Genomic DNA, 53,727 nt, shown 5'->3' with positions numbered 1-53,727 from the left:
TTCGATATCTGTATTTACTTTGATTTGCATATGCACAATATTCACCCCAAGAATATTATGCAGCGCAATGAGCAAACTGTACATTCTTAAACAGTCATTTATGTACACTCTTAAATTAGCATTTATAAGAGGGTACCACTATAAAAAGAAACTCTCATTTATTCCGGACTTTATAATCAAGTTTCCGAACTCAGAGGAAAGATGGGTGATTGATTATTATACGGCAATTGATCAGGGGTTAACCTCTGGCAGCTATGCCCGTCATTTATCTAAACGAATGAAAACCTATAGAGAGGAAGGTTTTAAGCCCTTTTCATTCGTGGATTACGGTTGGCTTTCTTTTATAGAAGACACGAATAAAGGAACACTCCTTACGGCTGAAACCTATGTGACTAGTAAAACACATGAAGATTATTTATGGGACACATTTCTAGAGAAAAATGTACAAGGTGAATTATTAGACTTTTTTATGCAAGATACAGGTGCGACTATAGGGGAAATTAATACGAGAAATATTGCTTATGTAGATATATTTAATCGATTATGCACAATCTTTCGTTTCCTACCGATATCACTACATAATCGGAATATAACTTTTTACAAATTATCATTTTCTGAAGTTCCTCTGGCTCGAGCGTTATCGATGAATGCCAATCAAAATCATTTTGAACTTTCAAGGGAGAATGAGGATGAGAAGAGAAATGATTTTTTAAAGGAACTAATCGCAAGGAAACAACAATTTGAGTTAGTACAACAAAGGTTGAAAGAAGAACAAGTTAGAATTAGAGCAAAGGAAGAAAAACTCAGACAAGAGGAAGAAAACCTAAGGGCAGAAGAAGAAGTAAGGCTAAAACAAGGACAGAGAGCAAGAGAACTAGAAGATGAACAAATTGAAAGAGAAATGCAAGAAAGGATGAGAAGAGCAGCCCTAAGGCCAATCGAAGTTCATCCTGACCATTGGGATTATCGAAATCAAAGAAAATCAAAGTATAGTAACTACACCTATCAACAAAGTTCACCAGTACCAAGTTATAATAAAACAGAGGATATTACAGATAAAAAGAAAAAAGAAGGTTCGAGATTTGCTGCTGTCGTATCCAATTAAAGGTGAACTCTATATTGATGGTGATAAAGAATCTTGGAGAATTGTAATATTCAAGTGGATAAGTGAAAACCAATTAGGTGAATCACTAATTGTTTCGTTGCAAAAGGTTATTAATTATATGAAAAAATCAGGGATCTCCTTTAATCAAAATGATGAACTCGTAAAGTATCCAATAGAAGAATTCTTCAAGTTTTATGAGAAGACTATAAAAACAGAACTAAAGAAAAAAATAGAACTAAGCTTTCAAAAATAAATAGGAACAACTAAATTATTATTAAAAGATTGCAAGATAAATAACAGCCAATCACTAATGACCTGATGTGGTTCATTTTGGGCATTACTAGTTTCTAAAAGTAAGCTGTGCTAGTGATGCTCGTTTTTAGGTGAATAGAGTGTTTGAATATTGGAATTTCTGAATTTCTGATTACAAAGAATAGTACGGAAATTTTAGAAATTGGAATTAATTCAAATGAGGTGAATTTCTTGGAGAGAAAGATCGAGTTTGATGAAAAAATTAGGGTTTTTATTAGTTCAATATGTGGCGTAGAGAAATACGATAATGTAAGGATGCAGCTAAAGAATTTAATTGAGGCTACAGGTTTTGCAAAAGTATATCTATTTGAGGAAAGGCGAGCATCCACCCTTACGGCAGAACAAGACTATTTGTACGGGCTTGATGATAGCGATGTCTGTATATTTTTGATTGATAATGCGGATGGAGTTCCTGAAGGAGTATTAAAGGAGTATCAAAGAGCAAAGGCACATCCCAAGAAATCACTTTATATATTTTGTAATGAAAATCAAAAAGAACCGTCACAAATTCAGAAGGAAATAACTGGTGCTAGAGGTGCTAAGTATTACATAACTAAAAGCTTTGAGGAATTTGTTACTATAGGGTATCAAAGCCTCATGAATGATATTGGTGAAATTTATATTAGTTACTGTAAAGGTCGACTATTAGATCCGGATTTTACAATTTCTACAGGTAGTATTGAAGAAATCGATGCTGTTGCATCAGAATCGTTAGATAAGCAGATATTCAAAAATATCGATAGAACTAAAAAGCTTATTACAAATGAAATTTTCAGCAGATCAAATAGAGAAGAAGAGAATACTTCCGACTTAGATACGTATAGTGCTCAGTTTCTCAGTATTCTTTTTGGCTATAAGACAATCAGTGAATTTAATACTTATTTTTTGTTGTCATCTTTGGAGGTTTTGCAAAGCCAAAGCCTACATAAAGTTGTAAAAGAAAGATGGAAAGCTATTCAATACTACTTCATGAATGATCTAGTTAGGGCTATAGAATATGAAAAAATGGCCTTAGATATTGCGCGAGATTTGCAAGTACCAAATTGGTTGATTCAAGATATTTTAATCGATTTGAGAAACTTATACATCTTTGAAGGTCAGGAAAAGAATAGATATGTTTATAGTAGTACTGCACAAGAGGAATTGGATAGTGAAAAATCTACTCTCTTCTATCCTCTGCTTGATAGATATGAAAAAGCTCTATATGAAGAAATAATTAACCAAGTTGAAAAGTCATCAATGAGATCGCCATATTCTGTAACTTGGGGAAATAGTATTAATCAATATGGAGATTACATTTCTAATATATATATCATGGCAGTATTTAACGGCTCATTAACACATCTATTGAGGACAATTGATAGAATAAAAGATGTAGCTTTTCATTTGTGTAACCAATATAGTGATTGGGAATTTAGGATTTTACTATTAAAAACAGCCATATCCAAAGGGAATAAGAAAGAAATAAAAGGTCTAACGGATTTGTTTAATGATGTATATGGAAAGATGAATGCTGAGGATTCAAAGAAAATATATGAATTTGCTAAAAGTAAACCAATTAAATATCAAATGAACATTGCTCAATTACTCGCATTCCAGCATTTAGGGTACTTTTTTTCCGAAGATTATTATTCAGAGGTATGGAAGGAAATTATGAAAATAATAGATGACTGGATTGATTCTGAGGATAGGATCGTTGCTTTGGGTGATTTTATTTTTGATGCTATAAAAGACAATCTATTCCGACTTGATAATAACCTAGTGGTCACAAAAATCTTAATGAAAGTTTTTGACCGGGGATTACGACGATTTTATGATAAAGTACTTCAAGTTGTAATTAGGATCGATTTTGATGCATTAAACGAAGAAAATCTAACAACTATAATAAATCAAATAGAAATATTGATAGAAGATGAAACTGCGAGAAAAAACTGTAATAAATTAGAAAGTGCAATTATATCAGTACGGAAAAAGAACCTTGAATTATCAAAAGAATTAAATAAGACAGTAATGAGAGTCATGCCCGAATTTTATAACAATCTATATTCTCTGGAAACTCAAATCGAGTCACAAGTAGAAAGTGAAATGCAAATAAATAAGTTTATTGCAAAGATAAAGGATAGAAATGAAACTCAAGGTAAAAATGGTAAATACACGGGATACATGGATAATCCGTACAAGACCATAGAAAGGATAATAGTAATAAATAAAGTAAAGATAAGTGAAGAAATGGTTGATTCCATTGTGTCTGTCTGCAAAGACACTTTGTATGCAAAGAATCAAACGCTTAATGCTAAAGTTCAAGCGATTAATTTAATCACATTTTTAAGGCTTGTGTCAGAGGAAAAATTATATGATTTCAAACAACTTATTAATCAAATAAAGAAGAATGAAGAATTAATTTTAAGCGGTAGCGAAATTATGTTAGATAAAACATCCAAATCAACCCTACATTTTAATTTTATGATGATGAAACTAGTATTCAATTCGGTTGAATTAGAAGAAATAGTGGAGTTGTTAAGTTCTTATACTGAATTAGAAACATTTGAGAAGTTAGAAGCGTTAAAGACTATTGTATCGATGTTTGAACACGGAAAAACTGACAATATTGATAAGAAAATAATATTGTTAATTCTGCAATTTGCATTAGGATTATCAAATGATAAAAATCATGATGTTCGATACTTTGCCACAACAGCTTTATTGCATATTCTCTCTGAAAATATCAAAGGGCCATTTATAAAAAGGATATTAAGTTTAATGGATTATGATAGTATTTTTATCAAAAACCAAATTATGAATTATTCAGAAAAACTGAAGGCCATAGATAATGAAGCATTCAGCTTTATTAAAGAAAAAGCATTAGTTGATAATCATTTTGTTATTAGGCAACGAGCGTTAACTTTATAGAGGGGGGCGCGTCATTAGATTTCGGTGCAATTTGGGTCCAGAGTCCCGAGCACCTACGAACTTCACCAACTTTTTGTACAAGGTAGAGGAGCACAGGTGACGGATGTGGTACTTACATTTTACGCAAGATCTTCAATGGTCATGCCAGACTGAATCCGCAAAGCCCTTACATTTTTACCTAGGTACTGGTTTATCTCTTTTTCTATATCCCAAGATATGGTATAGCTCCTTTTTAACCATAAAGGGGTGGAAAGGGGTTCGACACAGCGCAAAAGCCATCCGTATTTTGGGATAAATAGTAAATAGGAAAGAAATATTTTTGTACTAGTGAGATTAATTAGTAATTTAGTAGAAAGGGGAAGCAAATGAATCAATTGCTTCCTTTACCAACGCCTATGTATTGTGTCATTTTATCTAGGAAATGCCTAAAAAATAAGAATGTTTCTCTTAAAATGGCATAAACCAAATGTTTCGGTGAGCCGGTCCATAATATGCTAATGTATCCCAAATCCCGATCCGATACATATTGGGATCATTCTCATGATATTTCCCTCATAACAGCAAATAAAATTTCCTCATATTCCTGTAAGTTAGGGTACTTATTCATCTTCATTCTTCCTTCCAAAAAGCGCGCCTTTCTACTAAATTCCCAGGTGAGTTCAGCATAATCAAAGCTAGAACACGGGGACAAAATAGGAAACTTTATCTTTCTCTCGGAAAATAAAGCAAAACATGAAGTTTCGCTAGGGGAAACTTCATGTTCTTAGAGGATACTTGGAGATTTCATAAAAAAATCTGGCTGGTAAACCAGCTCTTATCGATAGTGTCGATATAGATAACTAGGGATGTGAACCCTTGGATTTTCCAAGGGTTATTTTAGTCTAAAAGATTCAACCAAGGGAGCTGCTCCTAAGGGAATATCATTGGGAAACCAAAGAATTTGTATCCCCCTTTACACCCCCTGTAAAGCCTCCCATTTCCCAATACAAGAGGAACTCCTTCATGTTACCATGGGAATGATTTTTCAGAACTGGAGGTGGTTTCCTTCGTACTAACATCCATGTCCACACTTAAAATCTAGTTACCTATCAGTCTGTCACTATGTTTGACCATTCACTACACTTAAATGGGAGTTGATTTGGTTGAAAAAGTTTTTCGGTGTGCTTCTTTCGATCGTTCTTTTGATTTCTTGCTTTTCTTTTGGGGCTGCTGCAAAGGTTTCGAAAGATGAAAGTGAAGGAAAAGAATTACGTGTTCTCATTCAACATAAGAATGCAAATGAAAAAGCGAAACTTCAAGCTATGTACGGAGTTCGTTGGGATTTTAAAGAAAAAGGGTTTACCACCAATGTGAGTGAAGCTGAATTTGAAGCTTTACAAAAGAATAAAAATGTTGAGGTTTCTTTAGTTAATAAGGTTTATTTAGATACAGTAGGTACAGCAGCTACCAGAACTGCCACACCATCTGACCAGACTCCATGGGGAATGGAAGCGATCTATGGTGACGCCGACCTTCAAGTTACAAGCGGAGGAGATCATATTCGTGTAGCTGTATTAGATACAGGCACCTATACGGGTCATCCTGACTTAGTGGATAATGTGGAGCAATGTAAGGATTTTAGTTTGTTCTTTTTTTCAATGAGAAATGGTAGCTGTAATGATATCAATGGGCATGGAACACATGTAGCAGGAACGGTTTTAGCGAATGGAGGGGCTGACGGTCAAGGGGTTTATGGTGTGGCTCCTGAAGCAAAACTGTGGTCATATAAAGTACTAGGTGACCTTGGGTTTGGTTTTTCAGATGATATTGCAAATGCGATAAAGCATGCTGCTGATGAAGGAAACCGTTTAGGAGTAAATGTAGTTATTTCGATGTCACTCGGATCAAGCTCGAAAGATAGCCTGATTGCCGATGCCGTAACGTATGCAACAAACCAAGGTGCCTTAGTGGTGGCAGCTGCTGGAAATAGTGGACCAGATCCAGGAACGATTGGATATCCAGGTGGTCTAGCTGATGCCGTAGCAGTAGCTGCACTCGAAAATGTTCAGGAGAACGGAAATTATCGTGTCGCGGACTTTTCTTCAAGGGGAGTTTCGGGTGGTGCAGGTGACTATGCCATCAGTGAAGGAGATGTGGAACTCTCAGCGCCAGGAAGTGCAATTGAATCGACTTGGAATGATGGAGGCTACAACACCATTAGCGGTACCTCCATGGCAACTCCGCATATCTCTGGTCTAGCTGCAAAAATCTGGGCAGAAAATCCAAGCTTGTCCAACACGCAGCTTCGTGCTGAGCTTCAAAATCGGGCAAGAGCGAATGACGTGAATGGTGGGCAACATGCAGCAACTGGGGACGATATTGCCTCAGGGTTTGGGTTTCCGTTGGTGCAGTAGGGTATGTGAATGGGGAAGGGGGTCTCTTATGGAGAGGCCTTTCCTTTTTTATTTTTCGTAAAAAACGGCCTAGCCGACTAAGCATTGCCGTACCATGCAGGAGAGGATTATATAGAGTAGGTAGGGCATAAAAAAGAAGTAACCAAGCCACGATTTAAATGAGAGAGAAGGTTACTTCTTTTTTATTAGGATGATTTTGCACTTGAAACCGCATGATCCACATCATGCACTTTTTTGGCTGATTTTCTAGTAGAAAGAAACACCCCTGCTAAAATAAGGGCTAACCCGCCAAAGGCAAGTGGAGGAATTTGTTCATCGAGCAAGAACCAGCCCCAGAACATCGCAGTAATCGGCACAAGATAGGTCACAAAGGTCGCAAACTCCGCGCTTCCTTCTTTTATCAAATAATAGAATAGCAGGTAGGCTAAACCTGATCCAAAAAAACCGAGACCTATCATGGCCAAAATCGAATTCCAGGTTATAGTCTCGTTTAACGGGAAGAAGGAGTCTGTCATCGCCATCATAACTAAGCTGCCAATTGCACCTGTCAGTAAAGTCATCAAAGCAACCATCATGACACTGACATCTTGCAAATGTCTTTTGCTATATTGCGAGCTGAATCCATAACAGACGGTAGCTAAAATCATCGTTCCCATACCAATTAAGTCCTCTTGAAACAATTGCGTGATATTTAAATCGGTCAAAAGTAAGATGCCGGCAAATCCTATTAATATCCCAGTCCATTGCCGAATGCTTAATGTCACACTGAATAGAATGACACCTATAATACTTGTGAAAATAGGCGTCGTTGCATTCACAATGGAGGCTAAAGCACTTGAAATTCTTGTTTCGCTAATCCCAATCAATCCCCATGGAATCAATGCATTCATTAAACCAACAATAAATAGTGGTTTTAGCGGAAGTGCCTTCCAATTCATTTTCTTTCTTTGTATTAAAATAATGACGGCCAAAGTTATGACGCCTAACATACATCGAACAAAAACAATCCCCCAAGGTCCTAGCCCCTCAACCAAAACCTTAATAAAATAAAACGACATCCCCCAAATTAAACTTAGCGTAATTAATGCCGCGTATAATCTCATCTTTTCTCCTCTTTTCACACGCTACTAACTCAGATAAGTATACCACGGTAGCGGGAATCGGGTGAATCGACAGGTGGTTCCCATTTATTCATTATGTAGGAAAAACTTTAAACAAACGTTTGTTTAAAAACGGTGAAACTGCTGCTGGAAAGGGGCTTTTATTTCAAGGTTAAAATAAAAAAACCATAGCCTTATAGAATAAGAATCAAGGGGACGGTTCCTGCGTTTTATGAGACACAGGAACCGTCCCTGTGTTTCCTGCGCTTCATAGGCCTTTCTCCCCAATTCGGAAATATTTAAAGGAATTTTCTGAAAATTTATTGAAATATTTCATTTTAAGATGAATTGTAAGGAAGGAGTGGTAGTTTTTATGAAGGGATGGAAGTCGAAATGCGGGGCGGTGTTACTGACGTTTATTATGTTGGTTTCGTTAGGATCGCCCTTGACCGCACAGGGAGAATCTCAGCCAGCGGCAACGGAGGAGGAGAAGCTTCAGCAGCTGTTGGATGCTTATGTGGCTGAGTTGCAGAATCATCCGCATAGTGAAGGCATGTCCGTTGGGTATGAGGTGTATTCGCTTGAGGATGATCAGGTTCTTGCTTCTTATCAGTCGGACAAAACCTTTGTTCCTGCGTCTACTTTTAAGATGCTCGTGACTGCCGTAGCAGCAACCAAGTGGCCGGTTGACATGACGATCCCAACAGAAGTTTATACCACGGGGAATGTGAGCAGTGCCGGGCTGCTTAATGGCGATATCATCTTGAAAGGGAATGGTGACCCGACACTGACGGTTGAAAAATTACGGACCTTGGCTGCTGCCCTCAGAGAACAGGGGATACATAAAGTCAATGGCAGCATCCTTGTCGATGAAAGTTATTTTGATGACCAGCTTCTGGGCGAAAACTGGATGTGGGATGATGAAAATTATGATTACAACATGGAATTGAGTGCCTTGTCCGTAAATGAAAACGTCATCCGTGTAAATGTGCGTCCCGGCAAGGAAATTGGCGAACCGGCAGTCGTGATCATTCAGCCGGCACCGGACTATTTTACCGTTGTCAACACTGCCAAAACCGTTGCAGGAAACAGAGCTTCGCTAACCATCGACAGAACTCTTGGAAAAAATGAAATCGCGATCAGCGGAACCATTGGGAAAGATTATGCTGCCAGCGGGTATACCGCGACGCGAACGGTTCATGACCCGGCTCTATTTGCCGGCACGGTTTTGCGCGACTTACTGGTAGAACAAGGTATTACCTTTAAGAATAACGCTTCGATTCAGAAAGGCACGCTGGTGGATGGTGCCCGTTTAGCCGGGACCGTGGAGTCACCGAAGCTGGATGTTATTTTAACTACGCTGATGAAAGACAGTAATAACCTTTACGCAGAAATGCTTACCAAGTTGCTTGGTGCTAAGGAAGCGGGTGAAGGGTCCATTGAAGCGGGCGCTAAAGTAATTAGGGATGTTCTCGTCAACGATTTGGGATTAAAGGCAGACTATCTCCAAAAAGACGGATCGGGTCTTACCCGTTTGAACCATATCTCCCCGCAAGCTTATATTCAGCTGCTGAATGGCATGTATGACAGTCCGGCAGGGAATCGCTTTATTTCCTATTTGCCGATTGCCGGTGTAGACGGAACACTGCGAAACCGGATGAAGGGCACAGCTGCGGAAGGCAACGTGAAGGCCAAAACAGGCAGTATGAGCGGTGTCAACTCGCTTGCCGGCTACGTCACCACGAAAGACGGTAAAACCTTGGCATTTTCGATCATGTGTAATGGCATTTATAAGAGTGCCTTTGCCACAACGTTACAGAACCAAATCGCGATTGCTTTGGCACAATATCCGGAGCTGCCCAACCCGCCAGTGACGGCGCCCGAATCAGGCACCTACCCATTGGCAGCGGAATTTGATCCGATTTTTGATGATCCGGCATTTAAAGGATTGATCAAAGGGGCATTGATTTATTCTACTAAAAACAAGGAAGTGCTGTACGCCCGCCAACCGCAATCGTTACTGACACCTGGCGCGAGTGTAAAACTATTAACTGCTGCCAGTGCGTTGGATCACCTTGGGCAAAACTATCGGTTCAAGACCGAACTGTATACGACCGGGACCATCACGGACGGGGTATTAAATGGTGATGTCATCGTCAAAGGCTATGGCGATCCAACACTTGCTTCCAGCACGAAACAGCAATTTTTAAATGGGCCGACTCTCGAAGGCATGGCGCAAGATCTCAAGAAGCTTGGGATTCACCTTGTAAAAGGCAACATCATCGTCGATCGTTCTTTCTTTACGAATGATGTGTACCCACCGGGATGGACATGGGACAATGAAAGCGATCCGGTCCAAGCGCAAATAACCGCGCTAGCCGTAGATCGCGGTACCGTCCGTGTCCATTTTGAACCTGGAAAAATCGGCAAGAACGTAGAGGTAACGGTGGAGCCAAACGTTGAGGGGTTAGATATGATCAATACCGCCGTCACTGGTGAGGCCCAGGCGGAAAATACACTGAAGATCGAAAGAGTCCGCAGTGAAAATACGATTAACGTTTCAGGCGTGCTGCCTGCCGGAACGGAGAAAAGCTATACAGACGTCACCGTCGAAGCGCCGCATGTGCATGCAGGCTATGTGTTGAAACAGCAGTTACAGGCAGCTGGCGTGAACGTCCATCCGCTCAGCAAAGTGGTGGCAGATGCGAAACCGGCGGATGCCAACTTAGTGAAAACCTATGAATCTGCCACTCTATCGGAAATCGTCAAGTTCATGAACCACCATAATGACAACTTTACCGCCGAAATGATCACGCGCACGCTCGGCACCCTGAACGGCGGCAAGGGAACTTTTACAGGCGGTATCAATACGGTTCATAGCATGATGAAAAAAGTGATTGCTACGGAATTTGACATGATGGACGGTTCCGGCTGGACGACTTACACACAAATTTCCGCAGAGCAATTTGCCAGCTTGTTAGCAGCCCAAACTGAAAAACCAACATTCCAAGTTTTCTATGATGCGCTTCCAACCATCGACGGGACACGCCTAGTCGGAATTCAAGAACACCGCGAAGACATGCGGAGCATCTCCGGATACATCCAAACCCAAAACAGCGACCTGCTAGCCTACTCACTACTCCTAAACGGCTACAGCCCAACACCAAGCAAACGATTCATCGAGAACTTTGTAGAGAAACTAGCGGTGCAATAAAGCATAGGGACGGTTCTCGTGTTTCATTTCATGAAACATGAGAACCGTCCCTTTGTTTTCTCTACCTTTAATTGAGCGATTTATGATTAGTTACTATAAATATGAAAATATGCCATCGGTTATTGTGGATTACAAACTGACGAAGGAATCACATGGTATGGGGGAGAACACACGATGAACATGTTACAGGTGAAACCTTTAATGGTATAATCTCGGCATTATCATATTTTCTATTACCAGCATTAAAAGGTGAAAATCCTTTTCGGATTAAACCGTAAAGGGAATGAAGTGTTATCGCGAAGCAAACAGACTAATTATCTCTGAGTTATATCTGTGTTGCATGTAATCATACTTTTTTCATAACAAAAGGGACAAGTGGTGTCCTTGTCCCATAAGCTTAATTTGATCCTAATACCTTTTGGATAGCATCATAGATAACAGCGCCTTTTTCACCGTATTGATCCACATATTCTTGGTTTTCCTCGGTAACTTGTTCACGCCACTTATCTATATCATTTAATTCAATTAACTCAATACCCTTGCTTTTTAGTTCTTCTAAAGCAGCTGTGTTCGCTTCTTTTGCTAGCTCTAAGTGATATTCGGATGCATCCTTCACAGCATTTTCGATTATTTCTTGTTGTTCGGAAGTTAGGCTATTCCATGCGTCTAAGTTATAAACTATTGAAAGTGGTTGGTATACGTGTTGGTCAAGAATGAAGTATTTTCCTTGCTCAAAGAAGTTCTCTTGAAGTATGGAGTCAGGAGTTCCTTCCATCGCATCAATTGCTCCAGTCTGCAAGCTTGTATATACATCCCCATAAGGCATTGTAATTGTATTGGCTTTTAATGCATCTGACATGGCAACATAAAGGGTTGAGTCAGGGACCCTAAAATTTAGATTTTGCATATCCTCAATCGATTCAATCTTTACATTAGAAAGAATATTTCTTGGACCATCATAGTAAGCCCCTAAAAGTTTAAATCCTTCTGCTTGATACATTTCATCCAGTTCAGGAGTAAGTCCCTCAAATACTTCCTTCAGCTGTTCTAATGAATTAAAGTTATACCATAATTCAAAGATAGCTGTTTCAGGGATATAGTTACCAATTCCTCCAGTACCCGAATGCATCATTTCTAGTGAGCCTTGGTGAACGGCTTGAATGTGATCCATCTCACTTCCTAAACTACCATTATGAAATACTTGTATTTCAATACTACCATCTGAGGCAGCTTCTATATCCTCTTTCAACTTATCAAAAGCTTTTCCGTAAGTGGTTTCTTGAGAATAAAAGTTCCCAATTCTTATTGTTGTTTTTTCATCATCATTACTGGTATTTTCGCTATTACATGCTGACAGAAGAAGTAATAAAAATACAATTCCCACCATTAACCAACCTTTTTTAAACATGCTTTCCCCTCCATTAATTTTTATAGATTTTATTTGTAACCAACTACTCCATTAATAAATTCGGTAAAAAAGTTACAATCTGTGGAACTAGGACAATTAGTAATAAGATTAAAACAAGTGTTAAAACAAACGGGATTAGAATTTTGAAAGTATCTGCAATCGGGATTTTTCCAATACTAGCACTAATGAGAAGTAAACCGCCTACAGGAGGTGTAATAGAGCCTATCATTGAAGCAATTACGATAACGACTCCAAAAAATACTGGGTCAAATCCAAGTTGCTCCCCGACTTGAGCCATTGGTGTGGCAAACATGATCAGAATAGGGGTTACGTCTACAAACATACCAATTATAAGTATAAACACGATAATCAAAAATAAGCTTAAGATTGGAGAACTAGTAATAGAATGTAAAGTATCAATAACTAAAAATTGAAATTGTGATCGAACTAGGATGTTTGAAAACACAGCTGAGGTTGCTAAGATGAGAAAGATAATCGCAGTTGAATGTGTAGAATCAATAATAGCTCCGTATAATGTCTCTTTCTTTGTTAATGTTTTAAATATTAAGCCTAATATTAGGGATATTACGACAGCGATGACGCCTGATTCAGTTGCAGTAGCAAAACCAGTGGTAATCGAGAAAATGATTACAAACGGAACAATTAGTGCTAAAAGACCCTCTTTTCCGGCTTTTGTTAATCTTTTAATTTCAAATTTTTCATGAGCTTTTCCATAACCTTCTTTTAAACAGATGATATAGGAACAAACCATTAACCCAATACTCATTAATATTCCAGGGATGACTCCTCCTAAAAATAATTTTCCAACGGATACATTTGTGAGAAACCCATAAAGAATAAATAAGACACTAGGTGGAATGATCGGTCCAACAGTAGAAGCTGCCGCAGTTAAAACAACAGCAAAATTTAATTTAAAACCTTTTTCCTTCATGTTTTTGATCATAGCTGTACCAATGGCTGCCGTATCAGCTGCTCCCGAACCTGAAACTCCAGCCATTATCATACTGGCTACGATATTTACATGCGCTAGCCCCCCTCGAATATGACCAACACACGCTTCAGCTAAATTCAATATTCTAATAGTTAAACCTGCACGATTCATTATTTCTCCAGCTAAGATAAAGAACGGAATGGCCATTAGAGTAAATGAATTCATTCCTGAATACATTTGTGCAGGTAATAGTGTAAAAGGAATACCAAGACCAACTAAAATAATCGTTGTAAGTGCAGCTAGCCCTATACATACTGCTATGGGAATTCCCAGGAAGACAAAAAAGATTAATAGGACAAATAACAAGATAATAGACATTTATTTCCCTCCCTTAACATAATCTAGGTTGTTTTTTTAGTATTTTTTAGTTCTAATACTTGTTCAAAAGCTAGAAAGATAACTTCAATCACAACAAGTAAAGAACTAATTGGAATAAATAGGTATGGAATTATCATTGGTATCTGTAAAATGGGTGAATGTTGACCGGTATTTGTAATGGCCATATCGAAACCAAAAAATCCAATAACAATAAAAAATGTGATGATTATCGCATTATTTATCATGTGAAGTCCGAGTCTAAAAGATGGAGGCAGTTTTTCAAGGACTAATGTAAATGATACTTGCATACCTCTTCGTATACCAATTCCTGCAACAAGAAGAACTGCAGAAATAATAGAAAAACGTGTTAATTCCGCTGACCATGATATCGATGGTAAAAAAGTAATTGTTCTAGAAAAAGTTCCATAAATCGTTGATAAGATTCCAATCGCAAAAAAAACGATTGCAACAATTTCCGTTGCTTTTTCTACCGTGTCTCGGATCTTAAAAAGTAGCTGCATATAATTTTCTCACTCCCTAAAACGTTATTAAGCGCTTTCAATTTAATCTGAAAGCCCTTATGTACATAATATTTTTCTATCAATTCTGTACCGCCCCCCGTTAAGAATTTCTTCGTGAAAACGTTTTTTCGTTTCCTTTACGAAACATCATAAATGATTAAAAATGAAGTGTCAATCTTTAAAATATATTGACCTTTCGGAAAATTGTGGTTAGAATTACGATATAGATAAAACGTTTTCATTGATAGGAGATGGCTATGAAAGGCAAGACAATTAAAGATGTAGCCTCGTATGCGGGGGTATCAATTTCAACCGTATCCAGAGTTTTAAACGGTTATCAGAATGTAAATCCTGAAGTAAAGGCATTAGTTTTAGAAGCAGTTGAAGCAGTTGGATATACACCCAATGCATTAGCACGAGGATTAAGAAGCCAGTCGACCAAAACGATAGGACTCATTGTTAATAACATTTTAAATCCAATTTATTCAGTTTTAAGTCACGCGATAGAAAACACAGCGAGAAAGTATGGGTATCATGTGTTTCTATGTAATAGTGGTGCAAATCCTGAATATGAATTAGAGTACTTAGAAAGTCTCTATGAAAAAAAGGTCGATGGGATTATCATTGCTCCAACCGGAAGAAATAAAGAAAAAATGGAAGCCTTTGTCAACTATGGAATTCCAATTGTGCAGGTTGACCGACGAATTGAAGGGATCGAAACAGATTCTATTCTTACCAATAATGAACAGGGTGCATACGATTTGGTTACGCATATGCTCAACCAAGGGTACTCAAGTATTGGGCTTATTGTTGGGATTCAATCTGTTACGACTGGGATGGATCGAATGACAGGTTATTATAATGCTCTTTCTGATAAAGGGTTAACCCCGCAAACCGAACACATTAAGGTAGGTCATTTCGATGAAGAAACAGGATACAAAGCCATGAATGAACTGCTTGATTTACCTAATCCGCCACGCGCTATTTTTGCAGGGAACAATTTAATGGCAATGGGTGGAATAAAAGCAATACATGAGAGAGGTTTAAGAATCCCGGATGATATTGCTTTTGGTATGTTCGATGATCCTGATTGGGCCCAGTTGCATAATCCTGCTATTACTGCAGTAAGGCAGCATACCCAACAGATTGGAGTTGAGGCAGCTGAACAATTGATTTATAGACTGAAGCACCCTGAAGACAGATCAGGGCCAAGACATCGTGTTATTGACAGTGAGCTAGTGATTAGAAATTCCACATAATTTTTTTATTTGAATATGAAAACGTTTTTACCAATTAATTACAGGAGTGATTATGTATGAAAAAAGGAACAGTCGCACAATTTGTAGCCGAATATCTAGCAAAAGAAGGTGTAAAATACGTATATGGAATACCGGGTGGACAGCCGTTAAATATACTAGATGCGATTTCAGATCGTGATGATATCGATTTCATAGCCACGAGACATGAAAATGCAGCTGCTCATGCTGCAGATGCTATCGGAAGGTTAACAGGAATTCCTGGAGTTTGTTTAGCAACTACCGGTCCTGGTGCTACCAATTTAATAACCGGTGTAGGGGGAGCATTTCAGGATTCCAGCCCAGTTATTGTTATAACTGCTAATAACAATCGGAAAGATATGCTTCATGATGATGCTCAAAATGCCGACCATAAAGCCTTGTTTGACAGCCTTGTAAAATGGAGTGTACTTATTAGCCATCCTGATCATGCTGAGAAATTGTTTAATGAAGCTTTTAATATAGCTTTGTCTGGAAATCCTGGTCCAGTACATGTTGATTTCACTCGTGATGTTTTAACTGAAACTATGACTTGGAATGATGAGAACAAAGCTTATCGTTCACCAAATCGAATTTTGGGAGATGTAGAAACTTTACAGGAATTTAAGCAAAAATTACTAGATTCAGAGCGTCCTGTTATTTGGGTAGGAAATGGAGCAAAGTTATCGGGTGCAGGTGAAGAAGTAATAAAGTTAGCTGAACAATTATCTATTCCTGTTATTACTACTTTCAACGGAATAGGTGCAGTGGATATGAGTCATCAGCAAGTGTTTGGCCCGTTGAGTCGTAGTGGAAGTATGCTAGCAGCTGAAATTATTGCAGAATCCGATACTGTATTTGTTATTGGGAATAGCTTAAACGGACCGTCTACATCTCGTTGGACTATGAATATGCCTAAAGAGATTTATCAGATTGATATCGATCCAAACATGTTGGGGCGTCACTATCCGGGAACAAGAGGTGTCTGGGGGGACGTAAAGATATGTACACAATACCTATTAGATCAATTAAAGGATGCAGAGCCTTCCAATCAACAAAAGCAATGGTTACAACATTGCTACGATAAGAGAACCGTTTGGACTGAGAAATATATCACCCCTTTCCGTAATAACGATTCATCGCCCATGTATCCCCAAACTGTTGTTCAATTTTTAGGTGATGTAGTTGCGGAAGACGCCGTTTATTCAGTTGATGCAGGTAACCCAGGAATTTGGACGCATATTTTACCTTTGAAAAAGAACCAGTTCTATATGAAGCCTGTTGGATTTGGAAACATGGCCTTCTCTTTACCGGCTGCTATCGCTGCCAAAAAAGAACAGCCACATCGAGAAGTCATTTGTTTAGTAGGAGATGGTTCCTTAGGAATGTCTCTAGGTGAATTAGAAACAGCTGTTCGTGCAAAAGTACCGATTATTGTCGTTGTCTTGAATGATCAAGCGTACGGTAACATCAAGCAGGAGCAAACCAGGGACTATGGCCCGGAAAAGCCGCATATCGGAGTGGATTTTGTCGATTGGGATTTTGCAGCAGTTGCAAAGGCGGTTAAAGCAGATGGAGAAAGAGTATCTTCTTTAATGGAATTAAAGGAAGCTTTTGATAGAGCCAGAAAATCCTCAACCCTATATTTAATAGATGTTCTGATTAAACCGGAAGTCAGTGTTTGGACGAAACCTTTTTAATGGGAGGGTTATTGATGACAACAAAGGTGAAAAGTTTAAAAGAAGCAATCAGTATAGTTGAGGATCATGCAACGATAGGGGTGGGCGGTTCCCTTTATGGCCGCTGCCCTGCAGCCGCCATCTATGAAATTATTCGCCAACGAAAGCAAGACTTATCCATTTATTGTTGGAGTTATAGTAATCTTCTAGATTTAATAGTTGCCGGCAAATGTGTTCGGGAAATTCAATCCTCAGACGTTGGCCACACTAATTTCTTCCGTAGTCAGGTGGACAAAGGGAAAGTAAGTTTTATTAAGCACTCTCCCAAAGCAGCTGTAGAACGGTTTCGTGCAGGGGCAGAAGGATTGGAATTTTCAGTACTGAAGGCGTCTCAATTGGAGGAAGAAACTTTCAATGAATTTATTTCTACCATTTCTTCACCTTTTGCTAATGAAAATCATTTAGTTATGAAAGCCTTTACACCGGACGTAGCTATTGTTCATGCGCATAAGGCGGATATGAATGGAAATGTTCAATTTGATCGCAATCGAGATGTAGAAAATGATACGGATTTACTTATCGCTAAGTCTGCAAAATACACCATTGTAACAGTAGAGCAAATTGTAAGTGAAAATAGCATTGGAACTAGTCCCATTGAAACGGTTCTTTCTGGAGAATATGTTGATGCAGTTGTTGAGGCACCATTCGGTGCGTACCCATCCTCCTGTGATGGACATTATGGTGAAGATTTTGCACATCAAAGCTATCTTAATGAAAGAAGTCAGTCTGAATCTGGCTTAGCATCTTATTTAGAGGAATATGTATATGGCACCGAAAACTGGCAGGATCTCTTAAATAAGGTTGGAGTGAGAACACTGCTTTCCCTCAAAGGGCAAGGAGGTTCATTCATTCCAGAAAACAAGCCAAAAACAACCCCTACCTCGAGCAAATCAAATCCACCAGTCCCAGACTTTAGTACCACCTGAGTAGAGGCCAATGAAAACATCCGGAATTATTGCATTAGATATCGGCACCAGCTCGATTAGGGTAACTGTTTTTGAAAAAAATAGCGGGATTAAGGCTCGTTTTACAACCACTCAACAGATTGGGGAGCGGTTTTCCATAGAAAAACTATGGACTCATGTAGAAGGATTAATAAAACAAGCAGTCCAAGCCCACCCTGCCATTGATATAGAGGCAATTGGAATAAGTGCCTTTTTAGGATGGGTAATCGTAGATGATTGTGGGTCTCCTGTTGAGGACGCCTGGAGCTGGATGTCTAAAGCGAATAAAAAAGAGTATGAAAAATACGCGCCTAAAATCCCAGCAGAAGCTCCCGGGTGGATGGGTCGATCGATAAATGATGAGTTAGGAGTTTTCAGGTGGGGGGACTCTCTTAGGGTTGCAGGAGAGAATAGAAAACTACTAAGTGTAAAGGATTACCTTAACTTTAAATTAACGGGTTGTATGAGAATGGACCGGGCACATGCAAGTTATACAGGTCTATGCTCGATAAGAGATCGTGAATGGGAGCCACGGCTTTTAGAAGTTTTTGAGATTCCGAGAGAAGCAGTTCCAATCCTTGGAGACGGTATCAATGAGGTAGGGACCTTGCTGGAAAGTGTAGCAAATAAGCTGGGAATCTCCAAAAATGTAAAAGTACCTCTAAGTGGGCCAGACGGAACCCTTGCCATGTTAGGTGGTGGGGGTACAAGGTCTGGTAAAACAATTGAAGTAATGGGAACGACAGATGTTCTGTTCCACATTGGAGCATATATAGAAGACCCAGAGCTTTTAAGCAGCGGACTTATTCAAAACTGTCATATCCTGCCGAACCTCTATGCAACTGGTGGTCCAACTGGAATGACAGGAGGAGCATTATCATGGCTAATGAAGGAATGGAGCTGGACCTTTGAAAGTCAGCCTTACAAAGAGATGCTTTTGAACTGGAATGATATTCATCCAGCTTCAACAAAACTTTTTGTTATTCCAACTCTAACAGGAGCTAGAGTTCCCGACTGGAATCCATCGGTAAGAGGGAGCTTCGTAGGCATTCAAGCTTCTCATACTTCAGCAGATATATTTAAGGCAACGGTAGAAGGATTTGCTTTTATGACCCGAAGAATCCTAGATAGGCTGAGCCCTTTCATAGAAAATAAGAATCATTTTGTTGCGATTGGCGGAGGTACAAAGGAAAAAAGGTTTCTCCAAACAAGAGCCGATGCTTCTGGAAAAACCATTCAGCTTCCATATGAAGCAGAAGCAAGTACGGTTGGCGTTTTTGCCCTTACTGCTTATCTCATTAAATGGTATGAAACGGTTGAGATGGCCGTCGCTGATTACAATCCAATTGCGAAAGAGATAATACCTGTTCAAGCACAGGTAGAAAAATATCAAGAATCATTTGCGGAATACGACCGGTTCCTATCGCTTATGGATACTTGGTATAGACAATAAAAGGTGGAGGGAGAAAAATGGCCAATAAACAGAAATCGTTATCTGAAGTAGTATCTTGGCTCTCTGATGGAGCTCACTTGTCTTTCGGTGGTTTTGCTCATTCATTAGCCCCGATGGCATTTGTCAGGGAAATGATCCGTCAAAATATTAAAGATTTAGAGATTAGTGCCCTAGGTGAAGCATGGGCAGTTGATATGCTATCAGCAGTGGGAGCCATCAAAAAGGTGAGAATGTCTAACTTTATGTTTGAAGGCTGGGGACGTTGCCAAAATTTTTCCCGGGCGGTTGAGAAGGGAGAAATTGAGGTTGAGGATTATAGCCATTTTGGGATTAGTAATCGTTTTTTTGCAGGTTCAATCGGGGTTCCCTTTGTACCTTCTAAATCGATGAATGGTACTGATATTACAAATATTGTGAGGTTTGATAAGGGACAAAAGTTCAAGGAATATGAATGTCCATTTACAGGTGAAAAAGTTCTGCTTATCCCTTCTGTACGACCGGATTTTGCAATTATCCATGCGTCGAGAGCTGATCAAAACGGAAATGTTCAGTTGTTTGGAATTTCATCTTCTTCTGAAGTAATTGCCAAGGCAGCAAAGAAGGTGATCGTAACAGTGGAAGAAATCGTGGATGAAGATGTGATAAGACAGGAACCAGCATACACAATGTTGCCAGGTTTTCTGGTTGATGCGGTAGTGCATGTTCCGTATGGTGCGCATCCGGCTGGTATGTATAAATACTATGATTTTGATAAAGACCACATTGATCATTATATAAAAGCGAGTAGGAGTGAGAGTCAGCTTAGTGAATACCTCAATGAGTACATTCTCTCATCAAAGGATCATATGGACTACTTGGAAAAAATCGGAATCCAAAAGTTGTTGGATTTACGAGCTGATCCTTATTATGGTTACTCATTAAAGACGAGGGGGGAATTACCGTGTTAACTCATTCGCAAAAAATAACCACTGACGAAATGATGGTTTATGCAGCCTCTAAACTTTTTAAGGACGGAGATGTAGCGTTAGTAGGAACGGGGCTTCCGATGATGGCGGCCTATTTGGCGAAACAAACTCATGCTCCAAATAGTGTGCTCGTGTTTGAATCAGGGGTCATGGATGCGAAAGCGGGACATATTCCATTTGGAGTGGGTGATTTCCCTCTAGTCAACCAAGCTGTTAAAACAAGCAGTCTATTTGATTCTCTCAGTTTATTACAGAGAGGTATCATCACTCTAGGTTTCTTGGGTGCTGCCGAAATTGATCCCTACGGGAATATCAATTCTACCGTTATTGGAGACTATGACAATCCTAAAGTGAGATTGCCGGGAAGTGGTGGAGCGAATGATATAGCTTCTATGGCTCAGCGTACCGTTATTATTGTCAAACATCAAAAAAGAAAGTTTGTCGAAAATCTTCATTATTTAACTACTCCGGGCTTTATCAAGGGTGGGAACGACCGTGAAAAATACGGTTTACCTGGAAAGGGTCCAGAAAAAGTAATTACAGACCTTGGTGTTTTTGGTTTTGACCCGATTTCTAAAAGAATGAATGTCGAATCACTTCATGAAGGAGTCACCCTGGAACACATGCTATCAGAAACTAGTTTTGAATTCTCTTATATACCGGATCCTATTCCTACTACAGAAGGCCCAAGTCCCGAGGTGCTATCTATCATTCGAACATTAGATCCCAATCGTATTTATATTAACAAGTAGGAAGGAGAGTTAGTGCATGAAATCCTATGGTCTTTTTATTAATGGGGAATGGAAGGTAACAAAAGAATCCATTACTGTAATGAACCCAGCCAATGATGTAGTGGTAGGAAAGGTTTCCTTTGGAACAGGAGATGATGCCAAGGCTGCAGTAGATGCAGCTGCAGCAGCCTACCCCGAATGGTCTTCTAAGACTGCCTTTGAAAGAAGTGTCCATCTCAAAAGCTGGTATGAAGCGATTGAAAATGAAAAGGTTCAGCTTGCCAAAACCTTAACATTAGAACAAGGAAAGCCATTGAAAGAGGCAATTGGCGAAATTGATTACGCAAACTCCTTTATTCTTTGGTATGCAGAAGAGGCAAAAAGAATTTATGGAGATATCGTCCCGCCTCTTCAGAAAGACAAACGGATTTTCGTTCGGAAACAACCAGTTGGAGTAGTGGCTGCGATTACTCCTTGGAATTTTCCTGCAGCCATGATTACCAGGAAAGTTGGCCCAGCACTTGCAGCTGGTTGTACCGTTGTTATTAAACCTTCTGAGTTCACACCGCTAACTGCCTATTATTTAGCTGAATTAGCAGAAAAAGCTGGAATGCCAAAAGGGGTTATCAATATTGTAACTGGAAATCCAAGTGAAATTGGTGAGACATGGCTTTCCGACCATAGAGTACGCAAAATTACATTCACTGGGTCAACCAAAGTCGGAAAATACCTAATGAATAAATCAGCTGATACTGTAAAAAAAGTTTCCTTAGAGCTTGGAGGCCATGCGCCTTATATTGTACTAAATGATGCAGATATCGATCATGCTGTGGATTCAATCATTAAGGCTAAGTTCAGGAATGGTGGGCAAACCTGTGTCTGTCCTAATCGGATATATGTCCAATCAGGAATTGTCGATGAATTTACAGGTAGGTTTGAAAAAGCAGCTGCATCATTGGTTGTAGGAAATGGACTAGAGGATGGAGTCGATATCGGACCTTTAATCAATGATAGTGCAGTTGAAAAAGTGTTAAATCACATTAAAGATGCTACAGATAAAGGCGCCACCCTTATAGGGGATATACCAAGCAAGTCAGAGAACGGAAGATTTATTAAACCAGTCATTCTGAAAAATGTTACAGATGAGATGTTATGTATGAACGAAGAAACCTTTGGACCTGTAGCCCCTATTACAACCTTTGAAACAGTAGAGGAAGTCATTACGCGTGCGAATGATTCGAACTATGGGTTGGCAGCCTATATTTTCACTACAAAAATTGATCAAGCTTTCCGATTAAGTGAAGCTTTAGAATTCGGAATTGTTGGTGTTAATGATCCACTTCCATCTGTTGTGCAGGCGCCGTTTGGGGGGATGAAGGAAAGCGGACTGGGTCGAGAAGGTGGCTATCAGGGAATTGAAGAATTCCTAGAAACTCAGTACATTTCATTTAAACTATAAATTTAATTTGTATGTTTATTAGCTAAGGAGGGTGCTTCATGCATTTTAAAACAATTGGAGAAAAAGAAGGTTTATTTGAATTAGTCGAAATCCCTGAAAAATTTGGGCCTTTATCCTATCCAGTCGATGATCATAAAATAAAGACGTATGCCTTTACTCAGGATGATTATAACCCGTGGTATTTCACTGAAGATAATCCATTTGGAAAAAGAATAGCTCATTCTTCAATTCTAGCGAATGACTTACTATCTTTATTTTTAACTAAATACAATCCTAATACAATTGTTGGGCTTCATACACAAGAAGAATTATGGTTTCATAGCCCTGTCTATGCCGGTGAGACGGTTACTTTAGAAGGAGTCTATGTAGATAAATATGAAAAGCGAAACAAAGGCTATGTTGTGATGGAAGCTGAAGCACGGGGTGAAGATGGCAGAGTACTTGTAAAGCATAGAGGGATTGAAATTATGAGGATCCATGGTGGCTCTGTCGCAGCGAAAAGAACAGCAAACGTAGAAGGTGACGTGGTCACAGGAGAATACGATAAATCAATCCCAGCAGCTAAAAAAGCAACAGAAGATATTGCGATTGGAACACCGATTGCTCCTCTAGTTAAGCACACTTCGGCTGAACAATCCGCGGTGTATTCATGGATTGGTAAGTATTTCGAAAATATTCATAACAATATTAACAAAGCAAAGATTGCAGGATTTGATAAACCTGTTGTTCAAGGACAGCAACAGGTAGGGTACGCAACAGAATTCCTGACCAACTTCTTTGGTACATCCTGGTTTACAAGTGGCTGGGAAAAAATCAAAATGATTCGACCTGTCCTTGTGGATGAAGTAATAACAGTAAGAGGGGTAGTCAAAGATAAGACAGTTGAAGATGGAAAAACAAAGTTACACCTTCATATTTGGATTGAAAATGAGCAAGGAGAAATGACGATAATAGGCTGGGCTCATGCATTTGTGGGAAAGTAATTATTAATGTAATCACATTTAAAGGATAAGGCTGAATTTGACCTTGTCCTTTTTAAGTGTGGGGCTTTTTACACGGGTACACATAGGCACTTTTTAAGTTTCCGCCCGAAATGGTTAATAGGTTTTTAGTCAAAGAAGTCTCTTTTTAATCTTTTTCTTTTATACATACACCAATTTATCCCGTCTTCTAGACAATTAGCTAAATATGTACCAAATTTACTGTGTTATACAAATCAAGATCTTAGTCGACTATTCTTTTTTCAAAAGATGAATTTTCCTAGAAATTTTTTGAAAGATGACCACTTGTAGCTTTTTGTAGAGTTTAATTAGCTCTTCTCCATCGTTAAGCAAATCGATTTATCACTTGCATAGTCCACTGCAGGCTTAGTGAATTTGGAGGCAAATATAGAAAATGTCTTTAAAGTGAATACCATAGACTGGAACCAAAACATCCAGTTATCCTATTAGTAGCTGACCACTCAACGGAGTAAAAAGTTATCTTACTAACATTCTGCAAGGCCTTTGTTTGTTAAAAAGAAAAGTCTTAGCCCGCTCAGGCTAAGACTTTTCTTTTTCTGTCCGTTTATTCATTGCGTATTGTGATATCGGCAATGACAGGATAATGATCGCTTGGGAACTGTCCATTTTTTTGGTAGTTGTTAATTTCAATCGTTTCTGCTGTCACATTGCCTTTTGCCAGAATCCAGTCAATTCGTCTGTCTGGTCCGCCGCCTGTTGGATCATGGAACCCGTTGAAAGTTCCAAGCTCCTCATTCACTCTCGTTTCCGCTGAATCCCATAAATCAACAAATGCACCATCGCTAGTTAAGGTTTGGTGTGGCAGGCTGTCAGGGCTGGTATTAAAATCTCCTGTTAAGATAATGGGTAGTTCAGGGTCAAAGTCTTTTATTTTTTCTACAATTAATGCTGCACTCTTTTCTCGTGCTTCGGCAGATTGATGATCAAAATGAGTATTGACGGCATAGAATTGCTGATTGCTTTGATTATCTACAAATTTAGCCCATGTTACCATTCTTGGAATGTTATTTCCCCACGTTTTGGAGCCAATGACCTCTGGCGTATCGGAAAGCCAAAAATGGTCATATTCTAATGGAGTAAAACGGGTTTCATTATAAAAAATCGCAGAATATTCGCCTCTATTTCCACCTTCCCGGCCTAATCCAATCCAAGCGTAGCCAGGTAAAGCTTCTTCTAAATCCTGGAGTTGTCCATATAGAACCTCTTGAGTTCCAATGATATCTGGCTGCTCCATTCGAATCAGCTTTTTAATTGTAGGGACTCTTTCCGCCCATGTATGAGGGGATGGATCAGAGTTATTTTCGTACCTTAAATTAAACGTCATCACCTTTAAATTTGTTTCGGATGCTTGTCCAGACTTTTCAGAAGCCAGAACATTTGCGACACCTGAAAATACCATCATCAGTACCAAGGCAGCCAATAAAAAAGAATTTGATAGTTTTCTCAACATACTTCCCTCCTAGTTTTTTGATTACAGGGTAAGTATAATGAGTGAAAGTAAACGTTATATAAAAAAAGAGCATTCTCTTTTATAAGATTATTTTAAGGACAAAAAAGCCCGTCAAATCAAGGGGTTAGGCGCCAAAAATATGATCAACGTCTTAGATAAGCATGCATGTATGTAAATATTTCAAGGTCGTTTTACCTAGTTATTTTTACAATATTTTAAAAGAAACAGAGGGACGGTTCTTGTGTTTCAGAATGAAGGCTGAAACCAAGGAGAAGTCCCTCTATTACTTAAATCTCTAAAACTATAAAATTCTATCTACAACACTTGGTGAGTATTATTAATTTCCTGTTTTTTAAGATGAGTGGGGATCACTCCCCACACAGCACATTTCGTAAGATTACTATGAATGATGAACAATTTTTTTAGAATGCTCAAAAAACTTTTCAAAACCAATTGACATTAAACTTGGTTTAACCTTTATGCTGAATATGTAAATATCATAAAAGGAGTTGTTCAAATGTATCGGTGGGATGGAGGATTTATCATGGTGGATCCCGACAAGTTTGATGAAGGGGTTGAATGGTATCAGGAGATTTTAGGATGGGAGTGTGTCGATAAAATCACTTCCTGGGTTGGCAGAAAGGCGTTTATGAAGCTTCCAAGATCGGGGATGGTCACAATCAAGTCATTTGAAGGGGAGTATGATCACTTACAGTCGCCGGAAACAGAAGGGAACGTGAAGCTCGTTTTTGTTACGTATGATCTGGATCAAACGCTCAGCTACCTGCGAGACAAACAGGTAAAATCTACTGAGATCAAAGTGCTGCCGAATGGTCAACGATATTGTGACATTCTTGCCTTTGACAATACGAAGTTAACAATCGCAGAGGAGCCGAGACAGGATGATTACAACGAATATCCTCCCTCTGGGGTTCTTGGCTTTGGAAGTGTGAATACCATTATCCATGTCAAAGATCCAAAGGCTTCGGCCGAGTGGTATGCCAAGAATCTTGGGTTTGAAGTGGTAGAGGTGAATCAAGAAAAAGGATTTGCCCATATGCAGACAGAAGATGCCTATGACCGGAATGTACTTGGTCAACAATTCTGGGATAACATTTGGCTGCTGCAGAGTGCGGACACTGTGGAAAAACCGAATGATAATAAAGCAAGGGCCTATTATGATATCCGCCCGGACGTTTTCTTTACAGAGTACAATACGCTGATTAAAAATGGGATTAAGCCTTCAGAAATTGCCGGAGACCCGATCAATGGCTGGGGCGGGTTCCACATTTACGATCCGGATAATAACCGTATTAATGTCTGGTCTTACATAGCCAATTAAAAGAAAGGACAGGGGGAGGACATATGCTTTTTACGATACAGGAATTTTCCAAAAAGACAGGACTGCCTCCCAGCAAGCTTCGATTTTACGATAAAAAAGGGCTGCTTATGCCATCCACCCGTTTGGAAAATGGCTACAGGGCCTATTCGGCCGATCAAATTCATTTGGCCAAAATGATTGATTCTCTTAGACAAGCCGATATCTCGATCGAGGATATCAAGCACTATACAGAAGCGGATGAGCACGAGAAAAAAACGATGCTCGAAAGATGGAAAAAGGATTTGGACAAAAAAATGGAAGTCCTCCTGGCTGCAAGAAAATATGTAGGAGGCATCCAGGCAGAAAACGCTCAAACTCTTTTACTCTCAAAGTGGGAGAAAGAAAAGAGTTTCATTTGGCAGACGGTTGAAGCAGACAGGAGCCCGCATCCTTTTAAGGAACATTTTAAATATGCGAAAAGCCTTTTAGAAAAACAAGGTGTTCCGTGTTCGGAACAGGCCTATCTCAAAAACGAAAGGATTAGCGGGAATAAGATCATCGCAGAGCTGGGGTTTGAGCTGGAAGGCAGCTTTCACTTAAGCGAAAATGATAGTTTACGAAATGAACGAATTCCGCCAACTCTATTTGCGATCCTGCAAGATTGCCGGGCAGACAACGCATTCCTTTGCTTTTCCTACATCCAGATAATCATCCGCTACGGCTTCCAGCCCGCAGGTGACAAAATCCAGAGGTACTCCAACATACATGCAGATACCTTTGATTATTTAATACCATTGGTGAAGTGAAACAGAGGGACGGTTCTCTTGTGTCATTCCAAACCGGATTATTATTGAATAAGAAAAGACTAAAAAAGACTCTCTTCTTTATTTTTGAAGAAAGTCTTTTTTAGTTATGTTATTTTCGTAAACTTCAATACTTTTCCTTCTCATCCTTCATTTATTGAATGCACGGGTACCTATTATTTTTAGGATGTTGTTTTTATATCGGATTTGCTATGCTTTTTCCCCCGGCATGTCTGGCAGTGTTCCCGATTGAGGAGAGACTGCTCGCGATTAGAAATTGCGCGGAGTAGTAGGTTGTCATGATAAAGACATCTGAATAAGCGATGCCTGAAACAAACATATTCCATGACAGGATTGAGTCAGAGATAACAAACAAAATGCTTCCGATAGTGGCCCATATATTTCCGGTCAGGATGGCTGATAAGGCCATTAGGGAAATGACCAAAATATAGGCAACAACCGGAATAACCAGCGGTTCGTTTCCTTCAGTCAACAAGGAGGCAATCAGTTGTCGGCCAATGAAGAAGGAATACAAAGCAATCGGCAATATAGCGGCTAGGCGCACCTTGTTTATAAGGGACATTTTCAAGAAACCGGTCAAATAAAATAGATGTCCGACTAGGAAGGCACCGAGCCCAGCAACAAATGACACGGCAATGAACCCGTCGCCGAGCATGCAGAAAAAAAGGCCAATAATAATTAGACGCAGGGCTGGCACAGGGTTAGCGGGCAACTTGCGGAATGCATAGACAATAATTAAGGCCATCGGAATCAACTTAAAGACAATTGCTAAAGCTAATGGCTCCTTAGGAATGATGAATATGTATAGAACAGCCATTAATCCGATAAGCAGGGGGAGCAACCATTTTTTCAAAAACAAATCACATCCTATGTATCCAATTTATATTGGTAAAACCTTTTATAGTATTGCAATGAGTAATGTCTCAAACTGTTTAATAAACATACCTGCCAAAACCTGCATCATTTACATGCAAGAAATCAGTACGTTATTGCTTAATAAAATAAGAATCAGGCTATTAGAATTCTTGTTTCCTTAATATATCCATTCTTCTCTTAGTTTGCTGAATTCTCCTTTTAGCTCCATTTCTTCCATCCAGAAGTTAATCGTATTGGTGAATTTGGCATCCCCGTGTTGCATTAAATAACCAAATTGACTTTTATCCCATGGATTGTCAGTTAATGCTGCATAAAGATTTTCATTGCTTTTTGCATAGTCAATGGCCTCGATGCTATCCGTGATCATGACATCTACTTCACCGCTTGCCACTTTTTCTGGGATTTCGAGATTGTTTTGATAAACAATGATTTGTGCGTTTTTAATATTTTCCCTTACAAATTCTTCATTGGTACCGCCTGGGTTTACCCCAATTTTTACATCAGGCTGATCAATATCTTCTAAACTCGTAAATCTATCTTTATCCTCCGCACGGATGAGAGGTGATTTTCCAAAAGGAATATATCCATCTGAAAATTGAGCTTGAACCTGTCTGCTCATTCTCCTCGTAATTCCGCCCATGGCAATATCGAATTTATCTGCAAGTAAATCTTCCATTAAAGTTGGCCAGCTCGTTTTAACAAATTTCACCTCTACCCCTAATTCATTGGCTAATAGTTTTGCTGCTTCTATATCATACCCTTCATATTGTTGTGTTTCGGGATTATAGTAGGTAAAGGGTTTATAGTCTCCTGTCGTGCCGACACGGATGAAGCCTTGATCGAGTATTTTTTCCAGCCGGGAATCAAATTTCTTGTCTGGTTTACGATCCCAAGAATTGTTACCATTGTTAGAAGCTAATGTCGAATACGCAAACATTCCACTGAATACTATACTCATCACCAAAACTAGTTGTAATAGTTTTTTAAACATTCGAATCTTCCTTCCTTTTTTTCTATTTATCAGATAATTTTGATAATTATAGTGTAAAAAGGAATAATAGTCTAGTCAACATGTCTTTTGAATCAGGGGACGGTTCTTGCGTTTCATGAAACGCAAGAACCGTCCCCTCGTTCCAACTTTAGACCTAGGCGATATAGGAGTTTATAATCCAAAACTAGTAAATTACGGCAAAAATATTCTGATTTTTCTGTCCTCTTGGTAGAATAAATTCGAAACTATTATAAATAGGAGGGGAAAGGATGAGGAGGATTTGGAAATCTAGTATTGCTATTTTGTTTAGTGTTCTGTTAATAGTCGGGACACTGCCTGTTAGTGCGCTGGCGAAAAAACAAAGCGTTGATTATGATCAGTACAGCGAGGTTGCAGTCGGAGAGGATGGAATGGTGGCAACCGCACATCCATTGGCAACCGAAATCGGTGCTGACGTGCTAAGAAAAGGAGGAAATGCGGTTGATGCGGCAGTAGCGATTCAGTTTGCTTTAAATGTGGTCGAGCCCATGATGTCCGGCATTGGCGGCGGTGGATTTATGATGGTGTACGATGGTCAAACAAAGGAAACCACCATCATCAACAGCCGAGAGAGAGCCCCGCAAGGAGCCACACCGGATATGTTTTTAGATGAAAACGGAAACCCGATTCCATTTTCTATCCGTCACACAGGCGGAACGGCGGTGGGTGTTCCAGGCACTTTAAAAGGGCTTGAAACCGCATTAGAAAAATGGGGAACCCGCCCAATGGCACAATTGATTGATCCAGCTATTAAACTGGCGGATCAAGGTTTTCCAATCGACTCCGTTCTAGCAGAAGCTATTGCTGACAACGAGGATAAGTTAGCAAGAACAGCAGCCAAGAATGTCTTTCTTCCAAATGGCGAACCCTTACAGGAAGGCGAAATGCTTGTTCAAAAGGATTTAGCCAAAGCCTTTAAATTAATTCGTGCCAAAGGTTCCGATGCGTTATACAATGGACCGATTGGGGAGGCACTTGCTGCGACAGTGCAGGAATTTGGCGGATCTATGACGGCTGCGGATTTAAACAAGTATGAGGTTACCATTGATGAGCCAATCTGGGGTGAGTACCAAGGCTATCAGATTGCCAGTATGCCTCCCCCAAGCTCGGGCGGCGTATTTCTTTTACAGATGCTAAAGATTTTGAACGATTTTAACCTTTCCCAATATGATGTGAAATCGTGGGAGAAATATCATTTGCTAGCAGAGGCGATGCACCTGGCTTACGCTGACCGTGCGGCCTATGCAGGGGATCCTGAATTCGTGAATGTTCCGTTAACGGGACTTTTGCATCCAGACTATATTAAGGAACGCCAGGAGCTGATCAGTCTTGATCAAGTAAACCAAAATCCTCAAGCAGGTGACCCATGGAAGTACGAAACCGATACTGCGAATTATGAGCTGACTAGTCAGCCGGATGATCGCCAATATGGAGAGACGACTCATTTCACCGTGGCAGACAGGTGGGGAAATGTCGTTTCCTATACGACGACGATTGAACAAGTATTTGGTTCTGGCATCATGGTTCCGGGATACGGTTTTATGTTAAATAATGAATTAACGGATTTTGATGCCGTTCCTGGCGGGGCTAACGAAGTGCAGCCGAATAAACGGCCTTTAAGCAGCATGACTCCAACGATTGTGTTCAAGGACGGACAACCTGTTTTAACAGTTGGCTCACCGGGCGGTCCTACCATTATTACCTCTGTTTTACAGACGATTTTGCATACGATTGAGTATGATATGGAGCTGAAGGCTGCTGTAGAGGAGCCAAGAATCTACACGAATAGCCTCAATTCCTATCGTTATGAATTAGGAATTCCAACAGAGGTCATCAATCAGCTTAAGAGCATGGGTCATAAATTTGGTTCTAGCCCTACAACGATCGGAAATGTGCAGAGCATCTTAATCGACCATGAAAATGGCACCTTTAAAGGAGTAGCTGATTCCAGTCGGAATGGTGCTGCCATCGGCATAGATTTAAAGGGGCATCGGAAATGATAGACGATTTTTAGCTAAAATCACTTGAACTATTCGGAAAATTCTCGTAAGATAAGTTTAACTTCATCCTATCCACCTTATACAGTGGAAGGCAGTGAAGCTATTTTTTAAAACTTTGAAATTTGACTGATAAGTTTCCGCTTCCAGCTTTAGCCGGCTGATGAAATGGATCGTGTAGCCAGTCCATCCACATTTGTGTGTTTGGGCTGGCTTTTTATTTTCTAAAAGTTTTTTTTCGGCAGGGGGTGAGAATGGCTTGAAAGGGGCACTAGAAGGTGTCAAGGTATTAGATTTAACAAGGGTGCTGGCGGGTCCTCATTGTACGATGATTTTGGCTGACCTTGGGGCGGACGTCATGAAAGTAGAAGCTCCCGGCGGCAGCGATGAAACGAGAAGCTGGGGGCCGCCGTTTCAAAAAGGTGTAAGTGCTTATTATTTATGTACCAATCGCAACAAGCGCAGCATAACCGTGAATTTGAAAACTGAAGAGGGGAAAGACATCATTCGAACACTGGCTAAAGAAGCAGATGTTCTCATTCACAATTTTAAAATGGGAACGATGGAAAAATGGCTCTTAGACTATAACTCTTTGAAAAAAATAAACCCTAAGCTTGTGTATTGTTCTATCACTGGATTCGGGGAAACAGGTCCGCTCAAGTTTTTACCCGGTTATGATTATATTATCCAAGGAATGAGCGGACTAATGAGTATTACCGGGAGTGAAGAAAGCGGTCCGATGAAAATCGGTGTGGCTATGGTTGATATTTTAACAGGTTTATATGCTGCGATTGCGATAGAAGCAGCATTGTATGAAAGGGAAAAATCCGGGGAAGGTCAAAAAATAGATATGTCACTAATGGATGCAGCGGTCAGTTCGCTTGTTAATGTTGCGAGTAATTACCTTATATCAGGAGATGTGCCAAGAAGGTTCGGCAATGATCACCCGAATATCGTCCCATACTCGAAATTTAAAGCTCGAGATGGTGAATTGATTATCGCAGTCGGGAATAACCAGCAATTTGCCTCATTATGTGAGGTACTCGGAATAAACGAAATCGTGCTGGATGAAAGATTTCTCACAAATGAGGCAAGAGTGCATAATAAGCGAGAACTTACGAAAATTTTAGAAAAACAACTTCAATTAAAAACGGTCAATGAGTGGATTGAACTTTTTTCACAAAAAAACATCCCATGCGGTCCAATCCATACGATTGATCAAGTTTTTGACCATCCCCAGGTATTGGCTCGTGAGATGGTAGTTGAGGTAGATCACCCGGAAGCGGGGAAGGTTAAACTCGTTGGTTCCCCTCTTAAACTATCAAGAACGAAGCCAAAGGTAGACCGCCATCCTCCGATTGCAGGTGAACATACAAGCGAAATTCTACTGCAGGCAGGGTTTTCGCTAAAGGAAATCAGCCGGTTAAAAGAGAATCAAATTATTTAGACTTAGAAGAACAATAGGAAATGTTTGTTTTTAGCGAAGGAAGCGGCAACTCGGTGAGGATCTGTAAAGCGAGCTCATATCTTCAATAAATCAGGAGGTGTTATTGCGGTGAATTTTGATTTCACAGAAGAACAACAGATGTTGCGAAAAATGGTCAGAAGTTTTGTGGATAAGGAAATTATCCCTCATATGAAGAAATGGGATGAACAAGGATATTTTGATCCAATCATTTGGAAGCGCTTAAGTGAGTTGGACCTCATGGGAGTTTGCATCCCTGAACAATATGGCGGCAGTGGCATGGATTACAATTCACTGGCTATTGTTTGTGAAGAGCTGGAAAGAGGCGATACGGCATTTCGTACGGCGGTATCTGTTCATATCGGGCTAAACAGCTTAACGCTATTGCAATGGGGGACGGAGGAACAAAAGCAGAAATACCTCGTGCCACAGGCAAAAGGAGAAAAAATTGGCGCTTTCGGCTTAACAGAACCGGGAGCAGGCTCAGATGTAGCATCCCTTTCTACAACGGCAGTATTGGACGGTGATTCCTATATTTTAAATGGCTCCAAAACATGGATTTCCTTATGTGATGTAGCCGATCATTTTATTGTGTTTGCCTATACAGACAAAGAAAAAAAACATCACGGAATTTCCGCCTTTATTGTAGAACGAACAATGCCTGGCTTTTCATCGAAAGCCATTAAAGGAAAACTTGGAATCCGCTCCGGCAATACGGGTGAATTATTCTTTGATCAGGTAAGAGTACCAAGGGAAAATCTGCTTGGCAAAGAAGGGGAAGGATTCAAAATCGCTATGTCTGCCCTTGATAACGGCCGCTTTACGGTTGCTGCCGGAGCAGTCGGTTTGATTATGGCTTGCTTGGAAGAAAGTGTGAAATATTGTCATGAACGAAAAACGTTCGGTAAAGAAATTGGGAAACACCAGCTTGTTCAGCAAATGATTGCCAATATGGAAGCGGGGCTGCAAATGAGCCGTCTCTTGGTTTATCGTGCCGGCGAGCTAAAAAACAAAGGGCTGCGTAATACTCGGGAAACATCGCTCGCCAAATGGCAGGCATGTGATTTTGCAAATAAAGCCGCAGATGATGCTGTGCAAATTCATGGGGCTTACGGATATTCAAGCGAATACCCTGTTGAGCGCTTTTTAAGAAATTCAAAAGCACCTGTTATTTACGAAGGAACAAGAGAAATTCATACCATCATGCAGGCGGAATACGTACTTGGATACCGGGAAGATAAGCCATTGAACAAAATGCTGCCAGCCTGGCCATTTGAATGTGACAAGAAGCCGGTAATAAACGGGTAATACTAGTACACAAACTGACCAGATCCTCAGCATGTCTAAACGTTTTTTCGCATAGCTTTTGGTGACGCTGCATACGATGGCAGGGGCCGATTGGATTATGACATCCGTTCCTGCCTTATTTTTAAAAAATCTCTGAGGGGTGATTGATCGTGCAACAAGTAGAGCTCAAAGATTATTTAATAGACTTAGACAAAAAACATTTTATCCACCCAACATCATCATTAAAACAGCAGCATGAATCGGGGGCGCCGTTTATTTTTACGGAAGGAAAGGGTGTCTATTTAACCGATATCACCGGAAAAAAAGTGCTGGAAGGCATGTCATCATTGTGGAATGTAAATGTAGGCTATGGCCGAAAGGAATTAGCAGAAGCTGCCCGTGATCAAATGGAAAAACTGGCCTATACCAACTCCTTCTCATCCATGAGTAATGAGCCAGCTATTCGGCTTGCCGCAAAGATCGCCGAGATAACCCCGGGCAACTTACATGCGGTATTTTTCACTTCCGGTGGTTCAGAAGCTAATGATACTGCATACAAATTGGTTCGCTATTATTGGAAATTAAAAGGCTTTACCAACAAAACAAAAATTATTTCCAGACAGAAAGCCTATCATGGGGTAAATATTGGCGCAACGAGTGCCACGGGAATTTCCCCCTTCCATCAAATGACATCTTCGCTTGCTCCCGACTTTCTCCATGTCGACGCATTTTCTGCAGAAGCGCTTCGAGAGTGTATTGAAAAAGAGGGGGCAGAGACGATTGCCGCTTTTATTGCCGAGCCTGTTCAAGGGGCAGGAGGAGTGAATATTGCACCAGAGGGATATTTTAAAGAGATTCGAAAAATCTGTGATGAGCATCATATATTATTTATTGCCGATGAGGTCATAACCGGTTTTGGCCGAACTGGAAAAATGTTTGCCTGTGAACATTACGATGTGGTTCCTGATGTAATGCTGGTGGCGAAAGGGATTACGAGCGGCTATGTCCCATTGGGAGCTGTGATTATCGCGGAAACGATTCATCGCGAGCTTGTGGAACTTTCTGAAGGTGTCCTTCTCCACGGTTATACTTATAGCGGCCATGCTACAGCATGTGCGGTAGGGTTGAAAAATATTGAAATCATCGAAAAAGAGAACCTCGTTGAAAATGCGAGATTAATGGGAAAAGAACTGCTTGAAGGCTTTTTCGAAATTCAGCGTGAAGTGGATATAGTAGGAGAAGTACGGGCTCTCGGTTTAATAGGTGCTGTAGAGATTGTGGATCCGGTGACAAACAACCGCTTCCCAACCTTGGTTGCACCTAAAGTAAGCGCTGAAGCAGCAAAACGAGGGCTAATTGTCCGGACAGTCGGCTTCGAGGGAATGGATACCGTTGTATTTGCTCCGCCTTTGATTATCAATAAGCAGGAAATCCGGGAATTAATCGAGATTTTAAGAGAATCTCTGCTGGCTGTACAAGAAAGTTTGTAGGGCATAGAGGAGCTGCTTTTCAGCTCCTTATATTTGTTTATAAGTTTAGGAATTTACAAAAATAAGAAATGCCTTCATAGAAGGTCGGTCAGGATAGAAGTGGAAGGTTAGGATCAGACTTATTTACAGCTTCATATTGCTTATATAGATCTTTCAAGGCTGCCGTCAGGGCATTATTGGCTTTTCCTAGATACCCGCTTTTTAATTCCTCCAGCGGCTTGTCAATGCCATGACGCAAACTATGTCCTTTTAAGAGTCTGGCGATATAATCCCTGCCATGTTCAGTGGCTAAAGTACAAGAAGCTTCTACAATCACCCCATAATGTTTATCAACTTCTGCTGTAATCGTCAACGTTTCAAAAACATTTTTTGCGGCCATTCCTGATGGCAATTTTGCATGACCAGCGATAAAGACTGTATTCATCCTATCTCTCCTAATCGTTTTTTAGAATAAAAGCGCAGGTCGATAAAATATTTGGATTTATTAAAATAATTAGATAATTATCTTTACAATAGGGCTAGGTTAAATTATCATTTTAATTATAGCAAAACATTTCTAAATTTTTAAATAATTATATTGTAACTGTTAAGACTCGACGGCAATTCCATAGAATTGTTCATCTCGTGTCACAGAGCCAGTTATTACCTTGTTGGATACACTCATCCCATGGTTTTAGCTGGCTTTTTATATTCCAAAAAAGCTTTGATGGGAGGTATGAAGTTTCAATAAATGGCTGCAGCTTGGTTTTGCAGAGAACTGAAAATGGGTGGAGAGTTTCATAATTCGTTGGCAGAGATCCGATACATAGGTATAAGATCCGCAAGCTGGCTACTATGTTGTCGCCACAAATCATGAAGTTCTAAATTTTTAAAATGAATGCGAATCTGGAGGGGAGTACATGCACGGTCCGAAATTAATGAGAATTCTTGGGAATAAAGATGTTCTTTCTCTAGCCTTCGGAGCCATGATTGGCTGGGGCTGGGTTGTGACCACAGGTTTATGGATTACCAGTGCGGGTTCTTTGGGAGCCATTCTGGCATTCGTTATTGGCGGGTTGCTGGTTATTTTTGTTGGGCTGGCCTATGCGGAACTGGCTTCAGCCATGCCGCTTGCTGGCGGGGAGCATGTTTACAGCTATAAGGCAATGGGAAGAGGCGCTTCCTTTATAACAACGTGGGCTATTATTCTTGGATATGTTTCGGTAGTGGCGTTTGAAGCCGTTGCGCTTCCAACGGTGTTTGAATACTTAATCCCGAATTATAGTAAAGGCTATTTATACACGATTGCAGGCTGGGACGTTACGATAACGTGGGCAGGTATTGGAATGCTTGGCTCTATCCTGGTTACCTGGATTAATTACCGCGGTATTAAGCTTACTACAGCCATCAACATTATTTTTACCCTTTTAATCCTAATTGCAGGTATTTTGCTGATAACGGGAAGTACGATCTCGGGTAATGCCGAAAATATGAAACCATTGTTTGATAATGGTATGGCTGGAATACTAACGGTACTCATTATGACACCTTTTATGTTTGTCGGTTTCGATGTGATCCCGCAGGCATCTGAGGAAATTAATTTACCTCAAAAAAGGATTGGGCAACTTTTGATTGTATCGGTCATTTTTGCGATTGTTTGGTATGTGGCCATTATTTTTGGTGTCTCCCGAGTTTTAACGCCACAAGAAATGAACCAATCGAACCTAGTCACAGCCGATGCCATGGCAAAGGCATTTGGAGGAAGTAAATGGTGGGCGAATATCCTTATACTCGGGGGAATTGGCGGGATTATTACAAGCTGGATCGGCTTTTATGTTGGGGGCAGCCGGGCCATTTATGCATTAGCAAAGGCAGGAATGCTTCCAAAATCATTGGGAGAGTTACATCCGAAGTACAATACTCCTTATAAAGCCATTTTGCTAATCGGTGTATTCTCAACACTGGCGCCATTAATGGGACGCCCTGCTTTAGTCTGGCTTGTGGATTCTGGCGGGCTTGGATTAGTCGTTTCCTGGCTAATGGTGGCCATTTCATTTATTATCTTGCGTAAAAAAGATCCGCGGATGAAACGTCCGTTCCGTCTTCCGGGAGGCACAACTCTAGGGTGGTTTGCTGTAGTAATGGCATTTGGAATCACGATTCTCTATATGCCTGGGATGCCATCAGCTCTTGTTTGGCCGTATGAGTGGGTGATCGTTTTTGTATGGGTAATCCTTGGAGTTGTGTTATACAAAATTTCCGTAAAAAAATATGGTAAAGAATTTTCAAATAAGCATATGGAAGAAGAGCTGGCCCGTGTGGTTCAATACGAGAACGGAGATGGCCAGGATTTACAATATAAAGATGCATAATGATTGGGGAAACAGAGGGACGGTTCTTGCGTTTCATGAAACGCAAGAACCGTCCCTCTGATACAATTGTATTTTCATAGCGTTCAGCACAATTTTGTTCAATTCACAAAACAACATTTGGTTCAAACTGTTATGCAAAATGAAAGCGTTTCCATATAAAATAACTGTAAGCAGGGGTGATGAAATGGTCTTGGAAGAACGTCCTTCAATCATACTGAACCATCTAGTCAGAATGAAAAAACCAACCATGACACAGCTTATGGACGAAACGCAGTTATCCAAACGGCAAATTAAATATGACTTAGACAAAATCAACTATCGGCTGAAGGAAATGCAGTTGCCGGCTATTACTGTGCACCGAAACCAGGAAATCGACGTCCCTCTGAAAGTAATTGATCATTTCAATGGGCTGCAGCTGTCTTCTGAAGCAGATTTTATACTCGCTGATCAGGAAAGGCTCCTCGTCATCTATCTATATATTTTCATTCGAACCGAGCCGATCTCCTCCGCCCATCTGACTTCTCTTCTGAAGGTCAGCAAGAATACAGTGATTTCAGATGTCAGAAAGCTCAATAATTTGATCGCTCCTTCTCTTGTAAGGGTCCTTTATAACAGAAAATGGGGTTATCACTTGAAAGGGACAGAATGGGATAAGCGAGTGCTGGTAATGAACCATGTAAATGCCCTTCTTCAAAAGCCTTATGGTGATAAGATCCTCAAATTTATCGTAACGATGGGCGGCCATCAGGTGCAGCTGGAGCAAATTACAGAGAATCTCCAATCGCTCGAGAGGGAGTTCTCCTTACAGTTTGTTGAGGAACGGGTTGATCAGTTTGCTTACTTTCTGCAATTCTATTCTATTAGGCGGCGGGAGAGAAAGATCGTCCAGATTTATTCGAATGAATTGGACGTTTTGTTGCAGGATCCTTTCAAATCGGTTGCCGAAGACCTTCTTCACAGAATGGATCTCGCAGCGGCAGAACCTGAAATTGGTTATCTCATTGCCTTGCTCCATGGACTGTCACTAGGAAACACTTCGATTGCAAAGGATGACCAGGACCTGCTTTGGAGCATTTGTGAGAGGCTGGTTACTGATTTTGAGTCTAAGGCATGTGTCACTTTTCAAAACAAGAACCATGTGATTGAAACCTTATACCAGCACATTAAGCCAGCTTATTTCCGGATGAAATACCGCATCCCCATCAGCAATCCATTGCTTGATCAAATCAAGAAAGAGCATAAGGAGCTTTATTTTATCGTGAAGGAGCTGCTTCATCCGATAGAGTCACTGTTGAATATTACGGTGCCCGATGAAGAAATTGGTTTTATTACGATTCATTTTGGGGCTCTTCTGGAGAAACCAAAGCAATTGCTGCCGAAAAAGAAAAAGGCCGTTATCGTTTGTCCCAGCGGGATCAGTTCATCGTTAATGGTGAAGCATCAGCTCGAGTCTCTTTTTTCTGAGATTTCAGTAGAAAAAACTCTATCGTTAAAAGAATTTAATAATAGCAGCTTGAGTGATTTCGATATCGTCTTTTCAACCGTTCCGCTAAATACCAACAGGAACTATTACCTTGTGAAACCGATCATGACACCAATGGAGAAAAGCAGGCTGATCAATGAAGTATATCAGGCTCTGTTTGGAATTGAACATCAGAGTGTCTCATCAAATGAGGTCATTCAGCTATTGGAACGATACGCGAATATATTTGACAGGGAGGGCTTGAAAGAGGCTCTCAACCAATTATCCATTTACAAAAATGCAAAGAGTTATAGGAGGAATTCCCCTGTGCTGACTGATTTAATTACAAAAGAAACGATTCAGTTTATAGATGAATTGCCGGATTGGGAGGAAGCTATCAGAGCAGCGGCAAATCCATTGCTTTTGAAAGGGGCCATAGAAGCTTCGTATATCGACGCCATAATCGACAATGTCAAAACATTGGGGCCTTACGTCATTATAGGTCCGGAAATTGCCATTCCTCATGCCCGTCCTGAAATGGGAGTAAATGAAGTGGGAATGAGTTTTCTGAAGTTAACTAAGCCCGTCTATTTCTGCAATGATGAGAAATACCCTGTTTCCCTGTTATTTTGCATCGCTGCAATCGACAATAAAAGCCATTTAAAAGCACTTTCACAATTAACCAGGCTTTTAAGCAATAAAGAAGAAGTCGAAAAGCTAAGGCACCTTAATCATACAGATGAGGTTCTTGAACTCGTGCACAAATATTCAAAGGCCATTTAGCATTAAAAACACGAAGAGGGAGGAATCATGATGAAAATTCTAGCGGTATGCGGTTCAGGACTTGGTAGCAGTTTTATGCTGGAGATGAATGTCCAGGAGATTTTGAATGAACTTGGAGTGAACGGGGTGGAAGTCAGCCATTCAGACTTAAGCTCTGCGACACCGGACATGGCAGACTGCTTCATCGCCACAAAAGACATCGCTGATGGAATGACCCATTTGGGGGAGGTGGTGGTGATCGACAGCATCATTGACAGGGATGGAATCAAGGAAAAGCTTTCGGAGTTTTTACGATCTAAAGGAATGCTGTAAATAAATAGGAGGGGTACGTGATGGGAGAGAGATTTCTTAAGTTAATGATGGATATTTTGAGCCAGCCTGCTGTGCTTATTGCTTTAATTTCTTTTATTGGCCTTGTGATGCAGAAAAAGCCGGCGAGCGAGATTGTAAAAGGAACTACCAAATCATTCCTCGGATTTCTTGTCATTGCTGCGGGTGCCGGGATTCTGGTAGGCTCCCTTGAGCCGTTTGGAAAGATGTTTCAGGAAGCTTTCAATGTAAATGGGGTTGTCCCTAATAATGAAGCCATTGTGGCGATGGCATTGACCGAATATGGCTCGGCAACAGCACTTATTATGTTTTTTGGGATGCTTGCTAACATTCTGGTCGCCAGGTTTACGCCATTCAAGTATATTTTTCTGACAGGCCACCACACTTTATACATGGCCTGTATGCTGGCTATTATTCTAGTTGTTTCTGGTCTTAAAGGGGTTTCCTTGGTCGTAGTGGGTTCTATTGCCCTTGGTTTGATCATGGCTATTTTCCCTGCTATAGCCCAGCCTTTTATGAGGAAAATTGTCGGCAACGACAGTGTGGGCTTTGGTCATTTTTCCACTCTTGGGTATGCTCTTTCTGGGGTTGTCGGCAAAGTGGTTGGTAAGGGTTCAAAGTCCACAGAAGAAATCAAGTTTCCAAAAGGGCTCGGATTTTTACGGGATAGCTCAGTGACCATTGCCTTAACAATGGCTGTTCTATACGTGGTCATTGCTCTTTTTGCCGGTCCGTCCTATGTGGAAACAGAATTAAGCAATGGAACTCATTATCTTGTATTCTCTGTTATTCAAGCGGTTACATTTGCTGCGGGCGTATTCGTGATCCTTTCAGGTGTCCGTCTCGTTTTGGCAGAAATTGTACCTGCATTTAAAGGAATTTCTAATAAATTGGTGCCAAATTCAAAGCCGGCACTGGACTGTCCAGTTGTATTCCCTTATGCTCCCAATGCTGTATTAATCGGATTTTTCTGCAGCTTTCTTGGCGGGATTGTTGGAATGGCGATTTTGGGTATTGCTGGAGCGGTGATTATCTTGCCGGGCGTTGTGCCTCACTTTTTCACAGGAGCGACTGCCGGCGTGTTCGGAAATGCGACAGGGGGAATTCGCGGGGCCACAATTGGATCCTTTGCCAACGGGCTTCTAATCACATTCCTGCCTGTGTTCTTAATGCCTGTCCTCGGTGATTTAGGCTTTGCGAATACAACCTTCTCTGACAGTGACTTTGGGGCGGCAGGTATTCTTCTGGGCAATGCTGCCAATTATTTTGGAAGTATAGGTGTAACGATTCTTGTGATTGGTGCAGCCCTCATTTCTGTAGCTTTTGGATTTAAGCAAAAGCCGAAGGATCAAAATAAGGAAATTCAGGCATAGGTCTGTTATACGTTTTTCCATAGGAGGTTTACTATGATTACAGCACTGGAGCATCTGGAAACATTCCGTGACAAAATTCGCTTGCTAACGTTAAAGGAGCTGCATCATTTGGGATTTGGCCACTATGGGGGAAGTCTGTCGATTGTGGAGGTTCTCGCCGTGCTTTACGGTGAGGTTCTCCGCATCGATCCGCAAAATCCAAGGTGGGAAGGAAGAGATTATTTTATCCTTTCCAAAGGCCACGGTGGTCCAGCCTACTATGCTGCACTGTGCCTAAAGGGTTTTTTCCCTGAAGAAATGCTTTACACATTAAATCAAAACGGAACGAGGCTGCCATCCCACCCGGACAGGAATTTGACTCCTGGAGTGGATATGACAACAGGCTCTCTCGGCCAGGGTATATCCGCAGCAGTAGGGGTTGCACTATCCCACAAGCTTTCCGGCATGGATAACTATACTTACACCATAGTGGGGGATGGCGAGCTAAATGAAGGCCAATGCTGGGAGGCTTTCCAGTTCGCGGCCCATCATAAACTAAATCGGTTAGTGGTATTCGTGGATGATAATAAAAAACAGCTAGATGGGCCAACCAAGGAGATTATAGATCCGCTTGATTTTGTTCAGAAGTTCGAGGCGTTCGGGTTTTTTACGTTAAAAGTGGATGGAAGCTCAATACAAGAAATTTTACAGGCTATTAAACTCGGGAAGGAGCAGGCGGATAAACCAGTTGCGATCATCCTCGATACAATCAAAGGGCAGGGTGTTCCCTATTTGGAGGAAAAGGCCGATAATCATCATCTCCGGCCTGACGCCAAAGATGAAGAAGCGATCATGGAAGCAATCGACCGTCTGGAAAGGCAAGTAAGGAGGGTGGGAGAGTAGTGTTACAATCCGCATCACAACAATATGAATTAGACGAGCTCGAGATGAGGCAAATGTATGCAAATGTTATTTTGGAATTAGCCCAAAGCAATCCCAATATCATTGCGCTCGAAGCAGACTTGATGAGCGCTATAAGCACGAACAAAATTGCGAAGAAGATTCCCGATCAGCTTATCAATTGCGGAATTATGGAAGCCAACATGACTGGGGTAGCAGCGGGACTTTCACTCACTGGAAAGATTCCTTTCATCCATACTTTTGCACAATTTGCCACAAGGCGAGCTTTTGATCAGTTATTTGTATCTGGAGCGTATGCACGTCTCAATATAAAAATATTGGGCTCCGATTCTGGCGTAACTGCGGAACATAATGGCGGAACACACATGGCATTTGAGGATATCGGTTTGGTCCGTCTGATTCCGAATGCAACAATTTTTGAAGCAAGCGATTCTGCCATGTTAGGCTATTTATTGAAAAAAGCAGCCAACGAATATGGCATTCATTATATCCGGACGATCCGTAAGAAAGCCGTAAAGATCTACGATGAACGAGAGACCTTTGAAACGGGCAAAGGGAAAGTTCTTCGGGAGGGCAAGGATGTTACCATCATCGCATCCGGCATCATGGTGGCTGAATCGCTGCTGGCTGCAGATCGGCTGCTGGAAAAAGGTCTGGAAGCAACCGTTATTGATATGTACTCGATAAAACCGATAGATAAAGAGCTTATTATCAAGTATGCAAAAAGCACGAAAGCGGTGGTAACCGCAGAAAACCATAACGTCATCGGCGGGCTCGGCAGTGCGGTTGCAGAGGTATTAAGCGAAAACTGTCCTGTATTCATGAAACGAATTGGTGTCAAAGAACAATTCGGCCAGGTCGGTAAAACCGAATATTTAAAGAAGTTTTATAAGCTGACTTCCAACGATATAGCAGAAGCAGCATCAGAGCTGGTGAGACTGAAGTAAAACAGTGAAACAGGGGGACGGTTCTTGCGTTTCATGAAACGCAAGAACCGTCCCCCTGTTTCACCCCTGTTTCAATTCCTATTATGGAAAATAAACTTTCTTCAAATTTCAAAAAATTTCTAGTAGACTAATAGAGGGAAGGAGGAGTAAAAAATGAAGAATATTTGTCGAATTTTAGCCATCAGTACAGTAATTCTTATCGTAAGCACTGTGAATGTTTTTGCGAGTACGTTTCCAGATGTAAGCAAAGACAGTCGCTTTTATGATGAGATTATGTATCTAGCAAACAATGAGATTATTTCAGGATTTCCAAGCGGGGAATTTCGTCCAGCAGACAAGGTGACTCGAGCAGCCGCTGCGATTATGATTGGAAGAGCACTTGGGTATGACGGTGAGCAAAGAGAAACTAGCTTCCCAGATGTTCCCAAGAGTAGCAAGGCATCCGGATATATTCAACAGGCATATGAAAACAACATTATTTCTGGATACCCAAACGGGGAATTTCGACCTGATAGCTATGTAACACGCGGGGAGATGGCGATTTTTATCGCAAGAGCATATTCACTTTCAGAGGAAGAAGTTGTACCATTTAGTGATGTGTCTGTAAATATGAGTTCCTTCTCTTCTATTAGAAAAATTATTGCCTTCGGTGTAACTACTGGCTATGAGGATGGAACCTTTAGACCGGGTCAGCATATAACGAGGGAGCAATTCTCCGCTTTTTTAGCAAGAGCAGAGAGTGACCAGTTTAGATTAGCTGTAAACAAATGCGGTTACGATCCATTATCCCGTGTGAATCCAGACTTCCAGACCATGAATTGCTTGCTTACAAAAGCAGCTCAGGAGTCAGAGTTTCCAATTCCACCTGAGATTGTAAAGGCAGTTGCATTTGTTGAGAATGGCTGGAAGCATTTTAATTCGAATGGAGAGCCAATTATTAGTGATGATGGCGGAATCGGACTTATGCAAATTACCAATACGGCTGGGTATGATGTAGAACGATTGAAATATGACCTTTACTACAATATCCAAGTCGGTATTGAGTTCTTGGTTAATAATTTTAAACGTACTGATTTACCAAGAATCAATGATCATGATCCGACTAAGCTAGAGAGCTGGTACTTTGCGGTAATGGCTTACAATGGAACCGTTCCTGCCAATAGTCCATTTTATCAGGAAACAGGGGAAAGAAATCTGAATGCTTATCAGGAAAAAGTGTATAAAGTGTTAAGGGATTTTGGCCAGTTAAATACTAATATCCACTCTATCCCAATGACCTCTGATGATTTTCAGTATGACGGGAATTCTGGTGAGCCAATCGTTTTCCTTAAAAAGTCCTACCAAATGGATACAAACCTATTAAAATCAACAAAACAGTTGTTCAAAGTAGGAGATGCAGTAAGATACGAGGGCTCTGGACTTCGCTCGATCCCTAGTACAAAGGGGACACTAACTTTAACAAACTCCAGTGATGTAATGACCATTATCAGTGCACCCGTATACGACTATGAACCTGCATCTAATAACGAATTTATTTGGTATCCTGTTGAGGTGACTAAGAATGGCCAAAAGATGAAAGGCTATATTGCGTCACAGTATATAGTTCAATAGTATGAAACAGAGGGACGGTTCTTTTGTTTCACTATTGAATTCAGACAAAAGGGGAACACTCCCGTTCAGCCCTGGAGGCAAACCAACTCTTATTCAAAACCCGAGTCGATATCGAAATGATCGTTGAGATAGCGCAGGCCGGGCCAAACAAAAAAAGAAGTAACCAATCCGCCGATTGAAGTGTGGGAGAAGGTTACTTCTTTTTATATTGGTTTTATTTTGCACTCGATACTGCATGATCCCCAGCTGGCAGTTTTTTAACAGTTTTTCTAGTAGAAAGAAAAACGCCGGCTAAAATCAGGGCTAACCCGCCAATGGCAAGTGGAGGAATTTGTTCATCAAGCAAGAACCAGCCCCAGAACATGGCTGTAATCGGAACAAGATACGTCACAAAGGTAGCAAACTCTGCACTTCCTTCTTTGATCAAATAATAGAAAAGCAGGTAGGCTAAACCTGACCCAAAAACACCGAGACCTACCATGGCAAATACCGAATTCCAGGCAATCATCTCGTGTAACGGGAAAAAGGAGTCTGTTATAGCCATCACAACGAGGCTTCCTATTGCACCTGTCAGTAAAGTCATCAAAGCGACCATCATGACACTCACATCTTGCAAATATCTCTTGCTATATTGGGAGCTGAACCCATAACAAACAGTGGCTAATATCATCGTTCCCATCCCAATTAAGTCCTCTTGAAACAACTGCGCGATATTTAAATCAGTCAAAAGTAAAATGCCGGCAAATCCTATGAAGATCCCTGTCCATTGTCGAATATTTAACACAACACTGAATAGAAGGACACCTATAATACTTGTAAAAATAGGAGTCGTTGCATTTACCATCGAGGCTAAAGCACTTGAAATTCTTGTTTCACTGATTCCAATCAATCCCCATGGAATTAACGCATTCATACACCCAACGATCAGTAAAGACTTTAGAGGAAGTCCCTTCTTCCTTTGTATCAAAATGATGACGGCCAACGTTACGACGCCCAGCGTACATCGAACAAACACAATCCCCCAAGGTCCCAGCCCCTCAACCAAAACCTTAATAAAATAAAACGACATACCCCAAATCAAACTCAACGTTATCAAAGCCGCATATAATCTCATCTCTACTCCCCATTTCACAGGCAACTAACCTAATAAGTATACCACGGGGAGTGGAACGGGGGGACGGTTCTTCTGTTTCATTTTGTTATGAGAGGAGAGGGATGATGAGTAAATAATTAGACTTTTACATAACAAATTACCGTTTTCTTACGGGTGGCATACACTAAATTTGTCTAGCAGGCTTTGAAACTATTCAACTGCAAGGAGAGATTAAATTGTTTTACGGAACTAATATGAGTGGGACCTGGAACCCTGAACAATTAGCATGGCAGTGGAACAGGGGGACGGTTCTTCTGTTTCACTTGGTGAATTTACTTCAAAAAGGCGGCTATATTTTATATGCCAGGCACGGAGAAGCAACCGTAGGCGAAGATCAGCCAGATCTCAACTTTCATGATTGTTCGACCCAACGAAATCTTTCCGAGACAGGCAGAAGACAAGCAGTAATGTATGGTGAGGCAATTCGCCGCTTGCGAATTCCTGTTCAGTTCCCGGTTTATGCCAGTCCTTTTTGCAGAAATAGAGAAACCGCTGCATGGGCTTTCGGAAAAGAAAATGTGCAAGTCGACCCTTTTTGGATTACTATTTATAACTTGAGCGCCAATTTGAGTGAGTCGGAACAGGAATGGATCTTAACTTCTCTTCGATCCATTATAGAAACGATACCGCCTAGGGGCAGTAATAGGATCATTATCGGTCACAGTTTTCCAAAAGGGGTTGGTTTAGGTGAAATCCCAAACATGGGAACTGTTGTTATAAAACCTCTTGGACGGGGCAGGGGCTATGAAGTGATCGCCAAAGTATCTTTCGAAGAGTTTGTGGAAGAGCTGGAATGGAGGGCAGGTAAAACATAGGGGCGGTTTGCCTTTGAGCATTACTATAATTTTAGGCTATTTTCACAAACATTGTTGTTTTTCGTATTCAAGTTTTTACAAAAGACCTCTGATTCTGACACGATAGGCTAGGAATTCGGTAAAGTTGTCCGAATACAGCTCTGATTCTGACACGATAGGCTAGGGATTCGGCAAAGCTGTCCGAATACAGCTCTGATTCTGACACGATGGGCTAGAAATTCGGCAAAGCTGTCCGAATACAGCTCTGATTCTGACACGATAGGCTAGGAATTCGGTAAAGTTGTCCGAATACAGCTCTGATTCTGACACGATAGGCTAGGAATTGGGCAAAGCTGTCCGAATACAGCTCTGATTCTGACACGATAGGCTAGGGATTCGGCAAAGCTGTCCGAATACAGCTCTGATTCTGACACGATGGGCTAGAAATTCGGCAAAGCTGTCCGAATACAGCTCTGATTCTGACACGATAGGCTAGGAATTCGGTAAAGTTGTCCGAATACAGCTCTGATTCTGACACGATAGGCTAGGAATTCGGCAAAGCTGTCCGAATACAGCTCTGATTCTGACATAGTTTTCCTTAAATTCACCAAACTTGTCTAAATTCAACTATGTTGGACACAAATTGGTACTGAGAGGAACAAAGTTTACGAAAAGAGTTTATTTTTAAAAATATGTTAAAAATGTTATTTATCCCGTAATTTCCTCTTTTCATGCTGCAAAAGCCATTCCAATGCTTCCAGCGCTTTTTCTTTCGACATTTTACATTCATGATTATCAAGATTTTTATTTGCATATTCCGGTTTCGGCTCAGCTAGTTTATTGAAGTCTTCTCCTTTTAAAAGAAAATCAGTTGATACTTTAAAGTAATCTGCGATCTTTATTAATGTTCCATAGTCTGGCTGCCTAAATCCTCTTTCATAATTAGATAAATTTTGGTGAGGAATATTTAATTTTTCCGCTAAGGTTTTCTGAGTCAGATTGGCTCTTTCCCTTAATCCGCGAATTCTGTCTCCTAAAGTTGCCATAATCCATTGTCCTCCCAAAAGTCTTTACTTCTTCAAATTGTACTATATTCTTCAATATGAATAAAAAATAATAAACGAAAAGTATATTTCTGCATTGACATATACGAATCGTATATTTATTATGAACTTATGGATATTCTTCAATTCGTATATAAGGGGGGTGTGGGAAATGAAAGTAAATGAAACGGTTCGTTTGATCCGTTTGTCAAAGGGATTCACTCAAAAACAGGTGGCAGATCGGCTGAAAATACCAGTGCAAACCTACAATGGGTACGAATTAGGAAGGCGTAAAATACATGTAGAATTATTACAAGAAATAGCAGCAGTATTGGACGAACCTATTCAAAAATTTTTTAGCGAAAAAATATACAAATCGAAGAAAAAAGAACATTCCGTGTATGTATAGGCAAGAGCCGGTATAAATAAGGGGGGAGAGAAATGATAGTTTCTTGCACGAATACAACGATCTCTGCTGCGGAAGCTTCGGAGATTGCTCGTCAAAATTGTTCCGGTTTATTCAATAAGCTTTTCAGCGCTTTCCGACGAAATTCTTCTAAAGCGAATGTTCTGCAGGCAGAATGTATTTATTATCCGTATTGGGTTATTCACTATCACCTTTCATTTTCCAACCATGTCGAATCGATGTTTATCGTGGTGGATGGCTTTACCGGCAGTGCCAGCATTGGAAAAGGACTTCCGGCTGTAAATCAGGTCGAGGTGGAGAAAAGCAAGCTGGTACAATGTTCATTTTCTTTAGTAAAAGCGGTATTGCTGGCCAATGATTTTTTGACTGACTGGCTCATTTTTAAACAAAAACGGTTGCCATCATTCAGGCCAGTCGATTTTTTGAAACTCTATAAACCGCATTTTATTTATAGCTGCGAGAATGGCAGTAAACTGCTTTACAAGGCAATCGATGCGGAGACTGGCGAACGAAATTATTCGCTCGATACCCATTATTCGCAGCTGTTGTTTGAGGAAGAGCGATCGAGCCAAATTTGGAGGAGTTAATCGATATGAAACAGGGGGACGGTTCTAGCGTTTCATGAAACGCTAGAACCGTCCCCCTGTTTCACCGATTTTTAAAAGTTTCCCAATACTCTATTAACATTTTGCCTGTACACTTATATGAATAAAGGGGTTCCCAATGAATAATAGAAGGAGGATACAATGAAACGAATAGCTGCTGTTCTGTTAAGCTTTACTTTTGTATTACATATTTTTATTTTTGGCTCAAATAGTGCATGGGCCCATGAAAATCCTAAAAAAGCAACGGTTCTTTATTTTAATGATGCTCATGAAATCAGCCCTGTCGTGAATTCCTATGGTGACCGCGGCGGGGTGGCAAGGCTAAAAACGGTGATTGACAGAGTAAGATTAGAAAATCCAAAGACGATCGTGACTTTCGGCGGGGATCTTGGCGGAGGTACGCTCTTCGGCGGAGTTTTTCGGGGATACCCAATGGTTGAGGCTTTTAACCGGATGAATCTCGATCTTGCCAATTTTGGGCAGCATGATTTCGATTTTGGATCCGAAGTGACAAAAGACTTAGTGGATCAATCTGATTTTCAGTGGATATCCTCCAATTTAACGGATGCTGCAGGAAATTCTTTCGCAAATGTTCCTACCTACAAAATCTACAATATAAAGGGGATCAAAATTGGATTCATTGGACTTACCGATGATATGTATACTACGACACAGGATGGAAGTGTGATTCAGCAGGATTTGATCGAATCTGCTAAAAGAGCAGTGAAACAGATAAATGAAACAAAAAAGGTTGACGCCATTATCGCCTTAACCCAGGAATCGCTCGAGAAGGACAGAATGCTCTTGGATGAGATTCCGGAAATTGACGCTGTCTTTACTGAAGAAAAAGCAGAAAATCAATCCTTTATCTATCCCCATGGCGATCGTTTTATCCTTGCTCCTGAAGGAAATATTGGTTCCGTTATTCGTCTCGATATTATCAAGCATAAAAAAGAAATTGAACTTCAGCCAACGGTTATAGAAGTAGACCATACAGTCCCGGAAGATCCGGAGATGAAGGAATTGGCTGACTATTACCAGAACAAATTGGAAGAGGAATTAGGAAAAACGATTGCGAAATTAGAAACCCCGCTATTGCATGGTGAAAATCATGAATCCAGATACCAGGAAACCAATATCGGCAATTTTGTAGCTGCCAGTTATCGCGCCTATTTTAATGCGGATATAGGATTGATGAATGGCGGGGGGATCCGTTCAAGTATCGAAGCCGGAGACTTTACACTTCGGGATGCTTATACAATCCTCCCTTTCCGCAATAAAATTGTGCTGGCAAAAGTAAGTGGGAAAACCATCCGCGCGGCTTTGGAAAATGGCGTCTCTAAAGTGGAAACACTGGGCGGCGGATTTTTACAGGTATCTGGAATGAGCTATTCCTATCGTCCATCCAACCCTGTTGGAGAACGGGTGGAAGAGATCTTTATAAATCAAGAACCTCTTGATCCCAATAAAGAATATCTGGTCGCTCTGCCGAATTATATCTATAACGGGGGAGACGGATATAACTTTAGTGGAAGTGAAACAATCGTCGGTGAAGAAAGTGCCCGTACGGACGCAGAGGTATTAATTGAATATGCAAAGTCTCTTGAGGTTATCCGGGTGGAAGCAGAAGGAAGGATTACTGTCCTTAATCATTAGTTGAAGACAGGGGGACGGTTCTTGCGTTTCATGAACGCAAGAACCGTCCCCCTGTTTCATTATTTCAATCAAGACCGCAATCGGTAAGAAACGTAAAATCAATCCTTGTGTTAGAATCTAAATAAATGTACGACCTATTAATATAAGGAGGAAAATATCGTGAGTGATGCCAAAAGCAGTTCCGAGAAAGTTTCTTCAGAAATGTTTATGAAGCCGCTAACCCAACTGATCACCCCACACTTATGGTTCGAAAAGGAGGCAAAAGAAGCCGCGGAGTTCTATTGCTCTGTATTCCCGGATTCTACGATCACGAGCAAGACGACCTTGCACAATACGCCCTCAGGTGATTGCGATCTCGTTTCGTTCAACATCTGGGGACACCCGTTTATGGCCATTTCTGCAGGGCCGCTCTTTACGTTCAATCCTTCCATCTCGTTTATCGTTAATTTCGATCCGTCCCGGGAGAAGCACGCGAGAGAACAGTTAGACGAGGTCTGGCATAAGTTGTCCGATGGAGGAACCGCGCTTATGCCGCTTGACAAGTACCCGTTCAGCGAACGGTATGGCTGGATCCAGGACAAGTACGGTGTCTCATGGCAGCTCATTCTGACGAATCCGGATGGAGAGCCGCGGCCTACGATTGTCCCCTCCCTGATGTTCGTAGGCAAAAACTGCGGAAAAGCGGAAGAGGCACGCGAATACTATCTTTCGGTCTTCCGAAATGCCAAGCCCGGATCTCTCTTCCGGTACGGCGCCGGCCAAGAGCCGAACAAAGAGGGGACGGTTATGTTCACCGACTTTATGCTGGAGAACACCTGGTTTGCGTCAATGGACAGCGCGCTGGAACACCCGTTCAATTTCAACGAGGCAATTTCCCTAATGGTCTGTTGCGAGACGCAAGAAGAAATTGACTATTACTGGGGAAAACTTTCCGCTGTACCCGAGGCCGAGCAGTGCGGATGGCTGAAAGACAAATACGGCGTCTCTTGGCAGATCTCCCCCAGCGTCCTTGACGAGATGATGACCAAGGGTACGCAAGAACAACTCGATCGTGTCACGCAGGCGTTCTTGAAGATGAAAAAGTTTAACATTGCGGAATTGCAAAAAGCATTCCAAGGATAGCACCTCTTTTTCCAGTGTAGCTCGATCGTTGCAAGCAAAAATCCTCGATTCGTTTAGAAACAATTGCCGGTTGCACCCTAAAGCGTGGTGAGAACCGGCTATTTGAAACAGGGGGACGGTTCTTGCGTTTCATGCAAGAACCGCCCCCTGTTTCATTAATCTTTTATTTCTAATAATCGACCTTTAAGCTTTTCCTTCGCTCCTTTGCGCCACTGTTTCACCGCGGAAACGTTGACTCCTTCAATTTCTGCTATTTCTTGCACGGATAACATGTGAATACAGGTGTACATCACCCATTTCTTTTGCTGCCTTGTTAAATGACACCCTTCAATCATAGATAGAAGAAAGTGGTTTGCATGCAGCATCGGATCGGCATCATCATCTTGAATCATCTCCCAGAATTCTTCCTTCGGATAGACATTCCGCTGCTCGACTCGATTGGATCTCCTCATTTCCGTTAACATCCTCCCCCTTATATACGTATAAGCAAAAGAAACAAAATGGCCTTTTTCTGAATCAAACCTTTCCCGAGCTTCCCATAGTGCGATCAGACCGGTTTGGTAGAATTCGGACTGATTTTTATAGATGTTCAGTGACTTGATGATTTTATAAATCATCGGTTCAAATTGTGTTTTAAGCTGTTCAAATTCCTCCAACTTGCATTCCTTTCGAAAAGTGCACCTTTCTTTGAATTCCCAGGTAGCTTTACCATACTAGGGGGAAGGGGATGGGACAAAAGTAGGAAAGTTAAATTTTAAAGGGATATGCTCCCGGAATTTTAATTTTTCCTAAGAAAAATGTGATTTTCTCCAAGAGAAAGTTGAAAAATCAATCATCTTGATAGTTTCCTAGTTTCTTAAAAATTTAGAAAAAATCGGAAAAAATATATTGGAATTTTTTGGTTAATGAGCTATAGTAGTGATAGGTAATAGTAAAGAATACCCATTAGGGGAAATCAATTACAAATTTGGTGAAGGGGAAGTGTGTTGTTTGGAAAAAGCTAAAAATTTTATCACGCTAAGTACGATGGCTCTAGTACCAGCCTATGACGGAAAGAATCAGACGATTATTTTTGATCAATCAGGCAATCAAGTGAGTTATCCACATTCGAAGTTAAAAATACTAGATGATGCATGCCTTGTGAGAGCTTCCAGTTATGACGGACGAATAAAGGCAGTCCGGAAAGCTCTTCATTACTTTAACAAAACACCTCTCATGATTTGCCCTCAAGATTCTATTTATGCGTTGCCCACCATATCACCTCAAGACTACAATTGCATCTGGTTGTTTCACCATCACATTCAAGAATTCTTTAAAGAAGAAAACAAAACCTACGTGTCTTTTAAAAACGGTGATAGACTATTGGTCAATAACTCCATTTACTCCTTGCATAAGCAATGGGAACGGACAGCTAATACCAGAATATAAATGCTAATTTAAGAGTGTACATAAATGACTGTTTAAGAATGTACAGTTTGCTCATTGCGCTGCATAATATTCTTGGGGTGAATATTGTGCATATGCAAATCAAAGTAAATACAGATATCGAA

General features: G+C 40.7%; 44 protein-coding genes. 33 read left to right on the top strand and 11 right to left on the bottom strand.

Features of this window, described 5'->3' with window-relative positions; translation table 11 throughout:
• From MLE14_RS15440 to MLE14_RS15425, 5 genes are all read left to right on the top strand, one after another.
• A partial coding sequence (locus tag MLE14_RS15440) for a hypothetical protein (protein WP_243299316.1) occupies window positions 1-1,105 on the top strand: 1,105 nt, incomplete at its 5' end.
• Entirely contained in the window at window positions 1,083-1,358 is a 276-nt protein-coding gene (locus MLE14_RS15435; RefSeq protein WP_243299315.1) for a hypothetical protein, read from the top strand. The genes MLE14_RS15440 and MLE14_RS15435, both read left to right, overlap by 23 nt.
• A gap of 143 nt (window positions 1,359-1,501) precedes the next feature.
• Window positions 1,502-4,327: a hypothetical protein gene (locus tag MLE14_RS15430; protein ID WP_243299314.1), complete on the top strand. Its 2,826-nt coding sequence runs from the start codon at window positions 1,502-1,504 to the stop codon at window positions 4,325-4,327.
• 24 nt (window positions 4,328-4,351) lie between these two features.
• Window positions 4,352-4,480, top strand: coding sequence for a VanZ family protein (locus tag MLE14_RS22760; protein WP_390628989.1), 129 nt, complete (start codon window positions 4,352-4,354; stop codon window positions 4,478-4,480).
• A 989-nt stretch (window positions 4,481-5,469) separates the two neighbouring features.
• A complete protein-coding gene (locus MLE14_RS15425) occupies window positions 5,470-6,720 on the top strand; it encodes a S8 family peptidase (protein ID WP_243299313.1) in 1,251 nt (416 codons plus the stop codon).
• 185 nt (window positions 6,721-6,905) lie between these two features.
• Here the strand turns inward: MLE14_RS15425 and MLE14_RS15420 are convergent, their stop codons facing one another.
• Window positions 6,906-7,823 carry a DMT family transporter gene (locus MLE14_RS15420; RefSeq protein WP_243299312.1) on the bottom strand — a complete coding sequence of 306 codons (918 nt, stop codon included), beginning with the start codon at window positions 7,821-7,823 and terminating at the stop codon, window positions 6,906-6,908.
• Between the two features lie 370 nt (window positions 7,824-8,193).
• Between MLE14_RS15420 and dacB the strand changes: the two genes are divergently transcribed.
• Window positions 8,194-11,034, top strand: coding sequence for a D-alanyl-D-alanine carboxypeptidase/D-alanyl-D-alanine endopeptidase (gene dacB / locus MLE14_RS15415; RefSeq protein WP_243299311.1), 2,841 nt, complete (start codon window positions 8,194-8,196; stop codon window positions 11,032-11,034).
• 397 nt (window positions 11,035-11,431) lie between these two features.
• Here dacB and MLE14_RS15410 read toward each other — a convergent pair whose 3' ends face one another.
• The 3 genes from MLE14_RS15410 to MLE14_RS15400 are packed head-to-tail and all read right to left on the bottom strand — an operon-like array spanning window position 11,432 to window position 14,293.
• A complete protein-coding gene (locus tag MLE14_RS15410; protein WP_243299310.1) occupies window positions 11,432-12,442 on the bottom strand; it encodes a TRAP transporter substrate-binding protein in 1,011 nt (336 codons plus the stop codon).
• 43 nt (window positions 12,443-12,485) lie between these two features.
• Window positions 12,486-13,772, bottom strand: coding sequence for a TRAP transporter large permease (locus MLE14_RS15405; RefSeq protein WP_243299309.1), 1,287 nt, complete (start codon window positions 13,770-13,772; stop codon window positions 12,486-12,488).
• A gap of 23 nt (window positions 13,773-13,795) precedes the next feature.
• The gene (locus tag MLE14_RS15400) at window positions 13,796-14,293 is read right to left on the bottom strand and encodes a TRAP transporter small permease (protein WP_243299308.1); all 498 of its coding nucleotides are present in this window, start codon (window positions 14,291-14,293) and stop codon (window positions 13,796-13,798) included.
• Between the two features lie 257 nt (window positions 14,294-14,550).
• Here MLE14_RS15400 and MLE14_RS15395 point away from each other — a divergent pair, with 257 nt between their 5' ends.
• The 8 genes from MLE14_RS15395 to MLE14_RS15360 are packed head-to-tail and all read left to right on the top strand — an operon-like array spanning window position 14,551 to window position 23,841.
• Complete coding sequence (locus MLE14_RS15395; protein ID WP_243299307.1) at window positions 14,551-15,552, top strand: LacI family DNA-binding transcriptional regulator; 1,002 nt, start codon at window positions 14,551-14,553, stop codon at window positions 15,550-15,552.
• Window positions 15,553-15,608: 56 nt separating this feature from the next.
• Entirely contained in the window at window positions 15,609-17,267 is a 1,659-nt protein-coding gene (locus tag MLE14_RS15390; RefSeq protein ID WP_243299306.1) for a thiamine pyrophosphate-binding protein, read from the top strand.
• A 14-nt stretch (window positions 17,268-17,281) separates the two neighbouring features.
• Window positions 17,282-18,232, top strand: a complete 951-nt coding sequence (locus MLE14_RS15385) for a CoA transferase subunit A (RefSeq protein WP_243299305.1) — start codon at window positions 17,282-17,284, stop codon at window positions 18,230-18,232.
• A gap of 10 nt (window positions 18,233-18,242) precedes the next feature.
• Complete coding sequence (locus MLE14_RS15380; RefSeq protein ID WP_243299304.1) at window positions 18,243-19,703, top strand: xylulokinase; 1,461 nt, start codon at window positions 18,243-18,245, stop codon at window positions 19,701-19,703.
• Between the two features lie 17 nt (window positions 19,704-19,720).
• Window positions 19,721-20,650 carry a CoA transferase subunit A gene (locus tag MLE14_RS15375; protein ID WP_243299303.1) on the top strand — a complete coding sequence of 310 codons (930 nt, stop codon included), beginning with the start codon at window positions 19,721-19,723 and terminating at the stop codon, window positions 20,648-20,650.
• A complete protein-coding gene (locus MLE14_RS15370; RefSeq protein WP_243299302.1) occupies window positions 20,644-21,420 on the top strand; it encodes a CoA-transferase subunit beta in 777 nt (258 codons plus the stop codon). Before MLE14_RS15375 ends, MLE14_RS15370 begins: the two co-directional genes overlap by 7 nt.
• A 16-nt stretch (window positions 21,421-21,436) precedes the next feature.
• The gene (locus MLE14_RS15365) at window positions 21,437-22,858 is read left to right on the top strand and encodes an NAD-dependent succinate-semialdehyde dehydrogenase (protein ID WP_243299301.1); all 1,422 of its coding nucleotides are present in this window, start codon (window positions 21,437-21,439) and stop codon (window positions 22,856-22,858) included.
• Window positions 22,859-22,896: 38 nt separating this feature from the next.
• Window positions 22,897-23,841, top strand: a complete 945-nt coding sequence (locus tag MLE14_RS15360; protein WP_243299300.1) for a MaoC family dehydratase — start codon at window positions 22,897-22,899, stop codon at window positions 23,839-23,841.
• Window positions 23,842-24,424: 583 nt separating this feature from the next.
• On the opposite strand, the gene MLE14_RS15355 is transcribed toward MLE14_RS15360, so the two are convergent.
• A complete protein-coding gene (locus MLE14_RS15355) occupies window positions 24,425-25,327 on the bottom strand; it encodes an endonuclease/exonuclease/phosphatase family protein (protein WP_243299299.1) in 903 nt (300 codons plus the stop codon).
• Between the two features lie 520 nt (window positions 25,328-25,847).
• On the opposite strand from MLE14_RS15355, the gene MLE14_RS15350 reads away from it, so the two are divergent.
• Window positions 25,848-26,672, top strand: coding sequence for a VOC family protein (locus MLE14_RS15350; protein WP_243299298.1), 825 nt, complete (start codon window positions 25,848-25,850; stop codon window positions 26,670-26,672).
• 23 nt (window positions 26,673-26,695) lie between these two features.
• Entirely contained in the window at window positions 26,696-27,457 is a 762-nt protein-coding gene (locus MLE14_RS15345; protein WP_243299297.1) for a MerR family transcriptional regulator, read from the top strand.
• 193 nt (window positions 27,458-27,650) lie between these two features.
• On the opposite strand, the gene MLE14_RS15340 is transcribed toward MLE14_RS15345, so the two are convergent.
• Both MLE14_RS15340 and MLE14_RS15335 read right to left on the bottom strand, forming a co-directional pair.
• Entirely contained in the window at window positions 27,651-28,328 is a 678-nt protein-coding gene (locus tag MLE14_RS15340; RefSeq protein WP_243299296.1) for a lysoplasmalogenase, read from the bottom strand.
• 180 nt (window positions 28,329-28,508) lie between these two features.
• Window positions 28,509-29,342 carry a transporter substrate-binding domain-containing protein gene (locus MLE14_RS15335; protein WP_243299295.1) on the bottom strand — a complete coding sequence of 278 codons (834 nt, stop codon included), beginning with the start codon at window positions 29,340-29,342 and terminating at the stop codon, window positions 28,509-28,511.
• A 269-nt stretch (window positions 29,343-29,611) separates the two neighbouring features.
• Here MLE14_RS15335 and ggt point away from each other — a divergent pair, with 269 nt between their 5' ends.
• The 4 genes from ggt (at window position 29,612) to MLE14_RS15315 (ending at window position 35,620) form a co-directional block, all read left to right on the top strand.
• Window positions 29,612-31,381: a gamma-glutamyltransferase gene (gene ggt, locus MLE14_RS15330; protein WP_243299294.1), complete on the top strand. Its 1,770-nt coding sequence runs from the start codon at window positions 29,612-29,614 to the stop codon at window positions 31,379-31,381.
• Between the two features lie 256 nt (window positions 31,382-31,637).
• Entirely contained in the window at window positions 31,638-32,825 is a 1,188-nt protein-coding gene (locus tag MLE14_RS15325) for a CaiB/BaiF CoA transferase family protein (protein ID WP_243299293.1), read from the top strand.
• 108 nt (window positions 32,826-32,933) lie between these two features.
• Window positions 32,934-34,151 (top strand): acyl-CoA dehydrogenase family protein, encoded by a 1,218-nt coding sequence (locus tag MLE14_RS15320; protein WP_243299292.1) that lies wholly within the window; start codon window positions 32,934-32,936, stop codon window positions 34,149-34,151.
• A 146-nt stretch (window positions 34,152-34,297) separates the two neighbouring features.
• On the top strand, window positions 34,298-35,620 hold the full coding sequence (locus MLE14_RS15315) for an aminotransferase family protein (RefSeq protein WP_243299318.1): 1,323 nt from the start codon (window positions 34,298-34,300) through the stop codon (window positions 35,618-35,620).
• 88 nt (window positions 35,621-35,708) lie between these two features.
• On the opposite strand, the gene MLE14_RS15310 is transcribed toward MLE14_RS15315, so the two are convergent.
• Window positions 35,709-36,044 (bottom strand): DUF3870 domain-containing protein, encoded by a 336-nt coding sequence (locus tag MLE14_RS15310; protein WP_243299291.1) that lies wholly within the window; start codon window positions 36,042-36,044, stop codon window positions 35,709-35,711.
• A gap of 475 nt (window positions 36,045-36,519) precedes the next feature.
• Between MLE14_RS15310 and MLE14_RS15305 the strand changes: the two genes are divergently transcribed.
• From MLE14_RS15305 to MLE14_RS15275, 7 genes are all read left to right on the top strand, one after another.
• Entirely contained in the window at window positions 36,520-37,971 is a 1,452-nt protein-coding gene (locus tag MLE14_RS15305) for an APC family permease (RefSeq protein WP_243299290.1), read from the top strand.
• A gap of 184 nt (window positions 37,972-38,155) precedes the next feature.
• Window positions 38,156-40,216, top strand: coding sequence for a BglG family transcription antiterminator (locus MLE14_RS15300; RefSeq protein ID WP_243299289.1), 2,061 nt, complete (start codon window positions 38,156-38,158; stop codon window positions 40,214-40,216).
• 30 nt (window positions 40,217-40,246) lie between these two features.
• Complete coding sequence (locus tag MLE14_RS15295) at window positions 40,247-40,528, top strand: PTS sugar transporter subunit IIB (protein ID WP_243299288.1); 282 nt, start codon at window positions 40,247-40,249, stop codon at window positions 40,526-40,528.
• A 20-nt stretch (window positions 40,529-40,548) separates the two neighbouring features.
• Complete coding sequence (locus MLE14_RS15290; RefSeq protein WP_243299287.1) at window positions 40,549-41,919, top strand: PTS ascorbate transporter subunit IIC; 1,371 nt, start codon at window positions 40,549-40,551, stop codon at window positions 41,917-41,919.
• A gap of 33 nt (window positions 41,920-41,952) precedes the next feature.
• Window positions 41,953-42,801: a transketolase gene (locus tag MLE14_RS15285; RefSeq protein WP_243299286.1), complete on the top strand. Its 849-nt coding sequence runs from the start codon at window positions 41,953-41,955 to the stop codon at window positions 42,799-42,801.
• A complete protein-coding gene (locus tag MLE14_RS15280; protein ID WP_243299285.1) occupies window positions 42,801-43,766 on the top strand; it encodes a transketolase family protein in 966 nt (321 codons plus the stop codon). The genes MLE14_RS15285 and MLE14_RS15280 overlap by 1 nt, the downstream gene beginning before the upstream one ends.
• Before the next feature lie 153 nt (window positions 43,767-43,919).
• On the top strand, window positions 43,920-45,377 hold the full coding sequence (locus MLE14_RS15275) for an S-layer homology domain-containing protein (RefSeq protein WP_243299284.1): 1,458 nt from the start codon (window positions 43,920-43,922) through the stop codon (window positions 45,375-45,377).
• 214 nt (window positions 45,378-45,591) lie between these two features.
• Here MLE14_RS15275 and MLE14_RS15270 read toward each other — a convergent pair whose 3' ends face one another.
• Entirely contained in the window at window positions 45,592-46,491 is a 900-nt protein-coding gene (locus MLE14_RS15270; protein ID WP_243299283.1) for a DMT family transporter, read from the bottom strand.
• A gap of 215 nt (window positions 46,492-46,706) precedes the next feature.
• Here MLE14_RS15270 and MLE14_RS15265 point away from each other — a divergent pair, with 215 nt between their 5' ends.
• Window positions 46,707-47,345, top strand: a complete 639-nt coding sequence (locus MLE14_RS15265) for a histidine phosphatase family protein (RefSeq protein WP_243299282.1) — start codon at window positions 46,707-46,709, stop codon at window positions 47,343-47,345.
• 683 nt (window positions 47,346-48,028) lie between these two features.
• On the opposite strand, the gene MLE14_RS15260 is transcribed toward MLE14_RS15265, so the two are convergent.
• Complete coding sequence (locus tag MLE14_RS15260; protein WP_243299281.1) at window positions 48,029-48,370, bottom strand: helix-turn-helix domain-containing protein; 342 nt, start codon at window positions 48,368-48,370, stop codon at window positions 48,029-48,031.
• A 169-nt stretch (window positions 48,371-48,539) separates the two neighbouring features.
• On the opposite strand from MLE14_RS15260, the gene MLE14_RS15255 reads away from it, so the two are divergent.
• The 4 genes from MLE14_RS15255 (at window position 48,540) to MLE14_RS15240 (ending at window position 52,177) form a co-directional block, all read left to right on the top strand.
• Entirely contained in the window at window positions 48,540-48,776 is a 237-nt protein-coding gene (locus MLE14_RS15255; protein ID WP_243299280.1) for a helix-turn-helix transcriptional regulator, read from the top strand.
• A gap of 32 nt (window positions 48,777-48,808) precedes the next feature.
• Window positions 48,809-49,381 carry a hypothetical protein gene (locus tag MLE14_RS15250; RefSeq protein WP_243299279.1) on the top strand — a complete coding sequence of 191 codons (573 nt, stop codon included), beginning with the start codon at window positions 48,809-48,811 and terminating at the stop codon, window positions 49,379-49,381.
• Window positions 49,382-49,540: 159 nt separating this feature from the next.
• Entirely contained in the window at window positions 49,541-51,055 is a 1,515-nt protein-coding gene (locus MLE14_RS15245; RefSeq protein WP_243299278.1) for a bifunctional metallophosphatase/5'-nucleotidase, read from the top strand.
• A gap of 207 nt (window positions 51,056-51,262) precedes the next feature.
• Entirely contained in the window at window positions 51,263-52,177 is a 915-nt protein-coding gene (locus MLE14_RS15240) for a VOC family protein (protein ID WP_243299317.1), read from the top strand.
• A 155-nt stretch (window positions 52,178-52,332) separates the two neighbouring features.
• Here the strand turns inward: MLE14_RS15240 and MLE14_RS15235 are convergent, their stop codons facing one another.
• Window positions 52,333-52,833 carry a sigma-70 family RNA polymerase sigma factor gene (locus MLE14_RS15235; RefSeq protein ID WP_243299277.1) on the bottom strand — a complete coding sequence of 167 codons (501 nt, stop codon included), beginning with the start codon at window positions 52,831-52,833 and terminating at the stop codon, window positions 52,333-52,335.
• Between the two features lie 334 nt (window positions 52,834-53,167).
• Between MLE14_RS15235 and MLE14_RS15230 the strand changes: the two genes are divergently transcribed.
• Window positions 53,168-53,605 (top strand): competence protein ComK, encoded by a 438-nt coding sequence (locus MLE14_RS15230; RefSeq protein ID WP_243299276.1) that lies wholly within the window; start codon window positions 53,168-53,170, stop codon window positions 53,603-53,605.
• The last annotated feature ends 122 nt before the right edge of the window (window positions 53,606-53,727 follow it).

The organism is Bacillus litorisediminis (assembly GCF_022808645.1).
Taxonomy (GTDB): domain Bacteria; phylum Bacillota; class Bacilli; order Bacillales; family JC228; genus Bacillus_BF; species Bacillus_BF litorisediminis.
Note: the sequence above shows the minus strand (reverse complement) of the source record. Positions and strands in the feature narration are given on the sequence as shown.

Coding starts and splice junctions, on each gene's coding strand:
- MLE14_RS15420 (WP_243299312.1), bottom strand. CDS start 7,823: ATGAGATTATACGCGGCATTAATTACGCTAAGTTTAATTTGGGGGATG.
- dacB (WP_243299311.1), top strand. CDS start 8,194: ATGAAGGGATGGAAGTCGAAATGCGGGGCGGTGTTACTGACGTTTATT.
- MLE14_RS15410 (WP_243299310.1), bottom strand. CDS start 12,442: ATGTTTAAAAAAGGTTGGTTAATGGTGGGAATTGTATTTTTATTACTT.
- MLE14_RS15405 (WP_243299309.1), bottom strand. CDS start 13,772: ATGTCTATTATCTTGTTATTTGTCCTATTAATCTTTTTTGTCTTCCTG.
- MLE14_RS15400 (WP_243299308.1), bottom strand. CDS start 14,293: ATGCAGCTACTTTTTAAGATCCGAGACACGGTAGAAAAAGCAACGGAA.
- MLE14_RS15395 (WP_243299307.1), top strand. CDS start 14,551: ATGAAAGGCAAGACAATTAAAGATGTAGCCTCGTATGCGGGGGTATCA.
- MLE14_RS15390 (WP_243299306.1), top strand. CDS start 15,609: ATGAAAAAAGGAACAGTCGCACAATTTGTAGCCGAATATCTAGCAAAA.
- MLE14_RS15385 (WP_243299305.1), top strand. CDS start 17,282: ATGACAACAAAGGTGAAAAGTTTAAAAGAAGCAATCAGTATAGTTGAG.
- MLE14_RS15380 (WP_243299304.1), top strand. CDS start 18,243: ATGAAAACATCCGGAATTATTGCATTAGATATCGGCACCAGCTCGATT.
- MLE14_RS15375 (WP_243299303.1), top strand. CDS start 19,721: ATGGCCAATAAACAGAAATCGTTATCTGAAGTAGTATCTTGGCTCTCT.
- MLE14_RS15365 (WP_243299301.1), top strand. CDS start 21,437: ATGAAATCCTATGGTCTTTTTATTAATGGGGAATGGAAGGTAACAAAA.
- MLE14_RS15360 (WP_243299300.1), top strand. CDS start 22,897: ATGCATTTTAAAACAATTGGAGAAAAAGAAGGTTTATTTGAATTAGTC.
- MLE14_RS15350 (WP_243299298.1), top strand. CDS start 25,848: ATGTATCGGTGGGATGGAGGATTTATCATGGTGGATCCCGACAAGTTT.
- MLE14_RS15345 (WP_243299297.1), top strand. CDS start 26,696: ATGCTTTTTACGATACAGGAATTTTCCAAAAAGACAGGACTGCCTCCC.
- MLE14_RS15335 (WP_243299295.1), bottom strand. CDS start 29,342: ATGTTTAAAAAACTATTACAACTAGTTTTGGTGATGAGTATAGTATTC.
- ggt (WP_243299294.1), top strand. CDS start 29,612: ATGAGGAGGATTTGGAAATCTAGTATTGCTATTTTGTTTAGTGTTCTG.
- MLE14_RS15310 (WP_243299291.1), bottom strand. CDS start 36,044: ATGAATACAGTCTTTATCGCTGGTCATGCAAAATTGCCATCAGGAATG.
- MLE14_RS15305 (WP_243299290.1), top strand. CDS start 36,520: ATGCACGGTCCGAAATTAATGAGAATTCTTGGGAATAAAGATGTTCTT.
- MLE14_RS15300 (WP_243299289.1), top strand. CDS start 38,156: ATGGTCTTGGAAGAACGTCCTTCAATCATACTGAACCATCTAGTCAGA.
- MLE14_RS15295 (WP_243299288.1), top strand. CDS start 40,247: ATGAAAATTCTAGCGGTATGCGGTTCAGGACTTGGTAGCAGTTTTATG.
- MLE14_RS15290 (WP_243299287.1), top strand. CDS start 40,549: ATGGGAGAGAGATTTCTTAAGTTAATGATGGATATTTTGAGCCAGCCT.
- MLE14_RS15285 (WP_243299286.1), top strand. CDS start 41,953: ATGATTACAGCACTGGAGCATCTGGAAACATTCCGTGACAAAATTCGC.
- MLE14_RS15275 (WP_243299284.1), top strand. CDS start 43,920: ATGAAGAATATTTGTCGAATTTTAGCCATCAGTACAGTAATTCTTATC.
- MLE14_RS15270 (WP_243299283.1), bottom strand. CDS start 46,491: ATGAGATTATATGCGGCTTTGATAACGTTGAGTTTGATTTGGGGTATG.
- MLE14_RS15260 (WP_243299281.1), bottom strand. CDS start 48,370: ATGGCAACTTTAGGAGACAGAATTCGCGGATTAAGGGAAAGAGCCAAT.
- MLE14_RS15255 (WP_243299280.1), top strand. CDS start 48,540: ATGAAAGTAAATGAAACGGTTCGTTTGATCCGTTTGTCAAAGGGATTC.
- MLE14_RS15250 (WP_243299279.1), top strand. CDS start 48,809: ATGATAGTTTCTTGCACGAATACAACGATCTCTGCTGCGGAAGCTTCG.
- MLE14_RS15245 (WP_243299278.1), top strand. CDS start 49,541: ATGAAACGAATAGCTGCTGTTCTGTTAAGCTTTACTTTTGTATTACAT.
- MLE14_RS15240 (WP_243299317.1), top strand. CDS start 51,263: ATGAAGCCGCTAACCCAACTGATCACCCCACACTTATGGTTCGAAAAG.